Below are 57,108 nucleotides of genomic sequence, written 5' to 3'. Positions count from 1 at the left end.
TCCACCCGGGTCAGCTGATCCGCCAAGTCAGCTCTAAGCGAGGGTGTTGAGCTGCACCACGCCACCTCCTTGAGCAGGTCGAAGATCCGGGACGCCACTACTGGATCTGCGATGCCGTACCTGCGGGGCTGGCCGATGGCCAGGTCCAGTAAGGACGCAAATCCTGGCCGGGCCACAATGACCCGGATCTGGCCGTTGTGGTCCGCCCAAGTGTGCGGGCCCAGCTTTCGGCCGGCAAGGTCGCACAGGATGGCGGAAAGATGGCCGAGCACATGGACGGCGGTGGTCGGGTCGTTGACGCCGGGGGAAAGCGCCCGTGCGGCCACATCGGTCAGCTGGCGCAGACCGAAGCTGACGTCCTGGACAATGGTGCGCTCAAAACCAATGGTGGCCGCACTCGAAACAGCCTTGCGGAGTGCTTCGGTGTTCTGTTCCGTCAACGGCTGATTCGACGCCACCGGCCACGCCGTTGCCAGCGGCGTACCCCGGACGATGGAACTTCCGGGTTCACGATCAATGCGGATGACGGCGTTGTTCGCCTCGGCTGCTTCCTGCAGGTCGTCCGGATCGATACTAAGCAAAAAGCCCGATTTCACTGACTCAATCAGGATGGCCGTCCGCGATTCCGGCACCGGCTGCGGGCGCCCCCGGTCACCTGCGCTCCCGCCGCCACCTGCGCTCCCGCCGTCGCCTGTGGACTCCCTGCCGCCGTCGTGCCCGCCCGCGTCGTCGTCGTCGTTGTCGTTCCCGGCGTCGTCGACGCGGTCCGGGAAGAGCCTGCTGATGGTGGCGGTCGTCTCGCGGTGCACATTGGCCATGACCGTGTCCACGCGGATCTCCCGGGCCAGGTGAGCCAGGAAAAATACCAGTCCCATAATGCTGGCAATCTCCAGAATGAACGCCAGGGAAACGGAAATCTGGGGCACGAAGTCGCCCTGCTGGCCACTGCCGGAGCGCACGGTCCGCAGTACGGTCAGCGCGAAGGTAAACGTGCCCAGAAAAAGCGTCAGGACGACATGGACCGTTCGGTCGGCGGTGAAGTTGCGCAGCAGCCGTGGCGAGAATTGGCTGCTGGCCAGCTGCAGTGTGATGACGGTCAGCGAAAAGGTCAGGGACGTTACCGTAACCAGTGAGCTGGCGATGGCTTCCAGCACCGCACGTGCCGCCGCCGGACCCCCGCCGAATAGATATGTCGTCACATCGGACGGCAGATCATCGGTAAGGGCGACATCCACCAGCGGCAGCACGATTCCTGCAGCCAGGGCGACGAGTACCGCGATGGCAGGCAGCGGCCACAGCAGGGAGCCCAGCGCATCAAGGGCTACCCGCAGGCGGCCACTGCTTGGCCGGGACATTACCCGCGGCTCCGGCAGACGGTTTGGGGTGCCAGGCCTGCACGGTCTGCGCCGGCGGTCCGACGGATTGAAAGTGTTGGCAGCACGGCGATCCCTTCCGCTGTGGTCTTAGGACTTTGAAGCCGACTATACTGCACAGTGCAGCTCGCGGGGCGGGCAAGCGGAATTGCTGGTACACCGGTGGTTGACTCATATCACAGTGTCCCGATATCCTGAACGAACGGTCGGTAATTCCTTGAGGAGCAATCATGGCGCAGAATCTACAGGCAGTCGGGTCCGTTACCCCTTCGCAGCCGCAATCCCAGCTGGACGCGGACGCCGGACAGGCCTACTTCGACCATGTCATGGCGGAGGACTCGCGGATCGAGCCCCGCGACTGGATGCCGGATGCCTACCGCCGGACATTGGTGCGCCAGATCTCCCAGCACGCGCACTCCGAAATCATCGGCATGCAGCCGGAGGCAAACTGGATCAGCCGTGCCCCGAGCCTGAAACGCAAAGCAATCCTGATGGCCAAGGTGCAGGACGAGGCGGGCCACGGGCTGTATCTCTATTCCGCAGCGGAGACGCTTGGCACTTCCCGCGATGAGATGATGGGCCAGCTGGTGGCCGGCAAGGCCCGGTATTCGAGCATCTTCAACTACCCGACGGTGACTTGGGCAGACATGGGTGCGATCGGCTGGATGGTCGACGGCGCTGCGATCTGCAATCAGGTGCCGCTCTGCCGCGCATCGTATGGCCCGTACGGACGGGCAATGGTCAGGGTCTGCAAGGAAGAATCCTTCCACCAGCGCCAGGGCTTTGAGATTCTACTGGAGCTCGCCAATGGAAATCCGGCGCAGAAGCAGATGGCGCAGGACGCCGTTAACCGCTGGTATGCCCCGTCCCTGATGATGTTCGGGCCCCCGGATGATGATTCGCCTAATTCAAAGCAGTCCATGGCCTGGAACATCAAGCGGTTCAGCAACGACGAGCTGCGTTCGAGGTTCGTCGGGATGATGGCCGAGCAGGTTAGAGTGCTGGGACTCTCCCTACCCGATCCCGAGGTCCGCTTCAATGAGGACACGAAGACGTGGGAGCACGGTCCGCTGGACTGGGAAGAGTTCAAGCAGGTTCTGGCCGGTCGGGGACCGTGCAACGCTCAGCGGCTGGAGCGTCGGCGCCAGGCGCACGACGACGGCGGCTGGGTCCGCGAGGCAGCGACGGCATACGCGGCGAAAATGGCAGCGAAGAATGAGGCTGCAGCGTGAGCCCAAGCAACCCCCAACCTTCGCAGGTCCCCACCGGCTCCCAACCTTCGCAGGCTCAGGCCGGGTCCCTCGCCGGCGTGGGCCCACAGACCGGGTCCACCACCAGCGGAACAGCCACCGGCTGGCCGTTGTGGGAAGTCTTTGTCCGGTCCAGCCGCGGACTTTCCCATGTGCACGCCGGATCCCTGCACGCACCGGATGCTGCGATGGCCCTTCGCAACGCGCGGGATCTCTATACGCGGCGTAATGAGGGCGTCTCCATCTGGGTGGTTCCCGCGGATGCGATTGCGGCCAGCGACCCTGACTCCAAGGGATCCTTTTTCGAGTCCCCGCAGGGCAAGGACTACCGCCACGCGACTTATTACGTGAAGAGTGAAGGCGTGAAGCACCTGTGATCCCCACCGGCTCCCAACCTTCGCAGGCTCAGGCCGGGTCCCTCGCCGGCGTGGGCCCATCCACCGGCTCCCAACCTTCGCAGGCTCAGGCCGGGTCCCTCGCCGGCGTGGGCCCATCCACCGGCTCCCAACCTTCGCAGGCTCAGGCCGGGTCCCTCGCCGGCGTGGGCCCAGCAAGCGCTACCCGCATTACCCCCGGCAATGCCCTGCGACCGGAGGACATTGCTCTGGAAGTGCAGCGCGGCGAAGCTAAGCCCAGCGAAGACGTGGGCGAATACGCCCTGCGGCTCGGAGACGACGCCCTGATCCTGGCCCAGCGGTTGGGCCACTGGATCTCGCGCGCTCCCGAGCTGGAAGAAGATGTGGCGCTGGGCAACATTGCCCTCGATCAGTTGGGCCATGCCCGCTCCCTCCTGACCTACGCCGGTGCCGCATGGGGGAAGACCGAGGACGAGCTTGCCTACTTTCGGCGGGAGCCGGAGTTCCGTTCAGCGCATCTTTTTGAGCAGCCCAACGGCGATTTCGCCGTCACCATCGTCCGGCAGTTCATCGTCTCCTATTACCAGTACGAGCTGTACCGGAGGTTGACCGCCTCCACGGATGCCACCGTCGCCGCAATCGCTGCCAAGGCGGTCAAGGAGGTGGATTACCACCGTGATCACAGCGCGCAGTGGGTCCTGCGGCTGGCCTTGGGCACCGATGAATCCCGCAGCCGTTTGTTGGCCGGACTGCGGCTGCTCTGGCCCTACGTTGGTGAACTCTTCGAGGACGATGCGCTGACCGCACGACTCGGGGACGCCGCCGTCGCGCCTTCCTCAATGCGTGCCGATTTTGATCGCCTGACCAACGAGGTATTGACGGAGGCCGAAATCGACGTTCCCGACGTGCCGTCGGCGCTCGGTGGCGGCCGGCGTGGACAGCATTCGGAGCATCTGGGCTATATTTTGGCCGAGATGCAGGTGCTGGCGCGGGAATATCCGGGGGCAAGCTGGTGATGGTTGTGGAACCGCACGCAAATGGGGTTAAACGCGGAGCACTGATGAGTGCGGATCAGAAGGCCTGGGACATTGCCGCCGCCGTCTGCGATCCGGAAATTCCGGTGCTCAGTATCGCCGATCTGGGTATCCTGCGTGAGGTGCGTTTGGTCGACGACGGCGGTTTTGTTCCCGCCGTTGAGGTCACCATTACGCCGACCTACTCGGGTTGCCCTGCAATGGACGCGATCCGGGACGATCTGGCCCGCGCATTTGAGCAGGCGGGCTACCCCTGCGTTCATGTAAAACTCGTGCTCTCCCCGGCTTGGACCACGGACTGGATGAGTGCGGAGGGCAAGACGAAGCTGCGTGAATACGGAATCGCGCCTCCTTCCGGGACGTCCGCAGCGGGCGGCATTGGGCATACGGCAAGGGGCCAGGTAAGGCTGTCGCTGCAGGTAAAATGCCCGCAGTGTTCGTCGCTAAACACCAAAGAGCTCACTCGTTTTGGATCTACCGCCTGCAAGGCACTCTATGTCTGCCAGGACTGCAAGGAACCCTTCGACTACTTCAAGGTGCTCTAGTGACCGTTTCATCAACCTCCCCGTCCAGCGAACTTGACGAGACGATAAACGACACTCCGGCCAAACGCCGCGCCTCTTTCCATACGCTTCTGGTGTCCGCCGTCCGCAGGCTGACCGAGGACGCCATTGAGGTAACGTTCGCGGTCCCGCCGGAACTGGCAGGTGCGTTCGACTACCTCCCCGGGCAGTATGTGGCACTGCGGACAACGCTGCCGGATGAGGCGGGGGAGCCGCAGGAACTACGCCGCAGCTACTCGATCTGCGCGGTACCAATGCATTTCGCTGACGGCAGTTCCGAAATACGGGTGGCGATCAAGCGGGATCTGGGTGGGTTGTTTTCCACCTGGGCCAATGCCGAACTGAAGACCGGAGACGCCCTCGACGTGATGAGCCCGGCGGGCGCCTTCATCTCCAAGCACGGTGCAAAGCACAATGTCATGAACAGCATGAACCACCCCGAACAGCTGGCCGGGACCGCGGGCAGCTACGTGGCGATTGCGGCGGGGTCCGGAATTACTCCGGTGATTTCCATTGCCCGCACCCTGCTGGCCGCGGATCCGCAGACCCGCTTTGACCTGGTGTATGCCAACAAAGCGGCCATGGACGTGATGTTCCTGGAGGAACTGGCGGACCTCAAAGACAGATATCCGGCGCGGCTGGCCCTGCACCATGTTCTGTCCCGCGAACAGCGCATAGCGCCGCTGATGACCGGCCGGATCGACGCCGAAAAGCTGGATTCGCTCCTGCGCGCCGCTATCCATGCAGATGACATCGATGAGTGGTTTCTCTGTGGGCCCTTTGAACTGGTCCAGCTCTGCCGCGACACCCTGGCAGAACGCGGTGTTCCGGCCGAGCAGGTCCGGTTTGAGCTCTTCACCACGGGGCGTCCGGACCGTCCGGAGGGTCAGGCCGGCCGCAAGGTCAGTACCGACGACAGCGCGGAATCGTACAAAATCACCTTCAAGCTGGACGGGCTGGAAGGCAAGGTGGATAGTCCAACGCATGCACGGGAGTCCATCCTGAATGCGGCCCTGCGGGTGCGCCCGGATGTCCCGTTTGCCTGCGCCGGCGGTGTCTGCGGCACGTGCCGCGCGAAACTGGTGACCGGCACGGTGGAAATGGCGGAGAACTATGCGCTGGAGCCCGATGAAGTGGAAAAGGGCTACATTCTGACCTGCCAGGCCCGTCCGACAAGCGACGCGGTAAGTGTTGACTACGACGTCTGATCCGGTGATCGACCCGTGCCGGTGATCGACCAAGGGTGTCCGCGGCTGCGTGGAGATCTCGTCCAGTCCTGTCCCACAGCAAGGATCCATCCATGATCGACCTGACCATTTCGGACCATGTCGCGGAAATAGTCCTCAACGCCCCGGCCAAGCTCAATGCTTTGGACGAGTCTGCGCTGGCAGAGCTCAGCAGGGCATACGACGACGCCGCTGCTGCCGCCGCAGACGGTTCAGTCCGCGCTCTGCTGCTTCGCGGCGAAGGCCGTGCTTTCTGCGCCGGTCGGGATATCTCAAAGGTCACGCCGGACAACGACGACGCGATGGGCTACCTGGGCGATCTGCTGACTCCATTGCTGCAGAAAATGAGCGCGTTCCCCGCACCCACCTTTGCCGCGGCGCACGGCGCCTGTCTGGGCGTCGGCCTTGGTCTGCTGATCGCCACCGACGTCGTGTACATCGCGGACACCGCCAAGATCGGTTCCCCGTTCGCCAACCTCGGCGCCACCCTTGACTCCGGCGGACACTGGCTCTTTACGGAGCGCCTGGGGGCCCACCGGACTTTGGATCTGATCTACACCACCGAGCTGATGAGCGGTGCCGAAGCCGTAGCATCGGGCCTATTCAGCCGGTCCCTCCCCGCTGCGGACCTACTTGACTTCACCCGAGCCACCGCAGCCAAGGTCGCGGCGGGCCCAACCCTGGCCTTTGCCGCCAGCAAGGACCTGGTGGCCGCAATCCGCGACGAGCGGCTGGGACTCTGGTCCGCCGTCGGGCAGGAAAACATGGCGCAGGCCGGGCTGTCTACGACGTCCGATTACGCCGAAGGTTTTGCCGCCTTCGCTGCCAAGCGCAAACCCGATTTTGGCCGCCGATACCCGTAAAGAACGCTAAATTAATGAAATCGATCTATTTCGCCGCGAGTTCCCTGATGGATTCATTGCCGACCCCGATAACTCGCTCTCGTGGTTACTCTCGCGGGGCGTGGACGGTCGGGGACCGATGGGTTATGACGGCTTCATCGACACTGTCGGCGCGATGGCGATGGGTGCCACGACATACGAGTGGATCCGCTACAATAATGCCGGCGACTGACCCTACTCCATCCCATACTGGGTTTTTACTCACCGGGACATTGAGGCCTTCGGTGGTAGAAACGTGTGGCTTGTGGGCGGCGGGGAGCTGGTCGGACTGTTCGCTGACAACGGGCTGCTTGACGAGGTTTGGATCCAGTCTGCACCCGGCTCGCCGTGGTGCGGTGAGTGGCACGTCGTCTTGCCGACCGGAACCTCATAGCGGGATTCCGACGTCGCACGGCCACTGCAGATTGCCCGCGCAGACAAGCAGATTGCCCGCGCAGACAAGCAGATCGCCAGTACTCACCAAATGCCTCAGCCGCAAATCGTAAGTGCGTTTGGATGTTCAGACAGAGGATCCCCTCCCGGATCCAGAGGAACCTGCGGCACTGCGTAGCTAGCTACAACGAAACCGCCACACCCTTCCGCTGGACCAAATCCACCGACCACCTACTCGGCAAAATGAAACCAAACAACCCAGTCACATGTGACACTAGGCCTTCACCTGACGCAGCACCATGGCGGACACCAGGCCCAGGAGCAGGAGCGCCCCGGCGGCGGCGAGCGGGACAATGAATGCCGCCTGATAGCCGGCAGACTGTGCCAGCGCACCGGAGATCGAGGAACCTACCGCGATGCCCGCGAGAATGCCGCTGGCCAGCGCCGTCATGACCGTGCCCATCCACTGCGGAGGGGCGATGACACTGCCCACGCTGAAGATAGTGACCATGGCCGGTCCCACCGGGATGCCCACCAGCAGCAACACCACGATCATGGTGCCCAGGGATCCCGGCAGGAAGAACGCGGCGGCGCCGGCCACCATGAGCACGGATACCAGCACCCACCGCCAGGCATGGGTGAAAGCGAGCGGCCAGTAGGCCACGGACAAAGAGGCGAGGGCCGAGCTTGCACCCATGGCGGCGTACATGAGCCCTGCCTGGTCCACCGAGCCATGGACGCCGGTGAAGGCCGTCAATGCGGTCTGGGCAGAGCCGAAGAACGTCCCCATGCACAGCATGCCGGCCACCGGGACCGCCACCTTGAGCCAGTTCACCGATTCCTTGGGCACGTAGCCGGCGTTTCCGGAATACCCGACGCTGCGGGCGCCGACAACCGTGTGGGTGGGGTGGACGGCGAACAGCGTTACGAGGACCAGGGTCATGGCGGCGGCCAAAACCAGCGGTAGCCACGGCGCCACGAGCGAGGCCAGCAGGCTCACCAGGGCTGGCCCCAGCACAAAGGTGACCTCGTCCGCCGTGCCTTCCAGCGACAGCGCCGTGTCAACGACCGCCCCGCGCTGGCCCCTGGGCAGCCTCCTGCTCAGCGCCATCCACCTCACCCGCGACAGCGGCCCCACCTGCGGGGAGGTGGCCCCGGCCAGCAGCGCCGCGGCCAGGACAGCCAAGGTACGCCCGGAAGTGTATTCCCCTGTGGCGTACACCAAGGCGACGACGGCGCCAACGATCAGCGAGTTGGCCACCGCGGCGACCAACAGCACCGGCTTTTGGCCGAGCCGGTCCGCCAGGTAGCCAACCAGCGGCGCACCGACAGCCGCACCGGCACCGACGGAACCGGCGGCAAAGCCGCCAATGGCATAGGACCCGCTGATGGCCGTAACGAGGGTGAGTACGCCGATGGTGAGCATGGCGAGCGGCACACGGGCAAACAGGCCCAGCGGGATATAGGCGTTCCCGGCCAGGCGCGGAAGAAGACCATAGCGGCCCACTCTATTCGCCGGACCCGGGCTCACTGAGGGGCTGCAGGCCGGTTCGGGGCAGGACCAGGCCATAGCGTCGGCAGGCGCGGGTTTTGGTGTGGTCATCTTTTACCCGGTTAACGAAATAGTGTGCACCGTCCCTGCCTCCCGGTGCACCCGACCCAGATACTCCTGCAAGTCTACCCAGACGGCAACGCTCCGGCGCCCTGGGGCATAGGGACGCGTGTGTTGGAGTCAGTGGCGGGTTCGCCGGGGTGCGGTTCAGGGCCTGGATCTTTTCAGGAGTAGCTTGTGAAAAGTAAATATCCCACGCAACGAAAGCTCGGTGGCCGGTAAACAGTGGGTCGGGGATTGTCGCTGGAAGCCATCCAGAGTCTGTCCGTAGCGGGAACCTTGACCGGGATAGTTTCGCGGTTTCATGGCCGCGGCAACACGATCTGGCTCGGGGGACCGTTGTAAGAGATGCGTTTGGTCGTGCTCACAGGGTGCGTGTCGGACAAATACCGCGTGTAGGAGACTGTCGGTGGCGGCCGTCAGTACCCAGTTGCCAGATGGCCGGGTCGGCAAAATTCAGCGTCGGAGTGGCTGCGGGCGAAGGCGTGATACTTTCAGAGAGTTGACGCCAGGGCCTGATGCCGCCGTGTACCAGCCCTGGCAGCCCCCGCGCGGAGGCTGTGTCGGAATCGGCCGTCAGTTGACGCCCGACATGATGAATTCATCGGAGGCAGTGGAGTTGAGCAAACCAGTCATAGCAATCGTCGGAGCAGGCGCTGGAGTAAGTGCCGGCATAGCTCGAAAATTTGGCGGGAACGGCTTTGTCGTGGTCCTGTTGGCTAGGACCCGGGCGTCGCTGGACCGCCAGGTTGCCGAACTGGAGGTCCGGGGTGTCGATGCGCACGGGCTGGTTGCCGACGCCTCGGAAAAGGGGAGCCTGGCGGAAGCATTCGCCCTGCTGGAGGAGAACTTCGGGGTCCCGGAGGTTCTGGTCTACAACGCTGGCGCCAACACGATCAGCAATCCGTCCGTCCTGGCCGAAGAGGACCTAATCAGCGACTTCACCGTGAACGTTGTGGGTGCGTTGAGCTGCTCACGGCTGGTCATTCCGCAGATGGCCGAGCGGGGATCAGGCACCATTCTGTTCACCGGCGGCATGCTTGGCCTAAAGCCCGTTGCTTCGAGGACCTCCGCCTCCATTTCAAAGGCAGGCCTGCGGAACCTGGCGTTCACGCTGTCCGATGAGCTGGCCCCACTGGGTCTTAGAGTCGGCACCGTCACCATAGGAGGCGTAGTGAAGCCGGGGACCTTCTTCGACCCGGATCTGATTGCGCAGTCCTACTGGGAACTTTTCACCGGCGCACGCCATGGGGAAATTCTGTACCAGCCGGCCCCGGAATCTGCCCACTAATATCCGCAAGCCCTGCCGAAACCGCGGAACGGGCTACCTGCTGACGCTTCCGGCACGCCCAGCAGCAGACCTGCCGCAGCGCGCGGGGAAGCCGGCCTCGACGGGTTCGCTTCGGAATGCCGTACCGATCATCGGCAATCGCTGCGTGCTGAAACCGTCCACTGCGGCCGCCACGTTATAGCTCCACGACGTCCGGGCGAAGTTTTCACCCGGCATCAAGTCCTCCTCCGCGGGAGGCGAACTAGGGTAACGGCTCAACCGGGCACGGCAACCGCTGCCTGGCACGCACCCTGGGAGAGGCAGCGGTCGGAACACACACTCACGTCCGGCAGCTCGAAGCCCTCGGCTACACCGTAACCCTCACCCCCGCAGCCTGAGGCACGCAACAGCTTCACTCAACCACCACCGGCGCAGACCCATCCCGCGGGACGTATCCCCACACGCCACCCAGCCAACCCCACCTCTATTTCCGGATTAGCGGCGTAGGGCAGACAGGAGTACCACGGGCAGGTTTGCCTGCTACTCGACCCGGGCCGTGGGTCAGCGGGTGTCGACGTCCTCGAAGATCAGGAACGTTTGGGTGTCCAGCACACCGGGCATCGACTGCAGCTGATCAAAGATCACGCGCCGCAGGTCCACATTGTCCACGGCCCGGACCAGCAGGATTACGTCGAAGTCTCCGCCGACCAGCGCGATGTGGTGGATTTCTTCAATAGCTCGCAGCTTTTCCTTCAGCTCGCGCCAGGAATGCTGCCGGACCTTCAACGTCACGTAGGCGGAGGAACGCAGACCCGCTTTGATGGGATCCACCAGGGCGGTGAATTTGGTCAGCACGCCGGTATCGGTAAGCCGGGAAATTCTCGAGTAGGCGTGGGCCCGTGAGATGTGGACGTTATCCGCGACGGCGGTCACAGACATTCGTCCATCGCGGGTGAGTTCGGCAATGATTCTGCGATCCACGTCATCCAACGGTGCAGTGCTCGGATCGGGCATGGTCAGCTCCCGGGTCGCGTATCTAAGGGCCTGGCGGAGGATGGCAAAACGAAAGGTAATCTGTCTCACGTATGCATTTCGTCTCTCATACTAGCTTTTCCATCGGAGAATTTCCAGAATTATTCTGGTTACAGCATACGAAACGTCCATAAAGTGCATACTTGAAGCTCAAAGCATCCACCATGGATCAAGGATGATGAGGCCATGAATCAATTGTCAACGCCGGCGCTAACTCAAGAGCAGATGCTGCCGTCGCAGCAGCCTGTGCGGCTGATCGACGAAAGCGGTACTGCCGCCGTCGGCCGGACGTATAAGGAGAACTATCCGCTCCCCGCGGAGCAGACGCTGCTGCGCGGATACGCTCAGCTGGTGACGGGCCGCCGCATTAATGACCAGGCCTCGGCGCTGGTGCGGCAGGGTCGCATGGCTGTCTACCCCTCCTCGCATGGCCAGGAGGCCTGCCAGGTGGCCGCGGCGATGTGCCTGGCAGACGGTGACTGGTTGTTCCCTACGTACCGGGACACCGTTGCGGTAATGGCACGCGGCGTCGATCCGGTGCAGGTGATGGAACTGCTGCGCGGCAGTTGGCACAGCGGTTATGACCCCTACGAACATAACGTGGCCACACAGTCCACGCCGCTGGCCACCCAACTGCTGCACGCGGTGGGTGTCGCGCACGCGGCCAAGCTCAAGGGACAGGACACCGTCGTCGTCGCACTGTGCGGAGACGGCGCCAGCAGCGAAGGCGACTTTCATGAGGCGCTTAACTTTGCCGCGGTGTTCCACGTTCCGGTCGTGTTTTTTGTGCAGAACAACGAGTACGCCATTTCCGTGCCGCTGAGCCAGCAGAGCGTGGCGCCGTCACTGGCGCATAAGGCCATCGGCTACGGAATGCCCGGTGAGCGGGTGGACGGCAACGATCTGGCGGCGCTGCTTGCCGTGCTCGGGAACGCCGTGCAGCGTGCCCGCTCGGGTGGCGGTCCGTCCCTGGTGGAGGCGCATACCTACCGGATGCAGTCCCATACCAATGCCGACGACGCCAGCCGCTACCGTACCGCGGATGAGGTAAGCGCGTGGGAGCCACGTGATCCGCTGCTGCGCCTGCGGACGTACCTGCTCGGGGCGAATCTGCTCACGGAAGCCGATGAAGGGCGGATCGCGGCCGAGGCCGAATCAGTGGCCAAGGTGCTCCGCGATGGACTGAATGCGGACGTTTCCGTGGACCCGCAGGACCTGTTCCGGTTTGTCTACAGTGAGCCCACACCCCAGCTGCTGGAACAGGCACAGCTGCTGGGCGAAGAACTCAGCCGCGAAGGAGCCACGTCATGACCGCAATATCAGCAAGGCCGACGGCGGCGGATCCGTCAGTGCAGACGCCACCGGCAACGGCAGAGTCGCCTGCTGCGGCAACGGCAGGCCCTGCAGCAGGCAAGCAGCAGTCCTTAACGTTTGCGAAGGCGCTCACGCTGGCAATGGCCGATTCGATGGCGGCCGATGACGCCGTCGTCGTCTTTGGTGAGGACGTAGGTGTGCTTGGCGGCGTTTTCCGGATTACCGAAGGTCTGAATAAGCGCTTTGGCCAAGAGCGCTGTTTTGACACACCGCTGGCCGAATCCGGCATTGTGGGCATGGCCGTGGGGATGGCCATGAACGGGATGAAGCCGGTGGTGGAGATGCAGTTCGATGCTTTCGCGTACCCCGCCTTCGAACAGGTTGTCAGTCATGTCGCAAAAATGGCCAACCGCACCAAGGGCAAGGTGCGGCTGCCGATGGTTATCCGCATCCCGTACGCGGGTGGGATCGGCGGTGTGGAGCACCATTGTGATTCCTCGGAGGCGTACTACGTCCACACCCCCGGGCTGACAGTACTGGCGCCTTCGACGGCGGTGGATGCCTATCTCATGCTCCGGGATGCGATCAGAAGCCCGGATCCAGTGGTTTTCCTTGAGCCGAAGAAGCTGTATTTTGCCAAGGAGGACGTGGATATAGACGCCCTTCGGGCAGCGTACGAATCGACGGCACAGGCTACGTCCATTGGCCGGGCCGTGATTGCCAGGGAGGGAACGGATGCAACGCTGATCGCTTATGGGCCATCTGTGCCGACGGCTCTGGCCGCTGCCGAGGCGGCCGCCGCGGAGGGAAGATCCCTGCAGGTCATCGATGTGCGCTCGCTTGTGCCGTTCGACGATGAAACGGTCTGCGCCGCGGTCCGCCGGACCGGGCGGGCCGTGGTAATTGCCGAAGCCCCCGGATTTGCCTCCGTAGCCGCCGAGATCGTTGCAAGGGTGCAGGAGCGTTGTTTCCATTCACTCGCCGCCCCGGTGCGGCGCGTGACCGGATTCGACATTCCGTATCCGGCGCCGAAGCTTGAGCAGCATTATCTGCCCGGGGTGGACCGCATCCTGGATGTCGTCGATGAACTTCAGTGGGAGGACCAGTGAGTCTTCAGGTATTTTTGCTGCCCGATCTCGGTGAAGGTCTAACCGAGGCGGAGTTGGTTAACTGGCTGGTCCGGGTGGGAGATGAGGTCGCCGTGGACCAGCCGATCGCAGAGGTTGAAACGGCCAAATCAGTCGTTGAGGTGCCGTCGCCCTTTGCCGGTCAGGTGGCGGTGCTGCACGGCGAAGCGGGACAGACGATGGATGTGGGCAAGCCGCTGATATCGGTTCAGTCAGCGATGACTGAACCGGTGGAGACCGGTGGCTCAAAGGGGTCCGGAAATGTCCTGATCGGCTATGGCACCTCCGGCCACGGAGCCGGCGGCCGGACGCGACCGCGCAAGAAGTCAGCGGTGGGGCAAGCGAGTTCTGCCAGTGCAGCGGCAACCGGCCCCGTCGCGGTCTCCCCTGCGTCTGCGGCGGTCTCCACTGCGTCTGCGCCGGTCTCCGTCGCCTCTGCGGCGGTCCCCGTCGCGCCGTCGGCGGTTTCCGTCAATCACCGCAGCCCGCTGGTGATTTCACCGCTGGTCCGCAAGCTGGCCCGCGACGGCGGTCTTCTGCTGCATTCCATTGCGGGTTCCGGGCCGCAGGGCCTGATCCTGCGCCGCGATGTCGAAGCCGCGCTGGCAGGACAATCCAGTGCAGGCAGTGCAGGCAGTGCAGGCAGTGCAGGCAGTGCAGGCGATGCAGGCAGTGCAGGCAGTGCGGAGCAGCGTGATGCACGAACTGGCCTGACCATCCGCAGCCGCACCGCGCTGAAGGGGCTGCGGAAGACGGTTGCGGAAAACCTGAGCCGGAGCCGCAGTGAAATCCCCGAAGCCACCGTATGGGTGGACGTCGACGCCACGGCGCTGGTGGAACTGCGCAGCAGCCTCAAGCAACGGAATCCGGACAACACCCCTGGCCTGCTGGCCTTCATTGCGCGTTTCGTCACCGCAGGTTTGGCGAGATATCCGGAACTCAATTCCCGGATTGAGGGCACTGCAGTAGGACAGCAGATCGTCACCCTCGACGGCATTAATCTGGGTTTCGCGGCCCAGACCGAGCGGGGTCTAATGGTCCCGTCGGTCGAGCACGCGGAAAAGCTCAGTGCCAGGGAACTTGACGTGGAGATCCGCCGGCTGACCACCGTTGCCCGTGCAGGAAAGGCGACGCCGGCTGAGCTGTCCCGCGGCACCTTTACGCTCAATAACTACGGTGTCTTCGGTGTGGACGGATCGGCTGCCATCATTAACTACCCCGAATCCGCGATCCTCGGCATTGGCCGGATCATCGACAAGCCCTGGGTGGTGGACGGCGCACTGGCCGTTCGTAAGCTCACCGAGCTTACGCTGGTCTTTGACCATCGGGTGTGCGACGGCGGCACGGCAGGCGGGTTCCTGCGCTATGTTGCGGATGCGATTGAGAATCCGGGATCTGTCCTGGCGGACATGTAGGGCCGAAATTGTCGCGCCGCTGGAATAGGGTGGGCTAAAGAAAGATAGCGCAAAAAACGGGGAGATCCATGGCGCAGCGGCGGGATGTCGGTACAGGAAACTATGTGCTCGGTACGGCAGGGGCTCTGCTTAACACCGGGCTGGTGATCGGGCGGGACCGGGCATTGGTGATTGACACCGGCTGCGGGCCCCGGCAGGCAGCGGAAATTTTGGCAGCAGTCCGCGAGGTGACTGATCTGCCACTGACAGTGGTGAACACCCACGCGCATTACGACCACTTCTTCGGCAATGCCGTGTTCGCAGCGGATGGAGTCACGGAATTTTGGGCGCATGAAAACGCCGCACGGGAGATCGCGGAATCCTCCGAGTCCCAGCGTGCGCTGCTGCGCCCTGCCGGATCCCCCGGACCTGACGCAGAGACGGCAGAGCCGGAAATGGCGGCCGCGGAGGGCTCGTACGTGAAGATTGTGCTGCCTACCGCGACGGTCAAGGATCAGCCGGTACTCATTGATCTGGGTGGCCGTGCCGCAACATTGTTCTATCTGGGACGGGGCCATACCGACGGTGACCTTCTGGTTGGGGCGCAGAGCGCACTTTTTGCCGGTGATCTGGTGGAACAGGGGGCCCATCCGTCCTTTGAAGACTCCTATCCGGCGGACTGGGCCAACACGCTGCGGCAGCTGTCGGCACTGCGGGGCCGCTACGAATTCCTGGTCCCTGGACACGGACTTCCGGTCAGCGACGATTTTGTCAAGGTGATGGCAGGCACCATGGCAACAGCGGTCCGGCAGGCCAGGCAGGCCAGCCGCGAGATGCCGGACCTGGCCACCAAAGCCATCCCTATTCTGCCCTACGGGCCGGATCAATCCAGATGGTTCATTAAACGACTGCAGGAAACCAGTGCGTAATCAGCCGGTGGCGGAACCGGGCCACGGAATTGGGTGCGGGTACGGGGGGCCTAAAATGGGCGGGTGAGCGAAAACGATAGCGCAGACAGACTGAATCTGCGCAGGATCGCCATCCCCGCCTTCGGGCCTTCGCTCCTTTTCGGCCTCGGTGAGGGCGCAATTCTCCCCGTCATTGCCCTGAGCTCCCGTTCCCTGGGTACCTCGGTAGCGGCGGCGGCCTTGATCGTGACCTTGCTGGGCATCGGGTCCCTGCTCAGCAACATCCCCGCATCCTTGCTGACCGCGAGATACGGTGAGCGACGGGCAATTATTGCGGCGGCCGCGCTGAGCATGATCGCCATGGTGTGCTGCGCGAAGGCCCCGAACATCTGGGTGTTCTCCGCCGGGATTTTACTGATTGGCGCCGCATCAGCCGTTTTTAACCTAGCCCGGCAGAGCTATCTCACCGAGGCCGTTCCGGTGCAGTTCCGGGCCCGGGCCTTGTCCACCCTCGGCGGGGTCATGCGGATTGGTGTGTTTGCCGGGCCCTTCGCTGGTGCGCTGGCGATCGGGGTGCTGGGCCTGCCAGGAGCCTATTGGGTGGGCGCCGTGGCAGTGGTGGCCGCTGGAGCCGTCGCCTGGACGCTTCCTGACCTTGTTGTGCACCCGGAAGCTGAATCTCCCGGCCCCGTCGCAGCGCGTCCCGCAGGCGTCCGTTCGCTGTTAGTGAGCCATCGGCGAATATTTCTGACCGTGGGGCTGGGCGTCCTGCTGGTGAGCGCCGTCCGTGCCTCGCGCCAGGCTGTCATCCCGCTGTGGTCGGAGAATCTGGGCCTTGACGCCGCAACGACCTCCTTGATTTACGGGCTGTCCGGGGCCATTGACATGCTTGTCTTTTATCCGGCGGGAAAGGTCATGGACCGCAAAGGCAGGACCTGGGTGGCGGTCCCGTCGATGGTCCTGATGGGCCTTGCTCTGCTGCTCATGCCGCTTACGGTTGGCGCCGGATCGCTGCTGCTGGTGTCCTTGCTGATCGGTTTCGGCAATGGAATAGGATCCGGGATGATCATGACCTTAGGTGCAGACTATTCACCCTCTCCTGGCCGGGCACAGTTTCTGGGCATCTGGCGTTTCCTCTCCGATGTGGGCAGCTCGGGTGGGCCGGCCCTGCTGGCCGGGCTGACGGCAATCGCCACGCTCGCTGTCGGTATTGCGGCCACGGGGATTCTCGGCATGGTCGCGGCAACGGCACTCTGGTACTGGATTCCCCGCAACATCCCGCCTGGCGGTTCCGCAATGCGGCGGCAGATCAGGTCTTAGGTCTTAGGCCTGCGCGAACGCCGCCTTCGGCGGGCTTCCATCCCGAACAGGAGAGTCCCGGCCACGGTCAGCAGGTAACCGGTGATCACAATCAGGGCCACACCGGTCCAGAAATAATCCGTGATGCTGACCTTGCTCCCGCCGGCCGGTGTAAGTTCCCGCAGCACCAGGACGGCCACGGCTGCAGCCAGCACCCCCGCGAGCACTGACAGGAACGGCCAGAGCCGGGAGGCAGCCCAGTGTTCGCCGTAGCCGTCCCAGACGTTCCAGCTCGAGCCCGTGCGCATGATCACCAACCCGGCCAGCGCTGTCCAGCCGGCGACGACCAAAAAGGCGGTGATCACATCCGCGGGCCGGTGCCACTGGTTGATCAGGGTTGCGACGCCGGCAAACACGGCATAGCTGCCCCCGAAAAATGCCACCGCTGGGCGCCACCGCGGCGATACCACCAAAAAGACGGCCGCGGCCGAAGAAGCCGCCAAAGTGCTGTGCCCCGACGGCAGCGAATTCAGCCCCAGCGTCAGCACCCCACGGTCCGGACGGTCCGGCAGCGATGACTTAATCAGCTGCGTGCACAGGTTAGCCGCGATCATGGCGGCCACCGCGACCCCGGCGGACAGCCAGCGGCGCCGGGCCAGCGTCACGAAAAGCACAACGACGGCCGCGATCACCACCGAGATCACCGGGAGGGCATCCAGGAATGTGGCGCTCGGAGTCCCGATTCTGGCTTGGGCCCGGGCGGCCTCGTCCAGCGCGGATTCATCAATGTATTGTCCGGTGGTGGTGCGGACGTAGAACAGGTAGGTGGCGATGCCGGCCACGACCGAGATCGCAGCCGCGAGCCAAAAATAGACGGGGTGCTGTGCCGCCTGCGGGGCCTGCCGTTTCTTCCTGGCGGTCGGGGAGCTCGATCTCATCCCCTATAGGCTCCCACACATTCATTGAAGCAAGCTGTGCAGGCTCTTCTTCGGCACGGGTAGGCACCGGTTACTTGCCCGGGGACATTCCGGATGGAAACCAGAAGCTAAAGTGGATGAATGCTCCCCTTGCCCGATCTAGACGAGCTCATTGCGGCAAGCCATGTGGTGATACTGCCCATGCGGGTCAGGTTCCGCGGCATCATGTCGCGGGAGATGGTGCTCCTGAACGGACCCAGCGGCTGGTCTGAGTTTTCCCCCTTTACCGAGTACGACGACGCTGAATCGGCGCGCTGGCTGGCTGCGGCCATCGAAGCTGGCTGGGAGGGCTTCCCCGAACCGCGGCGCGCCCTGATTCCGGTCAACGCAACGGTTCCTGCCGTGCCTGCCGTCCGCGTCCCGGAGATACTCGCCTCGTTTGATACCACCGTGGCCGTCAAGGTCAAGGTAGCGGAGCCCGGGCAAACACTGGACGACGACGTTGCCCGGGTTGGCGCCGTCCGTGCGGCCTTGCCCGCCGCGGCCATCCGGGTCGATGCCAACGGCGGTTGGTCCGTAGATGAGGCCGTCCACGCCTTGACGCGACTGGCCGATTTCGGGCTGGAATATGCCGAGCAGCCGGTACCGGACATTGCCGCGCTGGCAGCCGTCCGGCGGACGTTGGCGGCGCGCCGGGTCCCGGTACTGATTGCTGCCGATGAAAGTGTGCGTAAGGAAACAGACCCGCTGGCCGTCGCCCGCGCCGGTGCGGCGGACCTGATCATAGTTAAAGTCGCTCCGCTGCGCGGAGTCCGGCGCGCACTGGAAATCGTCGCAGCGGCCGGCCTGCCCGCGGTAGTGAGTTCCGCGTTGGATAGCTCGGTGGGCATTAGGGCCGGGGTGGCGCTGGCCGCCGCGCTGCCCGAGTTGCCGTATGCCTGCGGGTTGGGGACGGTGTCCTTGTTCGAAGCGGACGTAGTGCACGATCCGCTGATTGCTTCCGAGGGACATATTGCCGTTCGGGACGTGGCCCCGGAGCCGGATTTGCTTGAGCGGTACGCACTCTCCGGGCAGCGCCGTTCCTGGTGGCTGGACCGCCTGCGGCGAAGCTATGCCGTGCTGGCTGCAGAGGCCCGGGTCTAATTATTTACGGATCGACTGCGCCGCAAATGCACGATACGGCGCTCAAAGGGGCATTTGCGGCACAGGCGATGGTAAAGGAAGGGATGAGGTTAGATGGGTGGTGTGACTTCTCCTAACTCAATGGATGCGGCCCGGCTCGCGGTTCGGGCCCTGGTGACAGGGGGAGTGCGCCAAGTGGTGCTGGCGCCGGGCTCCCGCAGCGCGCCGATGTCCTACGCGCTGGCCGAGGCGGAAGCGGCGGGCCTGCTCCGGCTGCATGTGCGCATTGATGAGCGGGTGGCCGGGTTCACCGCGCTGGGTCTGGCGCTGGGCAGCGATGGCCCGGCGGCAGTGCTGACCACGTCTGGGACAGCGGTGGGGAATCTGCTGCCCGCCGTGATGGAAGCCAACCATGCCGCGGTTGCGCTGCTGGTGCTCTCCGCGGATCGTCCGGAGGAGCTGCGGGGGACAGGGGCCAACCAGACCACTCTTCAGCTCGATCTCTTCGGCGAGCATGTACGTTTCGCCGCCGATGTTGGCGCCGGAACGGATCCGACGGCGGCAATCGGCACGGCGTTGAGCGCGGCCCAGGGCAGGCTTCCGGGCACGCCGGCGGGACCGGTGCAGCTCAATCTGGCCTTCCGCGATCCATTGACCCCTGCATTGGACGGCAGCGACTGGGAGCAGCCGCAATACCGGACGCCCGCGGAGCTGGGGGCCGGCAGCGGTCCGGCGGAGGGGAACGAAGACTGGCTCTCGGCAGCTAATGCCGCGGCGGCACCACCGGCAGCGGTTAGGACCGGCGCCCAGCGACGGACCGTCGTGATCGCCGGACATGCTGCGGGTCCATCCGCGGAGTATTTTGCCCGCAGCCTGGGTCTGCCGCTGCTGGCGGAGCCGTCGTCGAACGCCCGCTTCGGACCGAACGCGGTGGGGCCATACCGGCTGCTGCTGGGGCACTTTGGGGCGGATTCGGCGGAGCCCATCGATCGCGTGGTGGTCTTTGGCCGGCCCACGCTCTCCAGACCGGTGGCCGCGCTGCTGGCCCGCACTGACATTGAGCGGGCACTGTACCTGCCCCGGCCGGCGGCTTGGTTTGAACCGGGGCGCCGCACCGAACTGGTACTTACAGCATGGGACGACCTGCTCGAATTCGCCGGCCAGGGTCCCACCGGCTGGCTGGAGTCCTGGAGGATTGCCGCTCTGGGTGCTGAAGCGGCGTTGGAGGAAGTGCTCGCCGGGCCGGGACCTTCGGCCGGGGTGCCGCCGCTGACCGGATTGCATGTAGCGCGGGCGGTGTGGAAACAGACGCAGGGCAACCTGGTGCTGGGCTCGTCCAATCCCATCCGGGACGTGGATCTGGCAGGGAGACCGCGGCCGAAGTCGGTCCAGGTCTTTGCCAACCGGGGCCTGGCAGGGATCGATGGCACAATTTCTACCGGTACTGGAATTGCGCTCGCCGGTGGAGTGCCGACCCGGATTCTGCTGGGCGATCTGACCTTCCTGCACGATGCCGGGGCGCTGCTGCTGGGTACCGGTGAGGCCGAACCGGATCTGCAGCTGGTGGTGCTTAACGATGGCGGGGGAGGGATTTTCAGCACCCTGGAGCACGGCGTTCTGGCCGGCCGCACGGACTACGCCGCCGCCGTCGAACGCCTCTTTGGCACGCCGCACACAGCCGATCTTGCGGCCCTTGCAGCCGGCTACGGCGTCACGCATCGGAGCATCAGCACGACGGCGGAACTGACCGCGGCGCTGGCCGAACCGGTTCGCGGGCGCTCCCTGCTGGAGGTGCGGGCGGACCGGTCCGGACTGCGCGTGCTGCACGAAAACCTCGCACGGGTGGTGACGCTGAAAGTGGCGCCGATCCTGCCGCGAAACTGACCGGCGAGGCAGGCCCCGGAGCTAGAGCACCCGGCTGAGGAACTCCTGGGTGCGGGCATGCTGAGGGTTCGCAATCAACTCGCGCGGATCCCCGCTTTCCACCACAACGCCGGCGTCCATGAAGGTCAGCGTGTCTCCCACCTCGCGGGCAAAACCGATCTCGTGCGTGACCACGATCATGGTCATACCGGACTTTGCCAGATCCTTCATTACATTGAGCACATCCCCCACCAGCTCCGGATCCAGGGCTGAGGTGGGCTCGTCAAAGAGCATCAGCTCAGGTTCCATCGCCAGTGCGCGGGCAATGGCAACCCGTTGCTGCTGGCCGCCGGAGAGCTGCGCCGGGTAGTGATTGGCATGGTCCGCCAGCCCCACGCGGTCCAGCAGCTCCATGGCCTTGGTACGCGCGGACGTTTTACTGACCCTTTTGACCTGTGTGGGCGCCTCGATGATGTTCTGCAGGGCGGTCCGGTGCGGGAAGAGGTTGAACCGCTGGAAAACCATGCCGATGTCCCGGCGCTGGACGGCAACCTGCTTGGGCGTCAGGTCATGCAGCTGGCCCTTAACTTCCCTAAAACCGATCAGGTCCTCGCGCACGTAGATGCGGCCGGCGCTGATGGTCTCGAGCATGTTGATACAGCGCAGCAGGGTTGATTTACCGGAGCCGGAGGGCCCGATGATGACGGAAACCTCGCCCTGACGGACCGTCATGTCGATGCCGCAGAGCACGTGATGGCTGCCGAAGAACTTATGCACGTCCTGGATCCGGACCAGCGGGTCGCCGGCCGCGGAATCCGCCTGGGTCCCGGCCGGGTGCGGAGCGGTGATGTCATTGATCGGCGTACTCATACGTGGCCACCTTCTTCCGTCGCTGCTGCCGCTTCCGGCGTTGTGTGGGCAGCTGTCACTGCCTGCGTGGCTTTCACGGGAGCGGGCACCAGATTGTCCACACCCTTCCCATAGTGGCGTTCAATGAAGTGCTGGCCCACCATGAGCACGCTGGTGATCACCAGGTACCAGATGGCCGCCACGATCAGCAGCGGGATGGGCAGGTAAATCCGGTTGGCAATGGAACTGGTCACGAACGTCAGATCCAAGGTGAACGGTACCGCGAGCACCAGCGACGTGGTCTTGAGCATGCCGATGGTCTCGTTGCCGGTGGGCGGGACAATCACGCGCATGGCCTGGGGCAAAATGATCCGCCACATGATTTTGGATCTGCGCATTCCCAGCGCCTCTGCTGCTTCCATCTGCCCGGCATCCACCGACTTCAGACCGGCACGGAAGATTTCCGCCAGGTAGGCGGACTCATTGAGCCCCAGGCCCAGCATAGCGGCCAGGAAAGGCTGAATGAGGTCCTGGGTGTTGAAGCTGAAGAGCTCCGGTCCCCACGGGACGCCGGCGGCAATCTTTGGATACAGCACCGCGACGAGGCCCCAGAAAACCAGCTGCGTGTAGACGGGAGTCCCACGGAAGAACCAGACCCAGACCCAGCTGATGTACCGGAACAGCGGGTTGTCCGACTGCCGCATGAACGCCAGGATGATGGCCAGCACAGTGGCCAGCACCATGGACAGCACCGTCAACAGCAGGGTCCAGCCGATGCCCTGAATGACCAGCACATCCATCAGGTACGTTCCCACGGTGTCCCAATGGAAGTTCTGGTTGGTCACGAGGGACTGCACCAGCAGGAACACGAAAAGCGCGATGATGACGACGCCGACCCATCGGCCCGGGTGCCGCACCGGGACTGCTTTGATCAGGTCCGGGCCCCCGGTGCGGCTGCTCGCTGATGCAGTCATGCCGTTTTTCCTTGTTCCGGTGCTGGGTGCCGAGCGGCTCAACTGCCCACCGTCGGATTTACCTCGGCCTTGGTCAATGCGCCCTTGCTATTGTTCCAGCCGTCCAGAATCTTTTTGTAGTCGCCATCGTCGATGAGCTTGTTCATGACCTTGCCGATCAAATCCGCGAAGGCAGTATCAGATTTGGCGATGGCGATTCCCTGCGGGGCGGCGTCGTAGACGTCTCCGAGCGTTTCCAGCTTGTCGCCGGTCTGGGAGAGTGCGTAACCGATGATGGGGGAATCGGCGGACATCGCATCGATGCTGCCGTTAACCAGGCGGGTGGTGACATCGGTCTGGTTTTTCAGCGTGACGATGGTGATCGCGGGCTTGCCCTCATCGGTGCACTTTTTGGAACGTCCCGAAACGTCCGGGTCCTCCTCCACCGTGCCGGTCTGGACCCCGACCGTCTTGCCGCAGATGTCATCGAGGGAGATGTTCTTGGGGTTGCCCTTCTGGACGGCCCACAGCACGCCGGCGTTGAAGTAGCTGACAAAATTCACGGCCTGCGAGCGCTCGGGGGTGATCGTGAAGGAGGACATGCCCAGATCGTACTTGGCACCGAGCGCGGGCAGGATGCTGGTGAACTCCGCGGTCTGCACCTTCACCGGCATCCCAAGGGTCGCCCCGATTGCCTTGGCGAGATCGACGTCGTAGCCCTGCGGTGTCTGGCCGTCCGAGCCGCCCAGGAACTCCGCGGGAGCATAGGAGGTATCCGAACCAACGGTCAGTGTGCCCTTGCTCTTGATTGCGGCGGGGACCGCAGCTGCCAGGGCGTCGTCCTTCTTGACGGCGGAGGGGTCAAAGCTCGCAGCGCCGGAGGAATTGGCGGGAGCCCCGGCGTTGGTCTGCGAGGCGGTGGTGCAGCCGGTGAGCGCTAGAGCTGCCACGGCGGCAACCGTGAGGATTTTGGCGGACAGTTTGGGGGAGAACGGCATCGATTTACCCTTTGTTTCTGAGGCTGGAAGGAGTTATCCGTCTTATAGTGTATAGCCGAAAGAGATATGCATCACAGTAAACAACGTTTTACTATCAGACAACCTTAGTGGGCGAAAGGCAAGCGGGCGACGCGCGCGGGAACCGGGACCCCGGATCCCGCGCCGGGAATCGCGCGGGCCGTCGGGAGGAGCGTTTAGGCGCGCAGGCCCAACGCCTGCAGCATCGGACGGAATTTAGCCCAGGTCTCGGCGAGTTCAGCTTCCGGATCCGACGCGGCCACGATGCCGCAACCGGCATACAGCCGCGCCGTCGTCGGATTTTCCAGAACCGCACCGCGCAGGGCAATGCCCCACTCGCCGTTGCCGGAACCGTCCAGCCAGCCCACCGGTCCGGCGTAGGGACCGCGGTCAAGCCCCTCCAGCTCGCGGATCAGCGCCCCCGCTTCGCTGCGCGGCGTTCCGCAAACGGCGGCAGTAGGATGCAGCGCCTCCACCAGCGCCAGCGAGGTGGGGAGATGGCCATCCACGTCCGCCAGTTCCGCGTTGACGTCGGAGGCCAGATGCCAGACGTTGGGCAGCTCCAGGATGAAGGGCTCCGGCGGGAAGAAGAGGTCGACGGCGAAGGGGGCCAATTGGCGGGTCAGTGACCGGACGGCGAAATCGTGTTCCTGCCGCTGCTTTATCGATCCGGCCAGCACCTCGCGGGCAAACCCGGCGGCATCCTCCGGCGCGTCCTCGCGGTCCAGCGTGCCCGCCAGCACCCGCGCCTGCGCGGTGCGTCCCTCTACTTTGATGAGGATTTCCGGGGTGGCTCCGACCAGCCCTTCCACCCCGTACGTCCAGCATTCGCTGTAGCGCTCCGTCAGCGCCTGCAAAATGGCGGGGCGGGAGACGGGCTCTGCGAAGGTGGCGACGATGTCCCGTGCCAGCACCACTTTTTCCAGCGCTCCGGATTCGATCGCGCTGACTCCGGCTGCGACGGCGGCCAGCCAATCCTGCTCGCTGAGGGCTCCGCTGGAGACCACTGCTTCCGGCGGCTCGGTATTTGCCTCTTCAGGGCTCAACGGCTCAGGGCTCAACGGCTCAGGGCTCAACGGCTCAGGACTCAACGGCCCGGGACTGCCCGGCTGTGGCCGGGCGGCGCTGTCAATCAGCAGGCCAAGGGCGGCGTGCGCGCCGGCGGCTGTGAGCGGGCCGCCGTCGAGCGTCATCTGCGTCAACCAGACGAGCCCGGCGCGGAAGCCGACCACCAGAGCGGGGATAATCAACCGGGACTCAAAGGACGAAGTTTTGGAGAAGGCGAAGGAGCCGAAGGCCACCGGGCCGGTACCGGGAAGTCGGACGGAATCCTGGGCGTGTGAGCTGGACAACAGCGCTTTCCACCATTGCTCAGCATCGGCAAAACGCTCCGGTCCGGTTCCGCTGAAGCGCGTCAACTCTCCGAAGGCCACCAGGCCCTCGCCGCGGCGGATCCAGCACAACGCGCCGTCAATGCACAACAGGTCGCTCAGCCCGTACTGTTCCGACTTTTGCCTCAGGTGCCCGGAGATGGTGAAAAAGGACAGATCGAGCGGCACGGTGAGGGCGGTCAGGGACGCAGTCATGATGATTTAACACTACTCCGCAGTAGCCCTGTGGCAGCACGGGCGCAAAATACCCGTGCGCGGGCGATCTTTGAGATAATGATGGGGTGAACCGAGCATCGTTGGAGAAGCGTCCGGAAGAAGTTGCCGCAATGTTTGACGACGTTGCGCCCAAGTATGACGTCGTTAATGACGTGCTGTCGATGGGACAGACCCGCCGGTGGCGGCGGATCGTGGTGGGCGCCGTCGATGCCAAACCAGGCCAGCGGGTACTGGATGTGGCCGCTGGAACCGGCACGTCGAGTGAGCCGTATGCCGATGCCGGGATCGCCGTGGTGGCCTGCGATTTCTCGGTGGGCATGCTCAAAGTAGGCAAGCGCCGGCGCCCGGACATCGACTTCATTGCCGGGGACGCCACTAACCTGCCGTTCGCGGACAATTCCTTCGATGCCACCACAATTTCCTTCGGGCTGCGCAACGTCAGCGCGCCGCACCAGGCGCTGGCGGAAATGCTCCGGGTCACCAAGCCCGGCGGCAGACTGGTTATTGCGGAATTTTCCTCGCCCACCGTGGCCCTCTGGCGGACCATGTACACCGAGTACCTGATGCGCGCGCTGCCGGCCATCGCCACCAAGGTTTCCTCCAACCCGGTGGCCTACGTATATCTCGCGGAGTCCATCCGGGCCTGGCCGGATCAGGATCATCTCGCACAGTGGCTGCGGGACGTTGGCTGGCAGGAGGTGGCTTACCGTAACCTCAGCGGCGGCATTGTGGCCGTGCACCGCGCGGTTAAGCCCGGACGTGGGGACCGCGGCGGCGTGGGCCCGGTGGCAAAGACGCATCGCACCAAGCCGTCCGGAACTGCAGGACCAGCCGGTGCTGTCAAGCCGTCCGGTACCGGACCAACCGCTAAGTGAAGGTCCTGATTGTCGGGGCAGGCCCGGCCGGGTCCACCGCCGCCTATTATCTGGCCCGGGCGGGTATTGCGGTCACGGTGTTGGAGAAGACCGCTTTTCCGCGCGAGAAGGTCTGTGGCGATGGTCTCACGCCCCGGGCCGTGCGCGAGATTCAGCTGCTGGATTTGCCGCACAGCGAGGCCGAGGGCTGGCGGCGGAACAAGGGCCTGCGGCTGATCGCGGGCGGACGGACTGTCGAGGTTCCATGGCCCGAACTCAGTGACTTCCCGCAGTATGGTTTGATCCGGACGCGGCTCGGTTTTGATGAATCGCTGGCCCGGCATGCGCAGGCTGCGGGAGCCGTCGTCCTTGAACGCCACAGCGTCACCACCGCGCGCAGGGACGCCGGCGGCCGTGTCATCGGTGTCACTGCGGCGCTGCTGGACGGGGCGGGGCGCAAAACCGGGGCCACCGAGGATTTTGCGGCCGATGTGGTGCTTGCAGCGGACGGGAATTCCACCCGGACTGCCGTCTCGCTGGGACTGCATAAGCGTGATGACCGGCCGCTGGGCGTGGCCGTGCGGACCTATTTCACCAGCCCGCGGACGGACGATGACTGGATGGAAGGCTGGCTGGAGCTGCCCGACAAGGCCGGGAATCCGCTGCCCGGCTACGGCTGGGTCTTCGGCGTGGGCGACGGTACCTCCAACGTTGGCCTGGGAATCCTGAATTCGTCCCGGGAATTCGGCAAGCTGGATTACAAGCAGGTGCTGCGGGACTGGACGGCGGCCATGCCGGCGCAGTGGGGCTTCAACCCGGACAACCAGATGGGTGAAATCCGGGGTGCGGCCCTGCCGATGGGGTTCAACCGCACCCCGCATTATTCGCCAGGACTGCTGCTGCTCGGCGATGCCGGCGGCATGGTGAGCCCCTTTAATGGCGAAGGTATCTCCTACGCTATGGAATCCGCGCGGTACGCGGCAGAGGTCATTGAAACCGCTGACCGCACCAATTCACTGCTGGCCCGGGACCATGTGCTCTCCGGCTACAGCGGGTATGTACGGCAGCAATGGGGCAGCCACTTCACCCTGGGCCGGATGTTCGCGACGCTGATAGGCCGGCCCAAGGTGATGAAGCTGGCGCTGCGGACCGGGATGCCCATCCCCGTTCTGATGCGCTTTGTCGTGCGGATGCTGGCCAATTTGACGGACAGCGGCGGCAAGAGCTTTGAGGATAGAGTGATTCATCTGCTCGAAAAGCTGGTCCCGGCCACGGACAATCAGCTCGCCTGACCGTTGGGGACGCCGCGCCCGCGGCAACGGGACGGCACATTCGCCCCCTTACGAAAGCTAGTGTTAAGCAGTGACTACTTCCGCAGACTCCGGCTGGACCCACGCCGGCCATGGCCGTCCCGAATCCGATGAACCGGAGCCGACCACGATGGGCATCGCCACGGGTCTGCAATTGCCCAAAGGGTTTGCCTCCATTGCCGCCGATGCCGACCTTGGGCCCGCCATTTCGATGTCGCTGGCGAAGGTGGAGAAACAGCTGCATATTGCCATCGCCAACTCGGATCCGCTCGCCGATGCCACCACCAGGCACCTGATGGAGGCCGGCGGCAAGCGCATCCGGCCGTTGTTGACGCTGCTGGCAGCCCAGTTGGGGGACGCCAGCCGCCCGGAGGTCATCCAAGCCGCCGTCGTCGTCGAGCTTACCCACCTGGCCACGCTGTATCACGACGACGTCATGGACTCAGCGCCGTACCGCCGCGGTGCCCCCACAGCGCACGAGGTGTGGGGGAACACTGTTGCCATCTTGACCGGCGACCTGATTTTTGCCCGCGCATCCATTCTGGTTTCGGAGCTGGGTGCACAGGCACTGGGGATCCAGGCGCGGACTTTTGAGCGTCTCTGCCTGGGTCAGTTGCATGAGACTGTTGGCCCGCGTCCGGATCAGGATCCGGTGGAACACTACCTGTCCGTGATCGCGGACAAGACCGGTTCCCTGGTCGCAGCCTCCGGTCAGCTGGGTGCGATTTTTGCCGGTGTCCAGGAGCCAATCCAGCGGGTACTGGTGGAATACGGCGAGAAGGCAGGCGTTGCCTTCCAGCTGGCCGACGACGTCATTGACGTCACTGGTTTGAAGCAGGTGTCGGGGAAGTCGCCGGGAACGGATCTGCGCGAGGGTGTGTCGACCCTGCCGGTTTTGCTGCTGCGCAAAGCGGCCGCGACCGATCCGTCTGCCGCTGAGGTGCTGGCCCTCGTGGAGGGGGATTTGACCAGCGATGATGCTCTGGCCCGGGCGGTGGCGGCCTTGCAAGCCCATGCCGTGACCGCCGAATCCTGGGCAATTGCCCGGCAGTGGGCTGAGGCGGCGGTGGACGCGCTGGCGCCGATTCCGGATGGTGTGGTGAAGTCCGCGCTGGTCGGGTTTGCCCGGGCAATCGTCGACCGTTCCGCCTGATTCTGTGCCGCAGCGGCAGCCGTTGTCCTAGTAGTCGTCGACGATCGTATAGTCCGCCGGTACGGCGCCGCCCGTGCGCACGGCGAGGTCATGAAAGGCCTTCTTGATCGTGTCCGCGTAAAGGTGTGCGCCGAAAATTCCGGGATGAATTTGATCCGGCTGAAGAAGGTCAGGCCGCTGGCTGATCGCCTTGTTCCAGTCGGCAATGATGACGTTTCGGCGCCCCTTTACGGCGTTTGTGAGGGCGTCGTTCGCGTTCGGGACCCACGAACTGGCCCCATAGAGATTCACGAGCACTACCATACGGTCCGGACCGAGCATGTCCAGTGCCTTGGAGACCACCGTTTGGTCAACGCCGGCGTTCGTGCCGAAGTGCACGATAACCGCCCGGCGCATACTGTCGTTGGCGAGTCTGGCGCCGATGGCTGCGACCCCGTCGGGCCACTGCCTGTTGGAGGCAGCGTCGAACGCCATGCCGGGGAACCTGTCACGGAGTCCGTCCGCGCTGGTCACCACCAGCGAATCCCCGATCGCGATGACCTCATCGCCGTTGGGGTAAGCCATCGGGGTGCCGGACGGGGTTGCCGCAGCCGGCGCGTTGCCGGCGCCCGGCGCCGGTGCCGACGGCGCGGCTGCGGGTTTGTCCGTCGGTTTGTCCGCCGTGGCTGAAGCGGCGGCCGAGGGCACCAGTGTTGGCGGTGTCGCAGCCGAGACAATCGACTGGTTGCGTTCCAGCGCGGTCTGCACCTGTGACTTTGCCGGGGCGGTGAGGATGCCCGCGATTGCCAGCAGTGCCAGCGTGGCTCCGAGCCCAGCGGTCAGCTTTGCCCCGTTGACCTTCATACCGCCGCGGGCTACCGCGCCGGACGCAGCCGCCCAGGTTGCGCGGAAGCCTTGCCTGCGCACGGGCTCCTCCAGGTACCGGAAGGAGAGAGCGGACACCAGCACGGTCAGCGCCAGCGCGAGGATCCGGATGATCCACCACCCCGGTGTGCCTATCGCCTGCGGGGCCACGGCATCGGAGATGACCAGGGCGGGCCAGTGCCACAGATAAATGCCGTAGGAGCGCTGACCTACCCACGTCAGCGCAGGAAAATTAAGCATGGTCTGGAGCGGGCCCGTTCCCTCCAACAGGGTCAGGATCAGCACCGCGGTCAATACGCAGGCCAACAGGATCCCGCCTCGGTATGCGAACGGTGAAGCCGCATCCACGATGAACATGCAGCCGATCAGCAGGGCAAGGGCACCCAGGCCGATGAACTTGCGGCGGTGCCGCCAGTTGGGACGGCTCAGGTCCATCCCGGTTCCGCCGGACCAAGCGAAGGCCAGGGCAACGCCGATCAGCAGGCCGAAGGCGTGCGTGTCGGTGCCGTAGTACACGCGGGTGGCATCCGTGCCGGGCACATACAGGATGGCCATCAAGAGGGCGGATGCAAGAGCGCAGCCAGCGGCAACGCCCAAGCGTCTCACGCGGCTGCGCACGCACCGCATGAGCAGCAGAAAACCGAACGGCCACAGGAGGTAGAACTGCTCTTCCACCGCCAGAGACCAGAAGTTAACGAACAGTTGCGGTGCCGTATGCGCGAAGTAACTGGAGCCGGCGGCGATTTCAAGCCAGTTGTTCGAGAACGTCATGGCACCGAGCGTCTGGCGGCCGATACCGACCAGCAGGTCCTTGCCGATGAGGAATCCGAGCGCTGTGCTGACCAGGATGACCACGAGCAGGGCCGGAAGCAGGCGGCGCGCCCGGCGTAGCCAGAACTGACCGAGGGAGATCACGCCGGTACTACGGACCTCACGCAGCAGCAGCGTGGTGATGAGGAAGCCGGAGACAACAAAAAACACGTCGACTCCAAGGAAACCGCCGGGCAGCAGACCGGCGTACAAATGGTAGACAAGCACCGCAAGCACCGCAATGGCACGCAGTCCGTCCAAGCCATTAATCCGCCCGATTATCGGCCGACTGTATTCCTCAACGGCCATCTGCGCAGTTACCCCGCGTTTCATGGCCCGTTCCTCCATGCTCATTGTGCGCCCCATCCTCGCAACCGCCATGTCGTGGAACCGGCAGTATTGTCGAACCGACAGTATTGTTGAACCACCAGTATTGTGGAACCACCAGTGTCGGCTGTGTCCAAGGCTAGACGGAGCCTGTGACTAAATCAGGTAGCGACTCGGGCCATGCCCAAAGGTTGTTCACGGCCCGGGAACAGAACGGATCAGTCGTCCACATCCATATCCACGTCGTCGTCGTCCTCCGAGAAGACCCAGTCGAACATATCGAAGACGAACTCGCTGAACGTACCGTCCTCGCTGGTCCAGGCCCCCGTGGCGTTGTTGCGCCGCCAGATAATCGGATCGGGGACGGCCAGCTGCTCCGCGCGGAAGCCCCAGGTGAACTCCTCGTCCTCATCCTCGAGAAATAACAGGTAGCCGTCCTCGATCTGAAGTTCCTCAGGATCCCAGAAATAGTAGTACGCCTCCATCAGATCCTCGCAGCCGCCGACGGCATGCAGGAATTCGCGCAGCACCTGTGGGACCGTGATGTTGTGACCGGCCAGCAGCTCATCGAGCTCGGCCAGCGGGATTCCATCGGCCTCCAGCCACGGCTCGTCGAGATATTTCGCTACCAACGCACGGAAATTGTTAAGGAACATGTCGCTCATACTTAGGCTCCGAGTCAGTGGGGATCTGATTCACAATCCTAGCCGCGAATGGCTCCCGCCCGATTCCAGCGTGTGGCCAGCGGGGCGTGCCAGCCAAAGTCCACGCCAAAATCCGAAAGACAAAAACCGCGACGGCGGCAGCACTGCCGGTGAACAGATTCAGCGAACCGGTGCTAAAGAGCACGGTGGTCAGCCCCGCGCCGAGGAAGGCTGGAATCCCGGGCAGGTCCTTTGAATCGAGGAGTTGGGGCACCTCGTTGGCCGTAATATCGCGCAGCAGCCCGCCGCCCACTGCAGTCGTCACGCCGGGCAGCAGCGATCCGACGATCGGTGCGGCTGGCGGTCGGGAGCAAAGGAAACGTCGAATTAGTTAGGCTGGGCGTTATGACCTCTGCCACAGCCACGGCCGCGCCCTTGGTGCACATAGAAGACTTCCGGATGGACTTCGGCGATCAAACCGTGATCCAGGACCTGTCCTTTGACGTCCATGAAGGCGAAACATTCGGCCTTTTGGGCAGCAACGGCTCGGGTAAGACGACGACGATCCGTGCGCTGCTGGGGATCTACCGGCCGACCGCGGGCACGCTGCACATTGGCGGGAAGGTGTTCAGCGACAGTTATGGCTCCCGACTGGGGTACCTGCCGGAGGAGCGCGGGCTGTACAAGAAGGAGGCCGTGCTGGACGTCATGGTGTACTTCGGCAGGCTCAAGGGGCTCAGCACCCAGGCCGCCAGGGACTTCTCGCTGGCGTATTTGGAGCGGGTGGATCTGGCGGACAAGGCCAAGGCCCGTGTAGACAAGCTCTCCGGCGGCCAGCAGCAAAAGATCCAGCTGGGAGTCACCATCATGAATGATCCCCAGCTGCTGATCCTTGACGAACCTACGAAGGGTTTTGATCCGGTCAACCGGCGGCTGCTGATGGACATCATTGAGGACAGTAAGAGGGCAGGGGCGACGGTGGTGATGGTGACGCACCAGATGGAAGAAGTGGAACGGCTCTGCGACAGAATCGTCCTGCTCAAAGACGGCCGGGCAGAGGCCTACGGCAGCATCGACGAGGTCCAGAACCAGTACGGTGGACGCACCATTCGGCTGCGCTACTCCGGTGCCGTCCCGCCGTCGGACCTTTATGACGTGCTGCTGCAGGAAACCAACTATGCCGAACTCGCCCTGCACGACGGCGTCGACGAGGCCGAGGTGCTCAAGGAACTAGTGGCCGCCGGCGTCACCGTCAGGGGATTCATTGCCGCCAAGCGTTCCCTGGAGGACATTTTCATTCAGGTTTATGGGGATCAGAACCAAGCACCCACGCCAGTGAATGCCGGGGGGCGCTGACCATGACACGGCACAACCTCGGCACCGTCGTCTCCTTCGAGTTTCTCCGCACCGTGAAGAAACGTCGCTTTTGGATCGCAACCTTGGCCATACCCATAGTTCTGGGCATTGTGTTCGGGCTGGTCTATCTCAGCAACTCCACCACGAGCAGCTCGGCAGACGCGCAGAAGAACGAAAATCTCGCCTTCAGCTATACGGACAATTCGAATCTCGTCAGTGCGCAGCTTGCGGCCGGTTTTGGCGGGAAGCCTGCGACGGATCCCGCTGCCGCTATCGACGCTGTCAAGGAGGGAACACTGGATGCCTATTTCGCGTACCCGGCGGATCCCACCAAGGACGTCACTGCCGTTTACGGCAAGGACAAGGGCATTTTCAACAACGGTGCCTATGACGCCGTGGCGAAGCAGCTGATGGTGCTCTCCGCGCAGGAAAAGGTTGGCTCGGCGCAACTGAGTGCGCTGGTGCAGGGCAATTTCGAGACTGACTCCAAGACGTACAAGGACGGCGCTGAATCCGGCGGACTTGGGACGGTGGTGCCGCCACTGCTTTTCCTGGTGATTTTTTATGTCACCATTATTTTGCTTGCCAATCAGATGCTCGCCTCCACCTTGGAGGAAAAAGAAAACCGGGTCACGGAAATGATCCTGACCACGTTGAATCCGACCACGCTGGTTGTCGGCAAAGTGATTTCGTTGTTCATGGTGGGTTTGCTGCAGATGCTGGTGTTCAGCACGCCAATGGTGGTGGGCTACCTGTTTTTCCGGAACAAACTCAATTTCCCGGATTTCGATCTCTCGCATCTGATCCTGCAGCCTGGCCCCTTGCTGGTGGGCGCGCTGTTGTTGATCAGCGGTTTCATCCTGTTCACCGGGGTGCTGGTGGCTATCGGCGCGGTCATGCCTTCGGCCAAGGAAGCGGGCACGGTCTTTGGGCCGATCATGGCGCTGATCTTCATCCCGTTCTACATCGTGACGCTGGTTGTGAGCGATCCCCAGGCGCTGATTGTGCAGATCTTCACCTATTTCCCGCTGTCCGCCCCGGTCACCGCGATGCTGCGAAATGCCTTCGGTTCGATGAGTCCGGTGGAGTCGGGCACCGTCATTGTGGAGTTGTTTGCGCTCGGCTTCCTGGCGCTGCGGCTCGCCGTGTACCTCTTCCGCTACGGCTCTATTGAATATTCCCGCAAGCTGTCGCTGAAAACCGTGCTGGGCACGGGCCGGAAGCCAGCGGTACGTGCGGATGCGTCTGCGGTTGCAGCTGCGGCGCAAGCGGCTCCAGCTGACGTTCGACGGCGGACCCGCCAGCGGGCGGGTCGGTGAACGTTACGCCGCCGCTGACCTCAGCACTGCAGCCGGTTCTCATCGCCTGCGCGCATGGAACGCGCAGCCCCGAGGGCCAGCGGTGCATCGACGCCCTTCGGGCGGAAATCGCGGCCCAGCGTCCGGGGTTGAGGGTGCTTGAGGCGTACGTGGATGTGCAGGAACCAGCCCTGCCCGACGTCGTCGCCGCGCTGCCCGCCGGGACGCGCGCCGTCGTCGTGCCACTGCTGCTGTCCGTCGGATTTCACCTGCGGGTGGACATCGCACAAGCCGTTACCGGCCGGGAAGAACTGACCGCAGCAGGTCCACTGGGGCCGGATCCGCGGCTGGCGCAGCTGCTTTATGACCGGCTACCGGATGTGCCTGGAGGCCATGACGGCGGGACAGCCGGCGGGATTGTGCTGGCTGCCGCAGGGTCCTCGGATCCAGCCGCAGCGCTGAGCGTGGAATCGGTTGCGGATGCACTGCGGCAGCTGACACCTCGTGCGGTCCTGGCCGGCTACGGGGCCGGCGCGGACCCGACCGTGGCCGCCGCTGTCACGGGGCTGCGGGCACAAGGCTCCAGCAGCGTAGCCATCGCCTGCTATCTGCTGGCTCCCGGATTCTTCCACGATCAGCTTGCCGGTGCAGGAGCTGACTGCGTGGCTGCACCGCTGCTGCCCACCGGGACGGCCGTTCTGGCCCGGATCGCGTTGGAAAGGTTCGACCACGCGGCGCAGTCTGCACTCGGCACCCCGCAGGGTTAGTCTTTGACCGCGTGCAGCAGCGTATCTATCGCGCTCTGTCCGTTGTCCCCGGGACTTTCCGGATCCGTGGCAGGATTCCGGGTCAGCTGCCGCGCGGCAAGGATGCGCAGGCCATCCGCGGCCGCGCGGAGCATATCAGGGGTATACAGTACCGCCGGATCCTGCGGGCCGCCCGTGCCGCCGGTGAGATTGTCCCGGTCATGGCCAATCACCACCAACGTCCCGCCTGGAGCGAGCCAGCGCGAAGCCCGCGTGATCACCTCAGCGATGGCTTGCTCAGCCAGCTGCAGATAGGTCATCGTGATCAGATCGTACGCCCGCGCAGCGTTCCAACGGGTGACATCGGCCAGCTGCCAGTCAATGCTGCCGGTCCGCTGGGCGCCGGCGCCCGTGTCACGGGTACGGGCAACGGCAAGCCCCGCCGCGGAAAAGTCGACTGCGGTGACCTGCCAGCCGCGTTCCGCCAGCCAGATTCCGTTCCGGCCATCCCCGGTGGCCAGGTCAAGGGCAGTGCCCGGTGCCAGTGGGGTCACGATCTGTGCAAGGGCGGCGTGAGGCTGCGCGGACCAAAGACCCTCTCCGTCGCGTGCTGCACTATACCGCTCGTCCCAACTCTGCGCGTCCATGGTTGTCCTTTCGAGGCGGCGTACCGCGGGTTCCTTCGACATCGCTGCCGGGGCTTCCTTAAGTGTCGGCCACCGGTTGTCGTCCCGGCAACGTGACGCAATATTTCCGCACGTGACTTTGCATTTCGCCTTCTTTTGAGTGCGTAAACGACGCACCTACGCTCGGGACATGACACAGACAGCTATAGCCGGCACGATCCCGGAGTCCGCAGGCTCTGACCGTCCCGGCCGTCCCGACCGCCCCACACGTCCAACCCGTCCCGCCGCCAAGCCGCACGGTCAGTGGAAGGTGGACGGCACCGAGCCGCTCAATGCCAACGAGGTGTGGAAGCAGGAAGACGGCGGTCTGAGTTGCCGGACCCGGATCGAGACGGTCTACGCGAAGCAGGGTTTTGACAGCATCAGTTCCGATGATCTGCACGGCCGGTTCCGCTGGTGGGGGCTGTACACCCAGCGCCGGCAGGGGATCGACGGCGGCAAGACCGCCACCCTGGAGCCGCGCGAGTTGGAGGACAGGTACTTCATGCTGCGGGTAAGGATCGACGGTGGTGCGCTGAGTACGGAACAGCTGCGGGTGATCGGCGGTATCTCCACCGAGTTTGCCCGCGGCTCGGCGGATCTGACGGACCGGCAGAACATCCAGCTGCATTGGATTGAGATCGAGAACATGCCGGAAATCTGGCGACGGCTGGAATCCGTCGGGCTCTCCACCACGGAGGCCTGCGGGGATGTTCCCCGGGTGATCCTGGGCAGCCCCGTGGCGGGGATCGCCAAGGACGAGGTCATTGACCCGTCGGAGCTGATCAGCGAGCTCAGCGCGCGTTTCATCGGGGACCCGGACTTTGCGAACCTGCCGCGCAAGTACAAGACTGCCATCACCGGGCACCCGTCCCAGGACGTGGTGCATGAAATCAATGACTTCGCCCTGGTGGGCGTGGTGCATCCGGAGCTGGGCCCGGGTTATGACCTGTGGGTGGGCGGCGCTCTTTCAACCTATCCGCGGCTGGCCGAGCGGCTCGGCGCGTTTGTCGCGGCCGAAATTGCGGCGGATGCATGGGTGGGTGTGACCAGCATTTTCCGCGACTACGGCTACCGGCGGATGCGCAACAAGGCGCGGCTGAAATTCCTGCTGGCGGACTGGGGAACGGAAAAATTCCGGCAGATCCTGGAGGACGAATACCTCGGGTACAAGCTCCCCGATGGTCCTGCTGCGCCGAAGCCGACAACTCCCGGGGACCACATCGGCATCCATGAGCAAAAGGACGGCAATTTCTTCGTCGGCGCCGCGCCCACCGTCGGCCGGCTGTCCGGGGAAACCCTGACAGCGCTCGCGGATACGCTGGAGGCACACGGTTCCTTCCGATTGCGCACCACTCCGCACCAGAAAATCGTGATCCTGGACGTACCCGGGGACCGGGTGGAATTTCTGGTCACCGAGCTGGAGAAGCTGGGCCTGAGCGCGCGGCCGTCGCTGTTTCGCCGTTCCACCATCGCCTGCACCGGCATCGAGTTCTGCAAGCTCGCCATCGTGAACACGAAGGACACGGCGGCGACAGCGATCGCGGAGATGGAGCGGCGGCTGGCGGATCTGACCGACAGCGGCGAGCTGACGCAGCCCATTGCGCTGCACATCAATGGTTGCCCCAACTCCTGCGCGCGGATCCAGACTGCGGACATCGGTCTGAAAGGCATGATGCTGCCAACGCCCGACGGCGACCCCACGCCGGGCTTCCAGGTTCACTTGGGCGGCGGGCTGGCTGCCGTGGACCGGGCCGAGGCCGGGCTGGGCCGTACCATCCGCGGACTCAAGGTCACTGTGGCTCAGCTGCCGGACTATGTGGAACGCGTGGTGCGGGCGTACGTTGCCGGCCGTTCCGGGGACGAGTCATTCGCACAATGGGCGCTGCTGGCCGACGAGAGTGTGCTGCAATGAGCGTCGCGGCTCTCCACGCGGCCGCGGCCGGCCTTGGTCGACCACCGGCAACTGCGGTGATCGGCCAAGGGAGCCCCGGCTGGCGCTTGGAGGTCCCCCGTCGCAGCCGGGAAGAGCTGAAGGCCCTGGCGGAATCCGGTGCTGCCGAGCTGGGCTGGAATGCTCCCGCGGAAGATGTTATCGCCTGGGCAGGGCGGAACTTCGATGTCCGCGACGTCGCCGTTGCCTGCTCCATGGCCGATGCCGTGCTGCCGGCCCTGGTCGCGGATCAGCTGCCCGGGGTCGACGTGCTCTTCCTGGAGACCGGTTACCACTTCCCGGAAACCTATGCCACGCGGGATGAAGTCGCCGCGAACCTGAACGTGAACGTCGTCGACGTCCTTCCGGAGCACACCGTGGCCGAGCAGGATTCGCTGCTCGGTAAGGACCTCTTTGCCCGCGATCCCGGCCGGTGCTGCGCGCTGCGCAAGGTGGCCCCGCTGCGGAAATCGCTGTCCGGGTATGAACTTTGGTTCACCGGAGTGCGCCGCGAAGAGGCTCCGACGCGGATCAACACACCGCTGGTCAGCTGGGATGGAGCCAACGGTCTAGTCAAAGTCAACCCGATCGCGTCCTGGACCTTCGACGCGGTGGTGCGGTATTCGGAGGACAATCTGCTCCCCGTCAACCCGTTGCTGAGCCAGGGCTATCCCTCGATTGGCTGTCTGCCCTGCACCCGCAAGGTTGCTACCGGCGAAGACCCCCGTGCCGGCCGTTGGGCCGGAACCTCCAAGACAGAATGCGGACTGCATACATGAGTATTTACACGACCGAGGACACTACGCTGGCCTCCGATGACACCCGCGCAGGCGCCAAAGTCAGCGCCGGCGCGGCATTCGGCGCTGCGGCGGCACCGCCGCGGATGACCTCCCTGGATGTATTGGAGTCCGAGGCCCTCCACATCATCCGCGAGGTGGTGGCAGAGTTTGAACGTCCGGCACTGCTGTTTTCCGGCGGGAAAGACTCCGTGGTCATGTTGCATCTGGCAACAAAGGCGTTCTGGCCCGGTAAGGTCCCGTTTCCCGTGGTCCATGTGGACACCGGCCACAATTTCCCGGAAGTGATCGCGTTCCGTGACCGCACCGTTGAGCGGTTGGGGCTGCGACTGGTCGTTGGCCGCGTTCAGGACCACATTGACAGCGGTGAGCTGGCCGAGCGTGCCGACGGCACCCGCAACCCGCTGCAGACAGCGCCGCTGCTGGAAGCCATTAGAGCCAATAGGTTCGACGCGGTCTTCGGCGGCGCCCGCCGCGATGAGGACAAGGCTCGGGCCAAGGAGCGGATTTTGAGCCTCCGCGACGATTTCGGCCAATGGGATCCGCGCAATCAGCGCCCCGAGCTGTGGAATCTGTACAACGGCAGGCACACCGTAGGGCAGCATGTGCGGGCGTTCCCAATCAGCAACTGGACCGAACTGGATATCTGGCGGTACATCGAACGCGTTGGCATTGAGCTGCCGGGCCTGTACTACGCACACCAACGCGAGGTATATGCCCGCGACGGCATGTGGCGGGCCGTCGGCGATGTCTCGCTTCCCCGCGCAGACGAGCCCGTCCTCACCAAAATGGTGCGCTACCGCACCGCCGGTGACATGTCCTGCACCGGCGCCGTCGAATCCACCGCTGCCACCGTGGCGGAGGTGATCCGCGAAGTAGCGGCATCCACCATTACCGAACGTGGTGCCACCCGGGCCGATGACCGGATTTCCGAGGCAGCCATGGAAGACCGCAAGAAGGACGGCTATTTCTAATGACTATCAGCACACAGACATTCGCGTCCGGTGTGGGCCCACGCCCGCACGGTTCCCTGGCCGAGCGAGAGGTTAGGGAACGGGTGGGGACGCTCTTCCGCTTCGCCACCGCCGGATCCGTGGACGACGGCAAATCAACGCTCGTGGGCCGGCTGCTGCATGACAGCAAAGCCATCCTGGCCGACCAGTTGGAGTCGGTCACCCGGGCCTCTGCGGCGCGCGGTTTTAACGGTGGCGAGCCCGGCAGCGAACCCGGCAGCGAACCCGGCAGCGAACCCGGCGGCGAGCCCGGTGGCCAGCAGATCGACCTGGCGCTGCTCACAGACGGACTCCGCGCGGAACGCGAACAGGGCATCACCATCGACGTCGCCTACCGCTACTTCGCCACCGACCAGCGCAGCTTCATCCTGGCGGACTGCCCCGGGCACGTGCAGTACACCAAAAACACGGTGACCGGCGCCTCCACGGCCGACGCCGTCGTCGTCCTCATTGACGCGCGCAAGGGCGTGCTGGAACAGACCCGGCGGCATCTTTGCGTGCTGCGGCTGCTGCGTGTGCCGCACGTGGTGGTGGCTGTGAACAAGATTGATCTGGTCGGCTACAGCGCAGAGGTGTTCACCGCCATTGCCGACGAGGTACGGAAAGTCAGTGCCCGGCTGGGGCTGGCGGATGTGCTGGTGGTCCCGATTTCAGCGCTCTCCGGAGACAACGTGGTGGATCGGTCCGCACGCACTTCCTGGTACACGGGACCGAGTCTGCTTCAGATTCTGCAGGCGCTGCCCTCCACCGATGAGCTGGAACGCGGGCAGGAGCCCTTCCGATTTCCCGTTCAGCTGGTGATCCGGCCGCAGGGTGCGTTGGCGCCCGAGCTGGCTGCAGAGCCTGCGGAAACGGGCGACGGCGGCCCGGACACCTTCCGTGATTACCGCGCCTATGCGGGCCAGCTGGCCTCCGGGTCCGTCGCCGTGGGGGACCGCGTGACGGTACTTCCTTCCGGGCTTAGCAGCACCGTCGTTGGCATCGATTTTGCCGGAACTGACATCAGCGTTGCAGTGGCGCCGCAGTCCGTCTCGCTCCGGCTGGCCGATGAGATCGACATTGCCCGCGGGGACCTCATCGCGGCCGCGGGAACATTCGTCGCTCCAACGCAGGACCTGCACGCCGAGCTCTGCTGGCTCTCGCCTAAACCACTGTGCGAAGGCGCCAAAGTCCTGATCAAGCACGGCAGCAGGACCGTGACGGCACTGGTTCGCGCCGTCACGGGGAAGCTGGACCTGGCCAGCTTTCAGGAACAGGCGGCTTCCGGTCTGGAATTAAACGACATTGGCAGCGTGCAGATCCGGCTGGCTTCAGCGCTGCCCGTTGAACCGTACGCGCGGCACCGGCGCACCGGAGCGTTCCTGGTCATTGATCCGCTGTACGGCAACATCCTGGCCGCCGGACTGGTCAAGGACCATCCCGGCGACCATGAGGATGAGCGGTAGATGATCTGAGCCGGAGGGGGTCAGAAGTCGTCGGCACAAGCATTAGGGCCACCTTGGCCCGAATGCCGTGCTGTGTCCACTTTCAATGGCCCTGGAAACGGTGGATCGGCCGTCCGGGAACAGATCGGTCAGTTCGCCGACGCCGGACCCCAGGGCTCTGCGCAGTCCGGGCGATCTCAGCGGCATGGTCCGGCCATCGCTCGGAGTTGGGCAACGTCCGTAGACCACGGTCGAACATGGCCAAGACGGCCGCCGTCGCGCAGATCCCGGAGCACAGGACCAGCGCCCCTGCCCACCCCCAGGCCGCGTATCCGAAGCCGGCGACCAGCGGTGCCAGTGGGACAGCGCCCATGGCCAGCACGTCCAAGGCACTGGTGGCGCGGCCGAGTAGCCGCGTGGGGACGGCCACCATGAAATAGCCGAGCAGAGAGGCATTGATCGCCGGCGCGGCGACCATGCTGGCCGCCAGCGCGGCACAGATCGCTGGCAGGGTTTGAACGAACGGGAGGACCGCCACGGATCCTGCGACAAAGATCAGCCCGAGGGCGCTCAGCCGGCCGGTAGGCACGCGACGAACCAGTACCGGGGCGACCAAGGCCCCGGCCAGCATACCGACCCCGATGGCCGACGTGGTCAGACCGATCGTCGCAGGGGATTCGCCGCGCTGTTGCAGGCCGAACACTACAGTGGTCAGCGCGGCGTTGATGCCGAGGTTCACGATCGTAGAAATTATCATGACCCCGCGAAGTTCGGGTCGGTGGAACAGCCATGACAGTCCCTCCCGCGCCTCATTCAGGTACCCGGTTCGCGCGGCGGGCTCGCGCGCGGGGCGCAGATCAGCGCGGATGCGAAGCACAGACAGTGCACTGATCACCTCCAGGATGCAGGTGACCAGGAACGGGACTGCATGGCCGAGCACCATCAGCACGCCGCCCAGAGGACCTCCGGAGAGCGCGACGACGGCGTCACGGCCCTCATTAGCGGCAACGGCCGAGCCGACGCTGCGCGGGGCGACCACCGATTTCAGCGCGGCATTCGTTGTGGAGTCGAACAGTCCACCGCGGATGTTCATCAGCAGGTTCAAGGTGCTCAACAACCAGAAGCTCATGAACCCGGCGAGTTGCATCGCCGCCAAAGCTAAGGCGAGCACGGCACCGGAGGCCGCCCCGATCACGATGAGCCGCCGGCGGTTATACCTATCGGCGAGGACCCCGCCGGGCACGGTCGTCAACAGCCGGCCGACTTGGCCAATGGCAGCGACCATTCCTGCCTGGACTGGGCTGCCAGTCACATAAAGAGCCAGAAGCGGGACGGCGAAGTTATGCAGGCTCCGCGCCAAAGCGCCCCCGGTGTCGGTGGATAGCCACCACACGTAGTCCAAGTTCCGCCAGAGTCCCTCTGACGGACCGGTTGGTGCCTCCGTCACTGGTTGCGGGAGGAGGCTGGGTGGCTTCGCTGTGATTCTCATGACGGTGCTCCTCAGCCGGGACAGCATGCTTCTCATTGGCCGAAGCGCTTGAGTAAGTCGGCCAAGTGGAAGATCCGGCGTGCATAGGTTCTGCCGGTCCAGCGCGGGAAGAGAAGATGCAGCCTTCGGCGTATCGGTATGGTCTGACGCTGGCCACTCGGGACGTGGGTCTGCCGGTACCGCAGCAGATCATTGAAGTGGGCCTGTGCCAGTTGCTGCGCGTAATAGGGGTCCATGATTGATGTCCTTTCGTTGTGCACCGCTTGGTGTACAGGAAAAGCATCGCTCGAGCAGGGTGGCCTTCACATCGGCACAATCGCCGGATCAGGTGGGGCCTGTGGCCGGTGCAGCATCGGCGCGATGACGTAGACGGTCAGGCGGTAAACGGCACCGCGACCGTGATCTCGCATCCTCGACCGGGACCGGAATCGGAATCGAAGGTTGCACCGATCACCTCAGCCCGCTCTCGCATCGTCATCAGGCCGAGGTGCCCGGGCCGCTTTATGGATGGATCAAACCCTGCCCCGTCGTCGCGCACCCGAAGCACCAATCCGGCGTCGGTGCACTCGACGCCGACGTCGACCCGGGTAGCGCCAGCGTGCCTGACGATGTTGTGCAGCGCTTCCAAAGCGATCCGGTAAAGGTGCTCCTCAACCGCTGGATCGAGTCGGAGCCGGGACTCCGGTGCATACACATTGACTGTGAGTCCTTCACGGGCGGTGATGGCGGCGGCCTGCTTGGACAGTGCCACGGCAAGGCCCGCGGCTTCCAAAGTGCGCGGGCGAAGCTCGAAGATCAGAGCGCGCATCTCCGCCAAGGCTCCCTGCGCCAAGCTGTGAAGCTGCTCGATCTCGATCGCGACGGGGTGATCACTGGGCAGATCCGTCGATTCGAGGTAGCGCTGAGCGGTCCGGGCACGCAGGGTCATGGAGAACAACGATTGGCTCACCGAGTCGTGGAGCTCACGGGACAGCCGCTGCCGCTCCTCCAAAGCGGCGTTCCGTTCGGCCGCCCGGTACAGCGTGCTGTTGCGTACCGCTACCGCAGCCTGATCGGCCAGAGCCACGAGGTAGCCCCGATCATCGTCGTCGAGGTCCTGCCCGGGCGCGAGATAGACGGCAACCTCGCCTACTACCACCCCGGATACAACGAGAGGCAGCAACGCCACGTCCCCCCAGGGCGTGGCCTCGGTGAGATATGGGTGAACGGGTGCCAGTGATGGGTCGGCGAGGGCTGCATCGCGGAACCCACGGCGTATGGTGCCCTCGTACTCTTCGACCCCAACCGGACGCCTACCGCGGATATTCCATACCTCTTCGATGGCTCCCGCGAAGCCCTCACCGAGGACTGTGTCGGCCCAGGCGATGGCCGGTCCGCGGCCGTCCTCGTCCCAGCACACAATGCTGCAGGCAAGCCCTTCGGTGGTCTGATGGACGGCGTTGACCACCAGTGACAACGTCGCCGACAGCGGCTGGTCCACACTCATCCCGGCTGCGACTTGGGAGAACGTCGCGATCCGTGCTTCCAGGCGCTGGAAGGACCGCACGCGATCGGTGGCATCGGTGACGATGTCGACCATGCCGACTACACGGCCGTCGCCGAACAGCGGCGCGAACACCACGTCCCAGTAAGTATCAGTTCCGGGAATAGTGATCCGTTGCGCCGCTTGACGAATCACTTGGCCGGCGAGTGCGATGTCGGCCATCTGCCGAATGGCCTGCTCGTTCCCCGGGATCAGCTCATTGAGGTGCCGCCCAGGGGTGGTGTGATCCGCCGAAACCCCCAGGTAGTGCTCGAAGAATGCTGTCCATGTCTTGTTGCAGCGGTGCAGACGCAGGTCAGTGTCGAAAATGGCGATACCCATCGGCACCCGGTCGAAAAAGATCTCGAGCAGCTGACTGTCGAGCGGCGAGTCGCTCAGCGGCACGTCATCGACCACCGGTTCGGTGGGCATCGAGGTGCTGCGCAGGGGATCACGCTCGGCAGCCGCGGGGACGCCATCAGAGGATGAATGGGCCAGGGCGCCTCGGCCTTCCTTCATGGCTACGGTTCACCGGCTTTGTCAACTAGTCCTTCGCGCACTGCCCACATCGCAGCCTGTGTGCGGCTGGTCAGCCCGAGCTTGGCCAGGATATTGGAGACATGGGTCCGGGCCGTGCGTTCGGCCAGTCCCAGAGTGCGGGCGATCTGGCGATTCGTCGCGCCGGAGGCGATCGCAACGATGACTTCACGTTCGCGCGTGGTCAGCGGCGCCTGCTCGTGCTTTGGTGCGCGCAGGGAAGCAGTCAGCGCGCGGGCGGCAGCCGGATCGAGGTTGACCTCACCCGCGACCGCCGACCTGATGGCGGCGGTAACATCCGGCGCGTCGGCGTCCTTGAGTAAGTAACCGGCTGCACCGGCCTCGAGGGCGCCCCGGACCTTCTCCTCCTCCACAAAGCTGGTCACCGCGACGACCTCGATCTCCGGCCACCGCTTCTTCACTTCTCTGGTCGTGGCGATCCCATCCATCCGAGGCATCATCAGGTCCATTAAGATCACGTCCGGCCGCTCACCTGCCCGGTCGAGCACCGCGATCTCCGCCAACGCCGCGATTCCGTCCGAGGCCTGACCGACCACTCGCATACCCGGCTCCCCACCCAGATAGGCGGCTAGCCCAGTGCGAACGACCCGGTGATCGTCGACTAGGAAAACGCGGATTTCGCCCACACCCACTCCTATCCCATTCACGCGCTCCATGCTTACCTAAGTATCGGACGTGACCCCACACACCACAACGATGAGTCTGTCACTACGCGCTGGATGATAGTCAACTGGAACGGTCCTTTCAGGTGGAAATATTTGGATATGGGGTACGACAGCTGTCCTTGGGCCTCACCTAGCGGCCAGCTTGTAAACTACATACATGTTCGTAGACTGGTTATCCTAGTTTTGCAACGTCCGTATCAGTGGACGCGTGCGAAGCGCCCCCACCAAAAAGCAGTACGAGTTTTTGTCCGCCGGCAAGAGCTGTTGATGACCTGAAGTTGCTCCCTTTGGATTCGCTCGTCACCGTGGCTGCTCTGCCGGCCAATGAACGGGCCGTAAACTCAATAATCTTTGCAGAACGTGGCCGGCAGAGGCGCACACCAGGAGGTATGTGTGCGCCACGGTTCTTAGCCGACGGCTACTTCGGCCACCGGGCTCCTACATTTGAGGCTCGGTCGCGGCGGGCTTGCAGGTTGATTGTTCGTGGTGCCCGTCCTTCACCCGCCGGATATCGGAGGCTCGGACGGGAACCGGGCAGGTTGCTGATCCCTAGCCAGAGCGTAAGGAAGGGAAAGGTGCACGCGGAAACCGTTTTGGACGGGTCCTGCTTTCACAGTGCCACCGGCGAGGTCGGCGCGTTCGGACATGCCGGTGAGGCCATAACCGGGATCCGTCGCCGGCTTGTGGGTGCCGCCGCCGCCGATGTTGGTGATCTGCAGGTCCACGGTGTCTGGGCGCCAGGAAAGTTCGACGTCGACGTCGGCTCCGGGGGCGTGTTTCCTTACGTTCGACAGCGACTCCTGGGCGGTCCGATAGAGGGCCAGCGCTGCTGCCGGGGGGAGCGGGACGGGTTGTCCATCGACGCGATAAGTGGCCGCACCGTTTGAAACGAGCCGGTGTTGGTCAAGGAGGGAGCCGATCAGTTCCGGCCCGGGGATGTCCTGACCTCGAAGGGTCCGGACGGCCCGGCGCGCCTCAGCGAGACCGGAGCGGGCCAGCTGCTGTGACTGCTGGATCGTCTCGAGCAGGCGGGTATCGGCGTTGGTGCTTTGAGCCAGTAGGCGCGCACCTTCCAAATGGAGCGCCAGGCCCGACAGTGTGTGAGCCAGGACGTCGTGCATTTCCCGGGCAGTGCGTCCCCGCTCGGCTGCAAGGGAGGCTTCCTGCTCCGCCTCGCGGCTGGCCTGCAGTTCCTGAAGGAGCCCTGTAATGCGCAGCCGCTGCTCCTTTTCCCGCCGGAGCAACGTGCCAACAAGGAAGAAGAACGCCGCGCCTGCGTCGGTGGCCAGGATCAATGTGAGGGCGGAATGCCCGGAGCTGAGCTGGAGGACGTTGAACGCCAGCACCCCCAGCATGGTCACGGCGGCCAGAACGGGCCGTGGGGGACGCAGGGGAGCGAACGCTGCCAGCAGGAACAAAGCGATGACCTCGCCTGCCGGGTCCGCGGTACGCATACCTACCACGGCCAGCGCCATCAGCCCCGTTAGTGCGGCATAAGCGCCCGGGGGAAGAGATTCACGGATCAGGAAAGGTATAGCGGCGGCGGCGAAAACCAGTGCCGCCACAAAATTGACGAGTCCGGGGCCGCCAGTAGCGAACCCGGTACCGCCGAGGCCTGCGGTGAGGACCACGAGGGCAACCATGGCCAGGCCCAGCGGTGTGAGCCATTGCCGGGAAGGAGTCATGGCTGGAATCCTTCCACAATCCAACTGCGTCCTGCTCCACCCCGGAGTGGAGATTCTCCCGCGACTATCCGTCGGGTGGTCGACCAGCAGCGCCATTTCCCTGTGAGATGCTGGTGGCATTTAGTGGAAGGGAGCCGGCTGTGAGTGAAACCGGAGTTCGGGTGCTGATCGCGGACGATCAGAAAGTGGTTAGGGACGGCCTGTCCATGATTCTGGGTCTTCTTGAGGGCATCGAGGTCGTCGGGGCCGCTGTCGATGGTGCCGACGCCATCCGTCAGGCCCGGATGCTGCAGCCTGACGTTGTGCTGATGGACCTTCATATGCCGGTCTTGAACGGGGTCGAGGCTACGGACCTCCTCAGCCAGGAAATGCCGGCCGTGAGGGTAGTCGTCCTGACCACCTATGCGGGCGATCAATGGGTGTTCTCGGCGCTGCGGGCGGGAGCGCGGGGATTCCTGACCAAAGACGCTGATGCTCAGGAAATCCGGCATGCGCTCGTTACCGTGGCCGCCGGTGAAGCGCAGCTGGACCCCACCGTCCAGCGGCGCCTCCTCGAGGCCCTGACCCGCGGTGACCATGCGGGTTTTATCGCCGACGCCGGTGACAAGCAGCCCTCCGAACGGGCCCATGGTTTGACCCAGCGGGAAACCGACGTCCTGGTCCTCGTAGCGGAAGGCTTGTCCAACCGGGAAATCGCGGCCCGTTTGTTCGTGTCCGATTCAACGGTAAAAACCCACATCAATCACCTGCTCGCCAAGACCGGCATGCGGGACCGGGCCCAGCTGGTCCGCTACGCCTTCCGCCACCGTTTGGTCACCGGCTGAACTCAACCAGCGGAACTCGACCGGCCAACTCCACTCACGGGCTGAGGTGTCCACCTTGGGGTGGATAAACAGACCGGTGCGGAATCCACCGAGGGGCCGAATCGCGACTGGATTCGCCTGCGTAGCTTTGAATAAAGCACAGCCCACGGGCTGCCCACAGTCCCAGATACGCACCGGAGAAGCTCATGACCACCGCACAATGGCTGCTCAACATCGGCCTCCTGATTTTCATCCTCGCCACGAACCTCGGCACCCGGCCGGTCACCCGCCGCCGGCTGGCCCTGCCGTTGCTGCTCGCCGCGGCCGCTGGGATCCTGCTGCTGTTCAACGTCCCGACCCGGGGTAACGACGTCGCCTTGGACGTCATCGGAGCCGGCGCAGGCGTGGCCCTGGGTATCCTTGCCTCGCTGCTTATGCCGGTGAAACGCCGCGCTGACGGAACGGTGGCCAGCAGGGCCGGGGTGCTGTATGCCCTGTTGTGGCTGCTGGTCATCGGAGGGCGGATCGCGTTCGCCGAGTCAGCGAACGGGTGGGCCGCGAGGGGAATCAGGGACTTTTCCATCAGTAACGCCATCACGGGAGCCGATGCCTGGACCGCGGCCTTCGTGATCATGGCGTTGTCCATGGTCACCGCCCGGGTAATAACAACCTTGGCCCGATGCCGTGCACTGCCCGCCCGAATCGGTACGGGCGCACCCGTACCTGCCCACGATTACTAAGCCGAAGGGAAAGCGACATCATGATTGAAACTTCAAGCGCAGCCCTGGACCGTCCCCTGCGCGCAGCCTTGGCCCTGACAGGGATCACCGCAGCGGCAACCCTGGCCGCGGCGCTGCTGATCAGCTGGCTCGCCCCTGGTCTGGAGCCGATGCAGCAAAGGTTCATCGCCGTGCTGGCCTTGGCCCTCTTCGCCTGCATTGTCGTTGCCGCCACGAACAGGAAATTGTTCACCTCCGGTCGGGTGCGCCCGGTGCTGCTTATCGTTCCCGCGCTGGTCATCCTGGCGCCCTTCGCGGCTGGTATCAAAAACGTCGGGCTGCAGGCCAGCACGATAATGGTCCTGGGTTATCTGGCCACCGGTATCTACGAGGAGTTGTGGTTCCGTGGGCTGGTCCTGAAAAGCTTGGCCTCGTGGACGCCGGTCAGGGCCGCCTGGCTGTCTTCCGCGCTCTTTGGCGTTATGCACCTGACCAACATTGCCTTCGGCGCGAACCCCTCGATCACCTCAGCACAGGTTGTCGGGGCTGCGTGTTTTGGGATGGGCCTGGCCGCGCTGCGGCTGCGGAACGTCTCACTGTGGCCCCTGATCATCCTCCACGCCCTCGGGGACATCGCCCTCCAGTTGGGGGATGTGAGCAACATATGGCGGTGGATACTCATGATCGGCGGCGACGTCATCCTGCTCGTCTTCGGACTGCTGATTCTGCGCACGCGCCGCACCAGTCCGGCCAGCACCACCAATGCCGGCTATTCATCACCGGCAACAAACTGAACATCGACAATCGACCGCACAGAAAGTTAAAGACATGGAATCACTGCAGGCATACTTGCAGAGGGCTCACGCAGCAACAGCGGCTGTGTTTGACCGCCTAAGGGATGACCAGTGGGCCCTATCCACACCATGTCCGGCGTGGGATGTACGTGCACTGGCGAACCATATGGTGGGCGGCTATCGGCTCTTCGTGGCAGCGAGCTCAGGCTCGGACGACGACGCAGACTTCGAACGTGACTGGCTCGGCAATTGTCCGAAAGAGGCATACCGGACTGCGGCCGCGGAGGTGCTTGCAGCCTGGCGGGTTCCGGGTGTTCTCGATCGGCCACTCAGCATATCCATCGGCGTGGTTCCAGGCCGTCTGGGGGCTTTGATTCACCTGACCGAGGTCGTGGTTCACGGAATCGACCTGGCGGTCGCCACCACGCAGGAAGAGTTCATCGACGAAGAATTGGCGCAACAACTGCTGAACACGATGCTCGAGTTGGGAACGATGGAACGGTTCCGTGCACCTGAAATCTTCGGACCCGAAAAAAGTGCGCCCCCGACCGCGCCAGCCCACCGTCATCTGATGGCTTTTCTAGGAAGGCCAGCCGACTGCTAACCCATGCCTGGCTGACCATGAACTCGGCAGCCTTCCGCAGGTGGTTCGCAATTTTCGCGTTGGGGTTGTCATTGGTCACACCGACCGCTGTCGGGGCAATCCTTTGACTGTTAGTTCGGAATCGCGGTTTTTCGCAGTCAGGTTTGGGGATTTAGCTGATTCCGACGACGAGGGTTGAGCGTGCAGCTTCAATGACGTCGTCGGTGATGGTGCTGAGTTCGTTGATTTTCATGACCCGTTCGATTTGGGCGAAGAGACGGTTGATGAGGCGGAAGTCGCCTCTGGTGTCCCGGGCGACGGCGGAGATGGCCTCGGAATCGGTGAAGTCGTCCGGTCCGAGCTCTGAACGAGTTTGTGCCATCGGCGCTCCAGAACGAAGTTCAGTTCTTCCTGAACGAATGGGCGGTAGTCGTGGGCGAAGCCAACGGTCGTCCTCTCACAGTGCGTAGCTTTGGGGGCGCTTTGCAGGTTCAATGACAGGGCACGGGGTGGGAGCGGGTTTCGTAGATGCTAGGTTCGGCATGTGCCGAGCCACGACGACGATCCGCTGGTTGATTTGTCCGCGCAGTTCCCGGCGGCAGGCCGATTGTGCGGCCTGGATGTTTTTGAGGGCCAAGGTGGAGATTTTTGTGGTCGGGGTTCACGGCTTTGCAGATGAACTGGTTCTTGTGGAAGACGCAGATCTCGGTGATGTCCCGTGGGTCGTAGCGAACCATGACTGGTTCGCGGATGTAGGCGACCAGGAGTGTGGGGACGTGTCCAGAGTCCCTGGAAGTACACTCCGTCGCAGTGGACGATCCGCGGCTTGGCAACGGTCAGCAGCAACAGGCGTAGTTCGTCCAAGGCTGCAGTGCGACTCATGGCGTGGGGTACCTCGGGAAACCTTGTTAGCGGCCGGTGGCCCGTCGAAACGCCAGCTCCGCCAGGGCTGCCGCGGCCCTGGGGACCACGGCATCGTCGAAGGCGGCACGCGGCGAATGGTTGCTGGCAGCGGACCCAGGGTCAGCTGCCGTCGACGCGCCGAGCATGATGAACGCTCCTGGCACCTCCCGCAGAACGTGGGAGAAATCCTCCGAACCCGGCACGGGAAACTCCATTTCCCGGAAGCTGCCGGCGCCGAAGACGTCGGTGATCACATCGCGGGCGTAGGCGTATTCCGAAGCGTCGTTGACCGTCACGGGATAGTCCGGCGCCACCGTGATGTCCACCGTCATGCCGTGCCCCTGGGCGAGGCCGTGGAACAGGCGCTGCAACTCGGCCAGCAGCCGTTCCTTGTGGTCCGGGGAGAAGGTCCGCAGCGTCACGTCGAACGTCGCATCGTCCGGGATGATGTTTCCGGCCGTTCCGGCCACCAGCTTGCCGACCGTGGCCACCACGGGATCGAAGACGTTGAAGTGGCGGGTCACCACCGTTTGCATGGCCAGCACCATCTCGCAGGCTACTGGGACCGGGTCACGAGTCAAATGTGGTGTTGATCCATGGCCGCCCTCGCCGCGGACGGTGACGAACAGTTCGTCGCAGCTGGCCAGCAGCGGGCCCGGCCTGGAGTAGAAGACGCCGTTGTCATACTCGGCTGAGAAAACATGAAGTCCGAATGCCACATCCGCACGCCTCCCGGCCGCGTCCAGCACGCCGTCGGCTACCATGAAGCGGGCGCCATCGTAGGCTTCCTCCCCGGGCTGGAACATGAAGACTACGTCCACAGCCAGCTGGTCCCGGCGTCCGTGAAGCAACCGGAGCGCGCCGTAGAGAGCTGCAGTGTGCACATCGTGACCGCAGGCATGCATGACACCGGGGATGGTTGAGCTGAATTCCAGGCCCGTTTCCTCGGTAACCGGCAGCGCATCCATATCTCCGCGCAGCAGCACCACCTGCCGCCCGCCCCCGTCGGGGTTGTCCTTGCCGCCGCGCAACACCACCGTCACAGAGCTTTGGCGCTCGCCGAGGCTGACTTCCAAACCGTCCAGGTCGCTGATCTTCGCCAGCACCAAGGCCTGGGTCCGCGGTAGCTGCAGACCGATCTCGGGAATCCTGTGCAGCTCGTGCCGGAACCCGATCAGCTCGTCCCGAATCTCCTGGGCATGGTCATGAATGGATTGCATTTCCGTCCTCACAGTTGGTTGTCTCAAGGTACCCGATGTCAGGATATGACGTATCAATTTGACAAATATAGCGTCCGCCACACAATCTGATTCCAGTTCAGTCCACGCCTACCCACCCAAGCCGGAGGGTCCCCATGACCGCAAAGTCGATACTTTTGCTCTCGACAGGCCTGCTCGCCGTGGCGGCCCTGGCGCTGACCGGCTGCACCAATGCCTCCCAGCAGGGCGCAGCAGCGTCGGCCTCGTCGTCGTCCTCGTTCAATGTCTCCGCCATCCAGAAGGATGACACTTTGGCCGCCGCGGTGCCTCAGGCCCTGCGGGACAAGGGCACCTTGGTGATGGGCTCTGACACCTCGTATGCCCCGGCGGAATTCCTGGGCGGCAGCGACGGCCAGACGCCGATCGGCTACGATGTCGATTTGACCAAGGCCATCGGCGCGCTGCTGGGACTCAAGGTTGAGGTCCAGAGCGCCGCCTTCACCAGCATTCTGCCCTCGCTGGGGCCCAAGTATGACTTGAGTGCCTCATCCTTTTTCATCACTAACCAGCGCAAGCAGGCTGCAAACTTTGTGAGCTACCTCAGCGCGGGCACCCAGTGGGCCGTGCAGAAGGGCAACCCGAAGAAATTCAGCCTGGACGATGTCTGCGGTCGCAGCATTGGCGTGCAGACAGGCTCGTTCCAGGAGACCAAAGATCTGACGGACCGGAACGCCAAGTGCGTCGCGGCGGGCAAACCGGCCATCAAGGTCGTCAGCCTGCAGAACCAGACGGACGTCACCACCCGATTGGTCAACGGCAACGTGGATGCCATGCCCGCAGGCTCCATCACTATCGCCTATGCGATCACCCAGACCAAGGGCCAGTTAGAGACCTTAGGTGACGCCTACGACGCCTCTCCAGTAGGTATTGCCGTGGCGAAAAACGACCTTCCGTTCACGGACCTGGTGGCCAAGGCGATGAACAAGCTGATCGAGAATGGCGACTACAAGAAGATCCTCGACGAGTGGGGCGTCGGCAATGTGGCCATTCCGAAGGCCGAGGTCAACCCCGACGTCCCGAAATAGGCGTCGTACATTATTAGGTTCCCGGACCCTGATCGCGCAGGGGATCAGCCCACCTTGAAGGGACTGTCCAAGGATTTTAGGACCAGCTCCAGCCGGTCGAACCGGGCATCCCCCAACGGTCGTCCGGACAGGTCGGAGCCATTTCGCCGTAGGGCCAGACGTACAGAATCGCCCATAAAACTCCGAGAGGGTTTCCTCAACAGCGGACCTGGCCAGTCCTACCAGCCAGCTGTTCAAGCCGGACAGCCCTTCCTGCCGGGCCTGGGTAGATCTTCATCGGCTGGTGAACGAGCCGGCTGGAGCAAACCCGGGCCGGTCGGCCCGATCGGCCCTACCAAGGGGGTTGCGCTGGAAACCGTCACATACCTCCTGCGGGACCTGGCGCACCTACCGGCGGCCGCTAATGCTGACCCGGCCGTCGTCGTCGGACTGCTCGAATCCCGCGGCATTCACTACACAGGTTGGGACGGCAGGTTGGGACGGAACAGCCACGAAAAGGCGCTGGACGCTGCAGCCTCAGCGTATGGCGGGTCCTGCGGGAGCGCGTAAAAGTGGTGCCACGAACAGATGTGCTTGTCGTTGCCTGCGCCGCGTACATCCGGGTCTGAGGCAGGCGAATCAGTTCAGTAGGCTTACGATAGGCGAAAGCGACAGGCCGGTGCACCGTAATCCGGCTCGTTCCATCGTGGGCAGGAGGAACATCGGTGAGGCTTCGGCGCAGCAATACCTCCGGGCGCGGCTATCGCCGGGTCAGATCCGGCAGCGGGTTCAGTTACCGGGATTTTCGCGGTGAAACTTTGGTCCACGGGGCGGTCCGGGAACGCCTTGAGAGCATCGGTATCCCGCCGGCGTGGACGGATGTGTGGATCGCACCCTTTGAGAACGGCCATATCCAAGCGACCGGGGTCGACGCGGTTGGCCGACGCCAATATATTTACCACCCCACGTGGCGGGAGCAAAAGGACAGGGTCAAATTCGACCGCGCACTGGCCTTGGCAGAATCACTTCCGACCGCACGCCGACGCGTCACCATGGATCTGCGCAGCGATGGAATGGGCCGGGAACGGGTGCTGGCAGCGGCGTTCCGAATGCTGGACAGCGGCTCGCTTCGAGTGGGGTCGGAGCGATATACGAATGACAACGGTAGCCGCGGGCTTGCGACCCTGCTCTGCGCTCACGTCACCGTCAAAGGGGACACCTTATGCCTGAATTTCCCGGCGAAGAGCGGCAAGACATGGACATCTGAAATCACGGATCCCGATCTGGCGGCCATCGTCAGGACCTTGAAACGGCGCGGCGGCAAGGCTCGTCTGCTCGCCTACAAGGATGGACGCAGCTGGCATCCGGTGACCAGTGCGGAAATTAACGCCTATGTCAAAGACCACACCGGTGAGGATTTTACCGCCAAGGATTTCCGCACCCTGCGGGGCACTGCAGCGGCGGCGGCGAGTTTGGGGCGGATCGGTCCACAGAAAAAGGTGACCGACCGCAAGAAAGCGATTAGCCGGGCCATTGAGGATGCGGCCCAGGTCCTGGGAAACACGCCCACGATCGCGCGGAAAAGTTACGTCGACCCACGCCTGCTGGACCACTACACCGCAGGTGAGACAGTTGACCCGCACCGGCCGGACTCGGTGGAATCGGAGCTCCGGTCGCTGCTGTACCGCGAAGGCGTCGTTATCCCACTGAGTAAAAGTCTGCATCCGGAGAGCGCTGATCCCGGTAAGAGGACCGGTGGGGCAAAAGATGCCTAACCGGGGTGCCCTGGGCGCATTGGTGGTGGGGCACCGAGGACGACGACGGGGGACGGTTGAGCGGTTAGGCTCGGGCTAGCCGCCGCACGGCCAGAGCCAGCCATAACTGGACGCGGTCCGCTGTAACAGCCGGGTTATAGCCTGTCAGCTCGGCGATCTGCGTCAGCCGGTAGCGGACCGTGTTCCTGTGCAATGTCAGTGCTTCGGCCACTGCAGCCACAGAGCCATTGAGCTGCAGATAGCTTTCCAGCGTGGTCACTAGTTCAGCAGCGTGGGCGGCGTCAAAGGCCAGGAGGGGAGCCAACGCCTCGGTTGCCATGTCCGCCATCGGTACGTCCTCGCTTGCGAGCAGCAGCGAGGTCAGACTGAGCCGTTCCGGCACATTGACCGCAAGCCCACGGGAGGCGGCTTCTTTGGCTTCGAAATAGCTCCAGCGCAGTCCATTAGCCTGTGCATAGGTACCGCCGATCCCCACCGGCGCATTCACACCCACATCGGACACTTGCCGGCCCAATGCATGCCCCAAGGCCGAAGGGGAGCCGATGCCCGCCGGGCAGATTATGAGCAGTTCCTGCTTCTCCCCATCGCCCAAAACTGCGGACACTGCGGGTTCCAGCAGCTGCGGCAGTGCCATGGCGCCCAGTGTTCCCCCGCGGCCGGGAGGAGCCTGCACCAGCAGCACCATATTCTTGATCCCCGGGTTGACGCCTACACTCTGCAGCCGGGCAGCGGCGTCGGGACCCTCCAACGAGCCGCGGATAATATCCGCAATCACCTGCCCGGCGAGCTGGCGTGACGCGTGCCGGCGCTGCACCACGTTGTTGAGCTCGACGCCGATCAGACCCTTGGCATAATCGATAATCGCTCCGTCCTCGAATGGCTTACGCAGCCAGAGGGTGCTGGCGTCGCGCTTACCCGTTGCGAGAACCACCGGCAGCCAGCTGTCGTCATCGACGGCGGTGCCCGGGCAGGTGCTGAAAAGTTCGCTGTTAAACTGCGTCAATACTGCGTCCGTACGAATCATCCCGGCCAGCTTGACCAAAAGGGCGTTTAGCCCGCCGCCGGAGAGCAGCGATTGGGCCAAAATCTGGTGCTGGGTCAGCAGTCTCTCAAGCTTGGCGTAGTGATCCGCCGAACGGGAGTCCGCCACGAGCTTGCCAATGGCAATAAATGGGGTCCGGTACGGGACCTCCACGACGGGAACCCCCCAACGGTTCGCCTCCGCAATCAACGCCGGGGGCACCTGATCGTGCCCTAGCCCGATGCCAAAACCAATTCCAACGGCGCCGGCACGCTGTACTTGGCGGACAAACGTTCGCTGCGCGGCGGCCGTGACGCTGTTGAGCCCCGTAGTCAGCACCAGCTCACCGCCGCTGAGGAACGGCTGCGGATTCTCTAATTCGGTCACTGCGGCCCATTGGATTGGGGTTTTCAAGGTGCCCTGCGCGGCGCCAAGGTTTTTGAGGTGAAGCTGCGGCGCTGCCAGCAGATCCGCCAAAGAGATTACCATGCATTAACTATACAAATGCACTACAAGCGTCTGAGTCACCGTGCGGCAGCACCAATCTGGAGGTAGCGCACCGGGACATAGGGAAGTTGGGACGTGCGGGCCTAGAAACGTGGGAACGGGGAGGTCTAGGAACGTGGGAACGTCGGAACGTTGCAGGCTTTTGGCAGCCTGCCAAGTGGTGGACGTCGTTTCCTTGCCTGCCGTCGCTGCTTGCCTTTTCTCTAGCACGAATTGCAGGGTGCCGGGCAACCGTGGCGCAAGAGGGATGCAGCTGTTTCACAGCGGTGTGGCAATTTTCGCGGGGTGCCTGCTGAATTGGACGTGCGGACCCCTATATAGGCGACGATTCGTTCCTGTGGGTCCCGGGGAGCAGTGGGGCTGTGGAGGTGTAGTTGAGGCCGAGGGGTGTGGTGATTTTCACGGTGTGTCGTGGGGGTGTTCCGGTTGGTGGTCCGGGTGTTCCGGTGACCGGTCCGGGTGTTCCGGTTGGTGGTGGGGTTCGGGGTTGTGGGGTGGAGGTCCAGCCGGGTGTTTCTTTGCGGTAGTTGCAGCGTTCGCAGAGTCCTTGGCCGTTGAGTTCGTTGGTTTTCCCGTTGTTTTTGTTGTTGTGTTGGGTGTGGTGGGGGATGATGTGGTCGATGTGTCTGATGGGTGCGTCGCAGTAAGGTGTTCGGCAGGTTTGGTCTCTTGCGGTGATGAATCTGCGGAGTCCGGCTGGGAAGAGGCGTTGGGTGGAGTCCATGGCGACGAGGTTCCCGGTGCCGGGGGCGGTGTAGAGGCGGCGGATCCAGACCCGGAACGCCGGGTCTTCCATCGCCGCGGCGGGGTTATTGTTGGTTGTCTTTGTTCCGTGCTGGATGATGTTTCTGGCCCGGTGGGCGGGGATTGTTCCGTAGCCGGTGAGGTGGGCTGGTTCGCTGTCGCTTTGGAACAGGGTCCTATCGGTCATGACAAGTTGGATTTCCACCCCGCTGATTCCGCTGGGTGTTCCGGTGGTGCGGTGGATCAGGGTGTCGGCCATGATTTGTCCGCGGCCGCGGTGGTCTCCGCCGGCGCGGAGGGTGTCTGCTTCCCGGGATAGGGAGCCGTATACGCCGACGCCTTCAGCGACGGGCAGGAGCGCGGAGAGCCGGACCATCGCGTCGGGGGCCGGGCGTAGGCTGACGTGCCGGTCGTTGACGGCTTTCGTGTTCCGGGCCAGCATGGCGAGTGGGTCCAGGCGGTACGCGATCTTCTTGGCTTCGGCGCTGATTTGCTGGTATCCCATTACTGCCATGGTCCCGGTG

Annotated in this window: 52 protein-coding genes and 1 pseudogene (1 of these 53 only partly in view); 30 read left to right on the top strand and 23 right to left on the bottom strand. The window is 63.9% G+C overall.

The annotated features are described in order from the left end of the window. Positions 1-1,355, bottom strand: the 5' portion of a protein-coding gene (locus tag IV500_RS01485) for a DUF2254 domain-containing protein (protein WP_196395060.1). The gene continues 133 nt to the left of window position 1, outside the view; 1,355 of the gene's 1,488 nt are visible here — the first part of the coding sequence; the start codon lies at positions 1,353-1,355; the stop codon falls past the left edge of the window. A gap of 245 nt (positions 1,356-1,600) precedes the next feature. On the opposite strand from IV500_RS01485, the gene paaA reads away from it, so the two are divergent. From paaA to IV500_RS01455, 6 genes are all read left to right on the top strand, one after another. Then, positions 1,601-2,605, top strand: a complete 1,005-nt coding sequence (paaA, locus tag IV500_RS01480) for a 1,2-phenylacetyl-CoA epoxidase subunit PaaA (protein ID WP_196395200.1) — start codon at positions 1,601-1,603, stop codon at positions 2,603-2,605. A gap of 77 nt (positions 2,606-2,682) precedes the next feature. After that, positions 2,683-3,000, top strand: a complete 318-nt coding sequence (paaB, locus tag IV500_RS01475; RefSeq protein ID WP_196395199.1) for a 1,2-phenylacetyl-CoA epoxidase subunit PaaB — start codon at positions 2,683-2,685, stop codon at positions 2,998-3,000. 107 nt (positions 3,001-3,107) lie between these two features. Continuing rightward, the gene (gene paaC, locus IV500_RS01470; RefSeq protein ID WP_196395198.1) at positions 3,108-3,995 is read left to right on the top strand and encodes a 1,2-phenylacetyl-CoA epoxidase subunit PaaC; all 888 of its coding nucleotides are present in this window, start codon (positions 3,108-3,110) and stop codon (positions 3,993-3,995) included. Between the two features lie 44 nt (positions 3,996-4,039). Further along, a complete protein-coding gene (gene paaD / locus IV500_RS01465) occupies positions 4,040-4,558 on the top strand; it encodes a 1,2-phenylacetyl-CoA epoxidase subunit PaaD (RefSeq protein ID WP_230854328.1) in 519 nt (172 codons plus the stop codon). A 44-nt stretch (positions 4,559-4,602) separates the two neighbouring features. Next, complete coding sequence (gene paaE, locus IV500_RS01460) at positions 4,603-5,784, top strand: 1,2-phenylacetyl-CoA epoxidase subunit PaaE (RefSeq protein WP_312875792.1); 1,182 nt, start codon at positions 4,603-4,605, stop codon at positions 5,782-5,784. A gap of 92 nt (positions 5,785-5,876) precedes the next feature. Further along, complete coding sequence (locus IV500_RS01455; protein WP_196395058.1) at positions 5,877-6,665, top strand: enoyl-CoA hydratase/isomerase family protein; 789 nt, start codon at positions 5,877-5,879, stop codon at positions 6,663-6,665. A gap of 685 nt (positions 6,666-7,350) precedes the next feature. Here the strand turns inward: IV500_RS01455 and IV500_RS01450 are convergent. Beyond that, positions 7,351-8,679, bottom strand: coding sequence for an MFS transporter (locus IV500_RS01450; protein ID WP_196395057.1), 1,329 nt, complete (start codon positions 8,677-8,679; stop codon positions 7,351-7,353). Between the two features lie 601 nt (positions 8,680-9,280). On the opposite strand from IV500_RS01450, the gene IV500_RS01445 reads away from it, so the two are divergent. Beyond that, the gene (locus IV500_RS01445; RefSeq protein ID WP_196395056.1) at positions 9,281-9,979 is read left to right on the top strand and encodes an SDR family NAD(P)-dependent oxidoreductase; all 699 of its coding nucleotides are present in this window, start codon (positions 9,281-9,283) and stop codon (positions 9,977-9,979) included. A 33-nt stretch (positions 9,980-10,012) separates the two neighbouring features. Here the strand turns inward: IV500_RS01445 and IV500_RS01440 are convergent, their stop codons facing one another. Further along, positions 10,013-10,195, bottom strand: a complete 183-nt coding sequence (locus IV500_RS01440) for a hypothetical protein (protein WP_196395055.1) — start codon at positions 10,193-10,195, stop codon at positions 10,013-10,015. 324 nt (positions 10,196-10,519) lie between these two features. Continuing rightward, positions 10,520-10,972, bottom strand: a complete 453-nt coding sequence (locus tag IV500_RS01435) for an Lrp/AsnC family transcriptional regulator (protein ID WP_196395196.1) — start codon at positions 10,970-10,972, stop codon at positions 10,520-10,522. A 204-nt stretch (positions 10,973-11,176) separates the two neighbouring features. Here IV500_RS01435 and pdhA point away from each other — a divergent pair, with 204 nt between their 5' ends. From pdhA to IV500_RS01410, 5 genes are all read left to right on the top strand, one after another. Continuing rightward, a complete protein-coding gene (gene pdhA, locus IV500_RS01430; protein WP_196395054.1) occupies positions 11,177-12,301 on the top strand; it encodes a pyruvate dehydrogenase (acetyl-transferring) E1 component subunit alpha in 1,125 nt (374 codons plus the stop codon). Beyond that, positions 12,298-13,413: an alpha-ketoacid dehydrogenase subunit beta gene (locus IV500_RS01425; RefSeq protein ID WP_196395053.1), complete on the top strand. Its 1,116-nt coding sequence runs from the start codon at positions 12,298-12,300 to the stop codon at positions 13,411-13,413. Before pdhA ends, IV500_RS01425 begins: the two co-directional genes overlap by 4 nt. Beyond that, the gene (locus IV500_RS01420; protein ID WP_196395052.1) at positions 13,410-14,846 is read left to right on the top strand and encodes a dihydrolipoamide acetyltransferase family protein; all 1,437 of its coding nucleotides are present in this window, start codon (positions 13,410-13,412) and stop codon (positions 14,844-14,846) included. The genes IV500_RS01425 and IV500_RS01420 overlap by 4 nt, the downstream gene beginning before the upstream one ends. A gap of 68 nt (positions 14,847-14,914) precedes the next feature. Next, the gene (locus IV500_RS01415) at positions 14,915-15,754 is read left to right on the top strand and encodes an MBL fold metallo-hydrolase (protein ID WP_196395051.1); all 840 of its coding nucleotides are present in this window, start codon (positions 14,915-14,917) and stop codon (positions 15,752-15,754) included. A 63-nt stretch (positions 15,755-15,817) separates the two neighbouring features. Beyond that, positions 15,818-17,053, top strand: coding sequence for an MFS transporter (locus tag IV500_RS01410; protein ID WP_196395050.1), 1,236 nt, complete (start codon positions 15,818-15,820; stop codon positions 17,051-17,053). On the opposite strand, the gene IV500_RS01405 is transcribed toward IV500_RS01410, so the two are convergent. After that, positions 17,050-17,970, bottom strand: a complete 921-nt coding sequence (locus tag IV500_RS01405) for a phosphatase PAP2 family protein (RefSeq protein ID WP_196395049.1) — start codon at positions 17,968-17,970, stop codon at positions 17,050-17,052. The two genes, IV500_RS01410 and IV500_RS01405, sit on opposite strands and share 4 nt — an antisense overlap. A 120-nt stretch (positions 17,971-18,090) precedes the next feature. Between IV500_RS01405 and IV500_RS01400 the strand changes: the two genes are divergently transcribed. Together IV500_RS01400 and menD are read left to right on the top strand one after the other, a co-directional pair. Continuing rightward, positions 18,091-19,092 (top strand): o-succinylbenzoate synthase, encoded by a 1,002-nt coding sequence (locus tag IV500_RS01400; protein WP_196395048.1) that lies wholly within the window; start codon positions 18,091-18,093, stop codon positions 19,090-19,092. Positions 19,093-19,185: 93 nt separating this feature from the next. Further along, complete coding sequence (menD, locus tag IV500_RS01395; RefSeq protein WP_196395047.1) at positions 19,186-20,955, top strand: 2-succinyl-5-enolpyruvyl-6-hydroxy-3-cyclohexene-1-carboxylic-acid synthase; 1,770 nt, start codon at positions 19,186-19,188, stop codon at positions 20,953-20,955. Between the two features lie 21 nt (positions 20,956-20,976). Here menD and IV500_RS01390 read toward each other — a convergent pair whose 3' ends face one another. The 4 genes from IV500_RS01390 to IV500_RS01375 all read right to left on the bottom strand — a co-directional run bounded on the left by IV500_RS01390 (position 20,977) and on the right by IV500_RS01375 (position 25,338). Further along, positions 20,977-21,804: an amino acid ABC transporter ATP-binding protein gene (locus IV500_RS01390; RefSeq protein ID WP_281063955.1), complete on the bottom strand. Its 828-nt coding sequence runs from the start codon at positions 21,802-21,804 to the stop codon at positions 20,977-20,979. After that, positions 21,801-22,757: an amino acid ABC transporter permease gene (locus IV500_RS01385; protein WP_196395046.1), complete on the bottom strand. Its 957-nt coding sequence runs from the start codon at positions 22,755-22,757 to the stop codon at positions 21,801-21,803. Before IV500_RS01385 ends, IV500_RS01390 begins: the two co-directional genes overlap by 4 nt. Before the next feature lie 38 nt (positions 22,758-22,795). Continuing rightward, positions 22,796-23,734, bottom strand: coding sequence for an ABC transporter substrate-binding protein (locus IV500_RS01380; protein ID WP_196395045.1), 939 nt, complete (start codon positions 23,732-23,734; stop codon positions 22,796-22,798). Positions 23,735-23,928: 194 nt separating this feature from the next. Next, positions 23,929-25,338 (bottom strand): isochorismate synthase, encoded by a 1,410-nt coding sequence (locus IV500_RS01375; protein ID WP_196395044.1) that lies wholly within the window; start codon positions 25,336-25,338, stop codon positions 23,929-23,931. 86 nt (positions 25,339-25,424) lie between these two features. Between IV500_RS01375 and IV500_RS01370 the strand changes: the two genes are divergently transcribed. The 3 genes from IV500_RS01370 to IV500_RS01360 all read left to right on the top strand — a co-directional run bounded on the left by IV500_RS01370 (position 25,425) and on the right by IV500_RS01360 (position 28,676). Next, positions 25,425-26,234: a demethylmenaquinone methyltransferase gene (locus tag IV500_RS01370; protein ID WP_196395043.1), complete on the top strand. Its 810-nt coding sequence runs from the start codon at positions 25,425-25,427 to the stop codon at positions 26,232-26,234. After that, positions 26,231-27,505 carry a geranylgeranyl reductase family protein gene (locus IV500_RS01365; RefSeq protein WP_196395042.1) on the top strand — a complete coding sequence of 425 codons (1,275 nt, stop codon included), beginning with the start codon at positions 26,231-26,233 and terminating at the stop codon, positions 27,503-27,505. Before IV500_RS01370 ends, IV500_RS01365 begins: the two co-directional genes overlap by 4 nt. A 70-nt stretch (positions 27,506-27,575) precedes the next feature. Further along, positions 27,576-28,676 (top strand): polyprenyl synthetase family protein, encoded by a 1,101-nt coding sequence (locus IV500_RS01360; RefSeq protein WP_196395041.1) that lies wholly within the window; start codon positions 27,576-27,578, stop codon positions 28,674-28,676. 27 nt (positions 28,677-28,703) lie between these two features. Here the strand turns inward: IV500_RS01360 and IV500_RS01355 are convergent, their stop codons facing one another. The 3 genes from IV500_RS01355 to IV500_RS01345 form a co-directional block, all read right to left on the bottom strand. Next, complete coding sequence (locus IV500_RS01355; protein WP_196395040.1) at positions 28,704-30,704, bottom strand: acyltransferase family protein; 2,001 nt, start codon at positions 30,702-30,704, stop codon at positions 28,704-28,706. A 191-nt stretch (positions 30,705-30,895) separates the two neighbouring features. Then, positions 30,896-31,342: a hypothetical protein gene (locus IV500_RS01350; protein ID WP_196395039.1), complete on the bottom strand. Its 447-nt coding sequence runs from the start codon at positions 31,340-31,342 to the stop codon at positions 30,896-30,898. After that, positions 31,323-31,646, bottom strand: a complete 324-nt coding sequence (locus tag IV500_RS01345; protein WP_312875784.1) for a TRIC cation channel family protein — start codon at positions 31,644-31,646, stop codon at positions 31,323-31,325. Before IV500_RS01345 ends, IV500_RS01350 begins: the two co-directional genes overlap by 20 nt. An 80-nt stretch (positions 31,647-31,726) precedes the next feature. Between IV500_RS01345 and IV500_RS01340 the strand changes: the two genes are divergently transcribed. Genes IV500_RS01340 through IV500_RS01330 form a run of 3 tightly spaced genes read left to right on the top strand, consistent with a single transcriptional unit; the run spans position 31,727 to position 34,742 of the window. Continuing rightward, entirely contained in the window at positions 31,727-32,677 is a 951-nt protein-coding gene (locus IV500_RS01340; RefSeq protein ID WP_196395038.1) for an ABC transporter ATP-binding protein, read from the top strand. Positions 32,678-32,679: 2 nt separating this feature from the next. Further along, positions 32,680-33,996, top strand: coding sequence for an ABC transporter permease (locus tag IV500_RS01335; protein ID WP_196395037.1), 1,317 nt, complete (start codon positions 32,680-32,682; stop codon positions 33,994-33,996). After that, positions 33,993-34,742, top strand: coding sequence for a sirohydrochlorin chelatase (locus IV500_RS01330; RefSeq protein ID WP_312875783.1), 750 nt, complete (start codon positions 33,993-33,995; stop codon positions 34,740-34,742). Before IV500_RS01335 ends, IV500_RS01330 begins: the two co-directional genes overlap by 4 nt. Here IV500_RS01330 and IV500_RS01325 read toward each other — a convergent pair. Beyond that, entirely contained in the window at positions 34,739-35,410 is a 672-nt protein-coding gene (locus IV500_RS01325) for a class I SAM-dependent methyltransferase (protein ID WP_196395036.1), read from the bottom strand. The genes IV500_RS01330 and IV500_RS01325 overlap by 4 nt on opposite strands. Before the next feature lie 127 nt (positions 35,411-35,537). Between IV500_RS01325 and IV500_RS01320 the strand changes: the two genes are divergently transcribed. From IV500_RS01320 to IV500_RS01305, 4 genes are read left to right on the top strand one after another with little or no spacing between them, the layout of a single operon-like run. Next, positions 35,538-37,301, top strand: coding sequence for a nitrite/sulfite reductase (locus tag IV500_RS01320; RefSeq protein WP_196395035.1), 1,764 nt, complete (start codon positions 35,538-35,540; stop codon positions 37,299-37,301). After that, positions 37,298-38,098, top strand: a complete 801-nt coding sequence (locus tag IV500_RS01315) for a phosphoadenylyl-sulfate reductase (RefSeq protein WP_196395034.1) — start codon at positions 37,298-37,300, stop codon at positions 38,096-38,098. The genes IV500_RS01320 and IV500_RS01315 overlap by 4 nt, the downstream gene beginning before the upstream one ends. Then, positions 38,095-39,090: a sulfate adenylyltransferase subunit CysD gene (gene cysD / locus IV500_RS01310; protein ID WP_196395033.1), complete on the top strand. Its 996-nt coding sequence runs from the start codon at positions 38,095-38,097 to the stop codon at positions 39,088-39,090. The genes IV500_RS01315 and cysD overlap by 4 nt, the downstream gene beginning before the upstream one ends. Beyond that, the gene (locus IV500_RS01305) at positions 39,090-40,574 is read left to right on the top strand and encodes a sulfate adenylyltransferase subunit 1 (protein ID WP_196395032.1); all 1,485 of its coding nucleotides are present in this window, start codon (positions 39,090-39,092) and stop codon (positions 40,572-40,574) included. Before cysD ends, IV500_RS01305 begins: the two co-directional genes overlap by 1 nt. Positions 40,575-40,656: 82 nt before the next feature. On the opposite strand, the gene IV500_RS01300 is transcribed toward IV500_RS01305, so the two are convergent. From IV500_RS01300 to IV500_RS01280, 5 genes are all read right to left on the bottom strand, one after another. Continuing rightward, complete coding sequence (locus tag IV500_RS01300; protein WP_196395031.1) at positions 40,657-42,042, bottom strand: MFS transporter; 1,386 nt, start codon at positions 42,040-42,042, stop codon at positions 40,657-40,659. A 32-nt stretch (positions 42,043-42,074) separates the two neighbouring features. Further along, positions 42,075-42,278: a hypothetical protein gene (locus tag IV500_RS01295; protein WP_196395030.1), complete on the bottom strand. Its 204-nt coding sequence runs from the start codon at positions 42,276-42,278 to the stop codon at positions 42,075-42,077. A 137-nt stretch (positions 42,279-42,415) separates the two neighbouring features. Next, entirely contained in the window at positions 42,416-44,083 is a 1,668-nt protein-coding gene (locus tag IV500_RS01290) for a sensor histidine kinase (protein ID WP_196395029.1), read from the bottom strand. A gap of 2 nt (positions 44,084-44,085) precedes the next feature. Further along, positions 44,086-44,748 carry a response regulator gene (locus IV500_RS01285; protein WP_312875782.1) on the bottom strand — a complete coding sequence of 221 codons (663 nt, stop codon included), beginning with the start codon at positions 44,746-44,748 and terminating at the stop codon, positions 44,086-44,088. A gap of 536 nt (positions 44,749-45,284) precedes the next feature. After that, positions 45,285-46,472, bottom strand: coding sequence for a sensor histidine kinase (locus tag IV500_RS01280; RefSeq protein WP_196395027.1), 1,188 nt, complete (start codon positions 46,470-46,472; stop codon positions 45,285-45,287). Positions 46,473-46,612: 140 nt separating this feature from the next. Here IV500_RS01280 and IV500_RS01275 point away from each other — a divergent pair, with 140 nt between their 5' ends. The 4 genes from IV500_RS01275 (at position 46,613) to IV500_RS01260 (ending at position 49,392) form a co-directional block, all read left to right on the top strand. Continuing rightward, entirely contained in the window at positions 46,613-47,296 is a 684-nt protein-coding gene (locus IV500_RS01275; RefSeq protein WP_312875781.1) for a response regulator, read from the top strand. A gap of 185 nt (positions 47,297-47,481) precedes the next feature. Then, positions 47,482-48,015, top strand: coding sequence for a CcdC protein domain-containing protein (locus tag IV500_RS01270; protein ID WP_196395025.1), 534 nt, complete (start codon positions 47,482-47,484; stop codon positions 48,013-48,015). Positions 48,016-48,035: 20 nt separating this feature from the next. Then, the gene (locus tag IV500_RS01265; RefSeq protein ID WP_196395024.1) at positions 48,036-48,788 is read left to right on the top strand and encodes a CPBP family intramembrane glutamic endopeptidase; all 753 of its coding nucleotides are present in this window, start codon (positions 48,036-48,038) and stop codon (positions 48,786-48,788) included. Further along, on the top strand, positions 48,757-49,392 hold the full coding sequence (locus IV500_RS01260; protein WP_196395023.1) for a TIGR03086 family metal-binding protein: 636 nt from the start codon (positions 48,757-48,759) through the stop codon (positions 49,390-49,392). Before IV500_RS01265 ends, IV500_RS01260 begins: the two co-directional genes overlap by 32 nt. 151 nt (positions 49,393-49,543) lie before the next feature. On the opposite strand, the pseudogene IV500_RS01255 reads toward IV500_RS01260, so the two are convergent. The 3 genes and pseudogenes from IV500_RS01255 to IV500_RS01245 form a co-directional block, all read right to left on the bottom strand. Continuing rightward, positions 49,544-49,818: pseudogene (locus tag IV500_RS01255) on the bottom strand (AAA family ATPase); the annotation flags it as partial. Positions 49,819-49,862: 44 nt separating this feature from the next. Further along, the gene (locus tag IV500_RS22230; protein ID WP_446680226.1) at positions 49,863-50,204 is read right to left on the bottom strand and encodes a Mu transposase C-terminal domain-containing protein; all 342 of its coding nucleotides are present in this window, start codon (positions 50,202-50,204) and stop codon (positions 49,863-49,865) included. 75 nt (positions 50,205-50,279) lie between these two features. Then, a complete protein-coding gene (locus IV500_RS01245) occupies positions 50,280-51,494 on the bottom strand; it encodes a M20 metallopeptidase family protein (protein ID WP_196395021.1) in 1,215 nt (404 codons plus the stop codon). Between the two features lie 134 nt (positions 51,495-51,628). On the opposite strand from IV500_RS01245, the gene IV500_RS01240 reads away from it, so the two are divergent. Next, on the top strand, positions 51,629-52,558 hold the full coding sequence (locus IV500_RS01240) for an ABC transporter substrate-binding protein (protein WP_196395020.1): 930 nt from the start codon (positions 51,629-51,631) through the stop codon (positions 52,556-52,558). Between the two features lie 704 nt (positions 52,559-53,262). Further along, a complete protein-coding gene (locus tag IV500_RS01235) occupies positions 53,263-54,312 on the top strand; it encodes a DNA topoisomerase IB (RefSeq protein ID WP_196395019.1) in 1,050 nt (349 codons plus the stop codon). Positions 54,313-54,376: 64 nt separating this feature from the next. Here IV500_RS01235 and IV500_RS01230 read toward each other — a convergent pair whose 3' ends face one another. Continuing rightward, entirely contained in the window at positions 54,377-55,822 is a 1,446-nt protein-coding gene (locus IV500_RS01230) for a PucR family transcriptional regulator (RefSeq protein WP_196395018.1), read from the bottom strand. Positions 55,823-56,153: 331 nt separating this feature from the next. Beyond that, a partial coding sequence (locus IV500_RS01225; protein WP_230854327.1) for an HNH endonuclease occupies positions 56,154-57,108 on the bottom strand: 955 nt, incomplete at its 5' end.

The sequence above is a fragment of the Arthrobacter terrae genome, from assembly GCF_015708085.1.
GTDB classification, from domain to species: Bacteria; Actinomycetota; Actinomycetes; order Actinomycetales; family Micrococcaceae; genus Arthrobacter_M; species Arthrobacter_M terrae.
Note: the sequence above shows the minus strand (reverse complement) of the source record. Positions and strands in the feature narration are given on the sequence as shown.

Excerpts from the sequence above, each read along its gene's own strand:
- IV500_RS01260 (WP_196395023.1), top strand. The coding sequence starts at position 48,757 with ATGCCGGCTATTCATCACCGGCAACAAACTGAACATCGACAATCGACC.
- IV500_RS01335 (WP_196395037.1), top strand. The coding sequence starts at position 32,680 with ATGACACGGCACAACCTCGGCACCGTCGTCTCCTTCGAGTTTCTCCGC.
- IV500_RS01240 (WP_196395020.1), top strand. The coding sequence starts at position 51,629 with ATGACCGCAAAGTCGATACTTTTGCTCTCGACAGGCCTGCTCGCCGTG.
- cysD (WP_196395033.1), top strand. The coding sequence starts at position 38,095 with ATGAGTATTTACACGACCGAGGACACTACGCTGGCCTCCGATGACACC.
- IV500_RS01270 (WP_196395025.1), top strand. The coding sequence starts at position 47,482 with ATGACCACCGCACAATGGCTGCTCAACATCGGCCTCCTGATTTTCATC.
- IV500_RS01450 (WP_196395057.1), bottom strand. The coding sequence starts at position 8,679 with ATGACCACACCAAAACCCGCGCCTGCCGACGCTATGGCCTGGTCCTGC.
- IV500_RS01265 (WP_196395024.1), top strand. The coding sequence starts at position 48,036 with ATGATTGAAACTTCAAGCGCAGCCCTGGACCGTCCCCTGCGCGCAGCC.
- IV500_RS01315 (WP_196395034.1), top strand. The coding sequence starts at position 37,298 with ATGAGCGTCGCGGCTCTCCACGCGGCCGCGGCCGGCCTTGGTCGACCA.
- IV500_RS01300 (WP_196395031.1), bottom strand. The coding sequence starts at position 42,042 with ATGAGAATCACAGCGAAGCCACCCAGCCTCCTCCCGCAACCAGTGACG.
- IV500_RS01445 (WP_196395056.1), top strand. The coding sequence starts at position 9,281 with ATGATGAATTCATCGGAGGCAGTGGAGTTGAGCAAACCAGTCATAGCA.
- IV500_RS01455 (WP_196395058.1), top strand. The coding sequence starts at position 5,877 with ATGATCGACCTGACCATTTCGGACCATGTCGCGGAAATAGTCCTCAAC.
- IV500_RS01390 (WP_281063955.1), bottom strand. The coding sequence starts at position 21,804 with ATGAGTACGCCGATCAATGACATCACCGCTCCGCACCCGGCCGGGACC.
- IV500_RS01305 (WP_196395032.1), top strand. The coding sequence starts at position 39,090 with ATGACTATCAGCACACAGACATTCGCGTCCGGTGTGGGCCCACGCCCG.
- IV500_RS01245 (WP_196395021.1), bottom strand. The coding sequence starts at position 51,494 with ATGCAATCCATTCATGACCATGCCCAGGAGATTCGGGACGAGCTGATC.
- IV500_RS01415 (WP_196395051.1), top strand. The coding sequence starts at position 14,915 with ATGGCGCAGCGGCGGGATGTCGGTACAGGAAACTATGTGCTCGGTACG.
- IV500_RS01385 (WP_196395046.1), bottom strand. The coding sequence starts at position 22,757 with ATGACTGCATCAGCGAGCAGCCGCACCGGGGGCCCGGACCTGATCAAA.
- paaD (WP_230854328.1), top strand. The coding sequence starts at position 4,040 with ATGAGTGCGGATCAGAAGGCCTGGGACATTGCCGCCGCCGTCTGCGAT.
- IV500_RS01375 (WP_196395044.1), bottom strand. The coding sequence starts at position 25,338 with ATGACTGCGTCCCTGACCGCCCTCACCGTGCCGCTCGATCTGTCCTTT.
- IV500_RS01230 (WP_196395018.1), bottom strand. The coding sequence starts at position 55,822 with ATGGTAATCTCTTTGGCGGATCTGCTGGCAGCGCCGCAGCTTCACCTC.
- IV500_RS01380 (WP_196395045.1), bottom strand. The coding sequence starts at position 23,734 with ATGCCGTTCTCCCCCAAACTGTCCGCCAAAATCCTCACGGTTGCCGCC.
- IV500_RS01325 (WP_196395036.1), bottom strand. The coding sequence starts at position 35,410 with ATGTCGAAGGAACCCGCGGTACGCCGCCTCGAAAGGACAACCATGGAC.
- IV500_RS01290 (WP_196395029.1), bottom strand. The coding sequence starts at position 44,083 with ATGAAGGAAGGCCGAGGCGCCCTGGCCCATTCATCCTCTGATGGCGTC.
- IV500_RS01320 (WP_196395035.1), top strand. The coding sequence starts at position 35,538 with ATGACACAGACAGCTATAGCCGGCACGATCCCGGAGTCCGCAGGCTCT.
- IV500_RS01440 (WP_196395055.1), bottom strand. The coding sequence starts at position 10,195 with ATGCCGGGTGAAAACTTCGCCCGGACGTCGTGGAGCTATAACGTGGCG.
- menD (WP_196395047.1), top strand. The coding sequence starts at position 19,186 with ATGGGTGGTGTGACTTCTCCTAACTCAATGGATGCGGCCCGGCTCGCG.
- IV500_RS01280 (WP_196395027.1), bottom strand. The coding sequence starts at position 46,472 with ATGACTCCTTCCCGGCAATGGCTCACACCGCTGGGCCTGGCCATGGTT.
- IV500_RS01400 (WP_196395048.1), top strand. The coding sequence starts at position 18,091 with ATGCTCCCCTTGCCCGATCTAGACGAGCTCATTGCGGCAAGCCATGTG.
- IV500_RS01435 (WP_196395196.1), bottom strand. The coding sequence starts at position 10,972 with ATGCCCGATCCGAGCACTGCACCGTTGGATGACGTGGATCGCAGAATC.
- IV500_RS01425 (WP_196395053.1), top strand. The coding sequence starts at position 12,298 with ATGACCGCAATATCAGCAAGGCCGACGGCGGCGGATCCGTCAGTGCAG.
- IV500_RS01340 (WP_196395038.1), top strand. The coding sequence starts at position 31,727 with ATGACCTCTGCCACAGCCACGGCCGCGCCCTTGGTGCACATAGAAGAC.
- IV500_RS01350 (WP_196395039.1), bottom strand. The coding sequence starts at position 31,342 with ATGAGCGACATGTTCCTTAACAATTTCCGTGCGTTGGTAGCGAAATAT.
- IV500_RS01295 (WP_196395030.1), bottom strand. The coding sequence starts at position 42,278 with ATGGACCCCTATTACGCGCAGCAACTGGCACAGGCCCACTTCAATGAT.
- pdhA (WP_196395054.1), top strand. The coding sequence starts at position 11,177 with ATGAATCAATTGTCAACGCCGGCGCTAACTCAAGAGCAGATGCTGCCG.
- IV500_RS01355 (WP_196395040.1), bottom strand. The coding sequence starts at position 30,704 with ATGAGCATGGAGGAACGGGCCATGAAACGCGGGGTAACTGCGCAGATG.
- IV500_RS01405 (WP_196395049.1), bottom strand. The coding sequence starts at position 17,970 with ATGAGATCGAGCTCCCCGACCGCCAGGAAGAAACGGCAGGCCCCGCAG.